Source organism: Nostoc sp. T09, assembly GCF_002154695.1.
GTDB lineage: Bacteria > Cyanobacteriota > Cyanobacteriia > Cyanobacteriales > Nostocaceae > Aulosira.
On record NZ_MTAV01000081.1, the window covers coordinates 1 to 50786 of the forward strand.

Here is a 50786-nt window from a genome sequence, read left to right on the forward strand (position 1 = left end):
TGACTTCCCTAAACTTCATGAATATGGTGTTTTCTCATAAACCATTTAGGATTGCTATATATTTAAGAACCCTTGAAACCAAAGCTTTTTCGGAAAAATGCCAAACTTTTGATTACTAGTCTAATTAAGAAGATTTTAGAGAATTTTTCAAATTTATAGTTGAAGAGCAGATCCATTATTTCATGAATATTCAAATATTTAAGATAAGTTATAGAGCGATCTACTATATTGTCACTATCAAGCAAATATTTCTTTAGTCCAAGTTTCTCAGAAATTATCCATTTTTTATAAAATATTTTGTACATCTCCTTTTGATATTTTTTAAAATCTGAAGCTTCACCATTTAAATATTTTTCAATATATTTAACAGCTACTTCAGCGCTACACATACCATGTCTAATGCCTTCACCTCCTAAAAAGTTAACAGTAGAGACGGCATCTCCTATAGCTATAATGTTTTTTCTATAATACTTATCCTGCAATCCCTGGCTATACTTTAATGTTGCTCCATGAATATCCAAAATTTTGTAGTTTTTGGGTTTAATATAGTCTTTAATTATGAGTTCAATATAATATTTTATCGGTTCAGGTTTTTTAATTAATTCATGCTGTGAATTTAATAATCCTGCACCAACTTTTAGCTTGGGTTTCTCCATAGGAAATATCCAAGAATACCCTTTTGGCATCCACTTATGACCCAGGAAAAAAGTTAAGCGATCGCAGTGTTTTTCATAATCTTCTGGTGTTACTTCTAAGAGATATTCAATTCCTGTGCCACTGTGGAATAATGGTTGAGCCTCTCCTTTGTTATATATGACTGCTCTAGATGGGCCAGTTGCATCGACTATGACTTTTGCTGCAACTTGGATTTCCCCTTCCTTTTTCGATTTAAAAAATAGAATAGTTTGCTCTGCTTCCTCTTCTTTTCTCAGGTAAAAGTACCCTAGCCAAACCTCTCCACCATTGGCTTTAACTTCATGAGCTAAGAATTCCCTTAATTTAGTAAAATCTAAAACCACACCCAGAGGTTTTGGTGAATCCCAACTTTCATTAAGATTGGTGGTAACAATTTTAATTCCTTGCCAATAACTACCTATAACTTCATTAGGTAATTCAAACTTAGCCAAGGTTTCTATAGGAGTTCCGGCGCTAGAAAAGCTGTTTACAGAAAAGTTTTCGTATCGCTCTACTAACAAAACCTTTCGGCCAGCTTTCGCTAACAATCTCGCACAGTGTCCCCCAGCTGGACCTGCACCTACAACTACCACATCAAAGCTCTTCATTATAGTTTTTACAAGAAATATGGCGAATTGAGGATGAATATGAAAACGCAGAGGAAGCAGAGTTAGTTTCCGTCAATTCGCTATTAACATTTGGTTACCTTAAAATCCCAACTCTTCAAAAAATCAATTTCAACAACAGAGAATAGGAAATTCTGTTCCCTGTTCCCTGTTCCCTTCTTGAATATTAAAGAACTTTATGGGTGTGGGAGTGCTGTTTAACGTTATCTTCTTTGGTAACCACCCTGGCAGCATTTAGTACACGCTTGCGCTCAGTGGAGTAATTGAACTCTGTGTAGGCTGTACCCAAGGGAATGAGAGATTTTGTAATTTCACGACGCTTATAAGTACGAGCTGCTGCAAATAGCCGTGGTACAAACTCATCCGCAAACTGAGCAGACTCTGGGAAGCTAGTAGGGGCTGAGAGTGTATCACCGTCCAGGACAGAGCCTAAATTTGTTGCCCAAGCAAACTTATATGAAGTGGGAATACCTTTCATCACTGCTTCCAAAGCCGCAGAGGGAATCGGTTCAATAACTTCAACTTGATGAACTTCTCCATCTTCCTTGACAAAGCATGTTGCCAAGCCGATCACAATGTAATCATCAGCAGTTAAATCGGGGGCATTAGGATAAGAAATTGCAATTGTCATAAGAAAATTTTCTCAAAACTTAAAAGTCAGATTAAGGAACTAGAAGCCGGAACCGTTAGATGCGAATCTAGAAAGAGACAAGGCAACGAGAAAAAATCCCGTAACTCAAGCCAGGGGATTTGAGCAAGGATTGTTTTTCTTGACGACTTAAGTCGGCTTGAGAACACTTACTCCTACAGGAAAACACAGGTGAGTTTCTGCTTCTGCTGTGGTTAAGAGTTTTATTTTGCATTCTGAGCATTGCTAAATTCCTGTGTGCTCTGCGTCATCTCTCATGAACGGCTTGTTGGCATTCTACCAATTTGTCGCTCTCACTACTTGACTAGTCTTTGAGATTGATATTTGCTCTTTCTGGAATTTAACCTGGGGATGAGGTATCTATGATGAGATTGAATCATCAATTATTTATATGAGATAAAGTTTTTCAATGGCTGTGGTTTAAATGGTTGAGTAATTATAGACACCCTAAGAACTGACATATCAGACAAGCTACTAGCAGCATAATAACTATATTTTGATTTCAAAAAACAACTATATACGGCAGGATTATATGAGTAATAACTCCTATTTATCTTTTGGAGACAAGCAAAATAACTTAGATAAATTAGTATCAAATAAAACAATAAAATTAAGTGGAGATTTAGACTTAGAGGACAGTCATGTACGCTCTTGTGCCTTGAGGTTAGCTCAAAGAGGCGATTACATAAAAGCGATCGCCCTGTTAAGCCAGCTTATCCGCCGACATCCTCAAAATGCTGTTGATTACAACAATCGCGGGCTGATTTATTTTCAAAGCGGCGAAACACAAAAAGCGTTTTGTGACTATAACACAGCACTGCAAATTAATCCTAGCTTGGCTAGTGCTTATAATAACCGAGCAAATTACTATGCTGGTTGTGGAAAATTAGCTGCGGCGATCGCCGACTACGATCGGGCAATTGATTTAAATCCTAGCCATGTGCGGGCACGCATTAACCGAGGCATCACCTGGCGCGAATTGGGGCAATACGAAGAGGCAATTGAGAATTTTGATGTCGCACTGCTTTTCGGGCAATTAGAGGGTCACATCTGGGCTGAGAGAGGCAGGACTTATCATCTTTGGGGAGACTGGAATTGTGCGATCGCTGATTATCGTCGTGCCTTGACTCAACTACCCGAAAGAAAAGATGTTCCTGGTTGGCGCTTACGTATACAACTTGAAAATTGGTTAACTGAACTGCTATCTCCTGAACATCCTGATTTGTAGATTAATCCTCTGAGGGGCTGCAAAATCCAAATTTTGAGTAGAGTATAGCGACCCTGTATTACTAATGGCTAATAAATTTTAATGAGTGCGGTGTAGCGCAAATAATCATCCAGTTGCAACAAATAACATCTTTTCTGCTTTCTTGCACTAGGCACTGATTCAACAATTAGCTAATTTATTTACAAAAGTTGTTGATCCACAGCCACAACATAAAAAACTTCAATAATTCTGGGTTTAAGGTGATGACTCTGATTGGCTGGCTGCTTCAGTTGCATCCGGATTTGTCAGCACGATCTGACGCTGGTTAGGGTCAAATCGGTAACTTTGTTGTTGCATAATACTTTTGGCTTGAGAGGGATCGAAGTTTCGGCTAAATTCTGCTTGCAGAATATTCACACGTCCTTCCATCTGCTTCACTTCAGTACGCATTTCCCGCAATTTCTCTTGCTGTAACCAGTGATAGGGCAAAAGTTGCATAAGCGCGGAAACTGCGGCTGCTGAAATTGCCAGATTAACGGCTATCTTGGCTGTTGCTTCCACAGCCATTACTTGATGCGATCGTTGACGCAGATGCCGCTTTGGTCGAGGCGCAACCCGGCGTTTTTGTATCGGTTGTAGCGGCGGCAGACTAGACGGTTGAATAGCGTTCATGATGGTAAAAAAGACCTCGTAAATTCAAGCAGAACAGCGTAAAAAGCCTACTTTTAATGATTACTGAAGAAAGGCAGAGGAGGCAGTGCGGTCTTGGGGTCTCCCCAAGTAGAGCAACTGCCGTGGCAGAGAGTAGCAGAAATATCGTAATTTTTTATACAAAATAAATTTTTCTGTACTCTGCTATATGGTAATCGCGCCCCTGGCTTTAAGTAGGTAGGAAAATAATAGAGTGCGAACTTTATCAAATACAAGCGCATTTATGAGTAAAGATGCCCTCAGCCTTCTGTCTACGTACTTCTGCCTTCTTCAGGCTTGATTTAGCTGCCATATTACTTCATTTTTCGGAAATTGCTACACGTGTATCCAAAACTAAAAAATAAACCTGGCATACGTAAGTAGCCTTAGCCAAACACTTAATTGCCTAAAGCTACAAGTGTCGATCAAGGTCACCCACTAATGCCAGGCTTCTTAGCCCAACAAATCTGTCACATTGTGGCTTATTTGTAAAGTTCTGTAGCTAACCGCCAAGCCAGAACACCTGGAATCAGCGCCACAACCAAAGCGATGTACACTTGAGTATCTGAGATAGACGTTACAGCGAACAAGAGACTGTGTGATATGGGCATGGTTGGAAACCTCCTAAACGCAATGCATTTTGAATAGTTCGTTTACTACTTTTCCCTGTTTTGCGAGGATTGGGGAATATCTTGTTACAAGATGCAACAAAAGCAGCGATCGCTCAGTAGTCATTCGTTATTCTTTTTAAAGAAAATATATATTAATCTATGGATTTGTTTCTAGGGATCGACTTTGGTACATCTGGTGCAAGGGCTACGGTGATTAACGATGAAGCTTGCATCCAGTCCCAGATGAAGTATCCTTGGGAAATTTCGGCTGGGTGGGTAGATATTTGGCAGACGACTTTATTTACTCTTCTGGCATCGATTCCTGAACAACTGCGGCGAAAAATTAAGGCGATCGCTATTAATGGGACTTCTTCCACTGTCTTGCTAGTAGACGCGGCAGGTAAGCCGATAGATGCACCTTTACTTTATAACGATCCCCGGGGATCGGTGATGCTAGAACAGTTGAAAAGTATCGCACCAGAGAATCATACGGTAGTAAGCGCTACTTCTAGCCTTGCTAAACTTCTATGGATGTCGCAGTTACCATCATTTAGCAAAGCACGATATTTCCTGCATCAAGCAGACTGGTTAGCATTTCTGCTGCATGGGCACTTAGGTATTAGCGATTACCACAACGCCTTAAAGCTGGGTTATGACGTTGAAAATTTGAAATACCCACAATGGCTAGAAAATTTACAAATACCAATTCAGCTACCTGAAGTATTGCCTCCTGGTAAACCTATTGGCGAATTACGCCCAGAAATTGCAGCTAACTTTGGTTTCTCTGATGATTGTTTAGTATGCGCCGGCACTACAGATAGTATTGCGGCATTTCTTGCCAGTGGTGCAAAATCGCCTGGAGAAGCGGTGACTTCCTTGGGTTCGACACTGGTATTAAAACTATTGAGCCGCACACGGATTGAGGATACGCGATATGGAATTTACAGCCATCGCCTCGGTGATTTGTGGCTGACTGGGGGTGCTTCTAATACTGGCGGTGCAGTGCTGCGACAATATTTTACTGATCCTGAGTTAGAAAGCCTGAGTGGTGAGATTGATGCTACCACAGCCAGCCCATTGGATTATTATCCTTTATTAAAAGCAGGCGATCGCTTTCCGATTAACGATCCCAATCTACCCCCACGCTTAGAACCACGCCCAGATAATTCTGTGGAATTTCTACATGGCTTGTTAGAAAGTATTGCCCGTATAGAAGCGCGGGGGTATGAATTATTACAGCAAATGGGAGCAGACCAGTTAAAGCGCGTTTACACTGCTGGTGGTGGCGCAGCAAATAATACTTGGACTACGATTCGCGGAAGATATTTAAAAGTGCCGGTAGTTTCGTCAGTGAATACGGAAGCAGCCTATGGGACAGCGCTTTTAGCGATGCGGGGAGTGAGTGAATAACACGGGGACGCGGTGATGGGGATAAACAGAGACAAAATTTTTCAACCTATGATGTCATTGCGAGGAGGAACGAAGCAATCTCAGCGCTGACGATTGCTTCGTTCCTCGTAATGACATGCGTCACCGCATCTAAATTACTCACCTTGATGAATTTGTTGATAAACCAACTCTCGCAGAATATTGGCTTTTTGATTAGTAATAGACGCATAAAGACTGCTGAGAGTCATCCGCACCAGCAGGTTTTTCTGGTGGGGTTGGATACCCAGACGTTGAATCGCTGTTTCTGGAAGTTGGAAGTAAGGAGTTTCACTTAATATTTCCACCGACTCTAACAGTTCAGCATCCTGATCTAAAACTTGTAATACCTGTTCACAAATATCTTCTAAATCAGTATCTATCCCAATGACAACAGACATATCTCGGCTGATACTTGGTTTATTAGATACCTGATTATAGGTTTCCAGGTTCGTCATCTGGGCAGCTATTTGGGGATGGGTGCTTCGCAACAAGCGAATATCATCTATCCCTTTTACTAACATCACCAGACGATCTAACCCCCAACCCGATGCTAATCCTGTATAACCAGGTTTAAGTAATCCAGGATGAATTTCTCCACATTCTCCTACCTCAATCCAGTTACCATCAACTAACACTTCAATTTCTAAACCGTTACAAGTGTATGGGTGTGAGGTTTCATTTAGACGATAGGAAATACCTGGAAGAACTGCGTTGAGAATAACAGCAATTAATTTAACTAAAGCTTCTCTACCCAATTGCTGATGTTGGCTAATTAACCACACATCCATTTGATGCGGTTCCCCGACATGACGCTTATCCACTACATCCCGACGGTAACAAATACCGGGGTGGAGAATGAGTTGTTCCCCATGTAAGTGGGAAAGTAACTCTGGCATGATGACAGTGGTATGAGTTCTTAGTAGCCTACCGTCTCTGAGGTAACGGGTGTATTTGGCGGAACGCGATAAACTTTCTCTAGGGATATAAAGCTTATCGTAGTTGTTGGCGATCGTGGTGATGGGAGAAGAACGCCAAATTGTTGGTTCAGGATAACCGGATGCTTGCAGAACTTCGGCTATTTTGTAGACGATAAGATTGATGGCATGAATACCATTTGCCGGGTTCGTCAAGTCCGGCTTAAGAAGTCCAGGTGGTTCATTTTTTGCCTCTCTTGAGATGTTTTGTAATATGAATGTAATATAGCACGGCGGATGACCGCATCACTCAACTGGGTGAATGTTAACCTAGCATTTAGCAGAACTTCAAAGAGAATTCTTAAAAATCCATTTGTGCAATCCTTGGGAATCAGGTGAATAAACTAGCTTCGTAGTAATTGGAACGGATTGTTCAGTGTCAACAGGTGGTAAATTAGCAATAATTTGTAAACTATTATTTGCAAAATTTTCTGGTATTTCTAGCAGATTTGCTGATGCATAAAGAATTAGCTTTCCAGGTCCATCAATGATTACTTCACTCCTCGTTGCTGTGATCGCCCAAGATAAAGAAGTTGCTGTCTCTAAAGACATACCATACTCTGGTCTCAGAATTACCTTGTCTAAACTGATTCGAGAATTGCAGCCTAAAATTTCCAACCAAGCTTTGCATTGATGAAAAGGGATAACTACCTGAGATTGATTTTTGGGTACTACATAAATTTCTAGTACAAGCTTCCAGTGCCATAGCTCATTATAGAAATAACCGTTAATTACCTCAAAAGATGGCAGTTTCTGTAGGGGGGAAAGTAACTTGAGCAAGTCTGAACGAGTTGCAGATCTAGTTGATGTATCCTCTCTCCAAGGAACTTCGAGTGATACTGAACCACCGCCTGATAATCCAAATACAGGATTCTTCACAATAAAAGGAGCGCACTCAGTCTCAAACAGAAGAGCAACGATAGTTTTATCTTTGACTGGCACATTTATATCAATTAATTTTGGTGCTAAACCGTCAAACTGGGACTTTACCTTGGTATACCAGTCTGCCAATTCCATGTGTTCAGCACCTTTGACTCCAATTTTTTCATCTACTCCTATCAGCCAGAGGATGGGTTCACCTCGTGCGGCATTAGCGTGTCCTGCTATCAAACGAGCAGCTTTTGTTGGATCTATCCATTGAGATTTCAGTTCAACCCGGAAATCCTCATTTGGTTGATTAGATTCAACTTGCTCAATTAATTTTAATGCCCAAGATTCAATCTGGTGTGATTTCATATCTTAATTTCTCTACCGACCTCATCACATTTCAGCAAAACAGTTAGGACTGAATAGTTAGCAATGACTACTAATGTACTAGTAAAATAGTACGAAAATAAATTTCATGCAATAGATCTCTTGTATGAGTTAGATTATGCCTACTAAACACCTAATTTCTTGTATCTATTTGCAAATTTGTGTAAGGTTAAAATTCTTGTCCTTAAATATTTGTGCAATCAGTCTAATGCTATAAGTATCTGGTGGCTTCGTACCAAAGTTCTAGACACAGATGTTTAGGAGATGGATCGCACTCTTCACTCCTCTCTGTGTTCTCTGCGCCTCTGCGGTTAGTGAAAATTATTTACCTGTTAACTTCTGCAACGCCAATAAACCAGCGCCATAAGCAGGTTCATGCTTGGGAAACATCACTTTAACCTCAGGAAACTTCTTCACCAGAGATGCTGTAAACCTATCATGCATCTTGGATTTACCTTGCCACACACTTCCTGTAGTGACTACTTCTAAAACTGGGCGATCGCTAAAAATTTGCTCAATCACTGTGGAGGTAGCTGTAACCAAATATTGTACGGCATCCTCAATAATTTTACTCGCTACTTCATCACCTAAAGCTGCTGCTAAATCAACAATTTCTGCTAAAGCAGCTATTTCTTTAACTCCCCAATCTCGTTGATATATTAATTCAACTAAACTTTCTATACTTGGTAGTTCAAGATAAACTTTGAAAATCTCTACCAAACTCGTTGGCATTCCACTGCTATCATAAGCTTTTAATGCTGCTTGTATACCAGCAAGAGCAATTTTATAGGCGCTACCTTCATCTCCTAAAATATGTCCCCAACCACCTACGCGCTTAGTAATTCCCTGATGATTTCGCCCAAAAACTATCGAACCTGTGCCTGCTGCTGCTACAATTCCTACATCATGACCAATACCGCCTACTAAAGCAATTAAAGCATCATGACAAATTACAATATTAGATGCTGTTAATTCCCAATGTATCGGCAGTACTTCACTATTTTGTAATTCTTCGACTAAACCTTTTACTACTTCAATATCTTCTGCACGACCTACACCTGCTAACCCTAAACAAATTGCGGCAATTTTGATTGGTTTTGTGATATTTAGTGATTGATCTACCGCAGCCATAATTGCAGCTTGAATTGATTGTTGCGCTGCTGTAATACCTATACTCTGATAGTTGGATGCGCCTGCTTCACCACGACTAATAACTTGGCGTGTTTCATCCATCAAAACACAAACAGTCTTGCTACCGCCGCCATCAATTCCTAAAACATAATTCATGGACAAACTCAAAACTTTCTATTTGATTTACTGTTAACTAGTGGGTCTTTTTGCTTCTTCTCTTAATGGAATGAAGAATATAGTAATCATCCCCGGAATAGTCAGCAAACAGACCAAAACAAAAAATAATGGGTATCCCACTGCTTGTTGAATTGTACCGCTAATTGCTCCTGGCAACATCAGACCTAAAGCCATCAGTCCAGTCGATATGGCATAATGAGAAGTTTTGTATTCACCTTGGCAAATATACATTAAATAAACGCTAAAGGCTGTAAAGCCAAGTCCATAGCCAAATTGCTCTAAGGAAACTAAGGGATAAACTAATGTCAGTGAGGGTTTAGCATAGGCAAGATAAACATAAAATAAGTCAGGTAAGTTCAACGCTAAAGCCATTGGTAAAAGACATTTTTTCAAACCATATCGAGAGATTAATACTCCTCCTAAAATTCCACCAATAATTAGCGAAAGTACGCCAAAGGTTCCATAAATCAAGCCAAATTGTTCTGTTGAGATAGCTAAACCGCCTTTTTCTAGTTTGTCTAAGAGAAATAGCGAGGCTATCTTTAAGAGCATTGCTTCACCTAATCTGTAAAGTAAAATAAACGCTAAAATTGCAACTATTTTTTCTTGTCGGAAATAGCTTTGAATAATATCTACAAAAGGAATCTTTTCGGTTTGGGCTTGTGTCTGCCGAGGAGTATCTGAGTCTGGTAAAGGTAAAATCAAGCGATGAAAAATAAAAAGTATGGCAAAGATGACAGCAGAAAATCCTATCGATATAGTCCAACTTAAAGGAATATTATTGAGTGTGGTTTCTAATCTGCCAGCTAAAACTACTAACAATCCGCTACCAAATAATACGGCGATGCGATAAAAAAGCGAACGGATACCAACAAAAAAAGCTTGTTGTTCGGGATTTAATGCCAACATATAATAGCCATCGGTGGCAATATCATAGGTGGCGGAAATAAATGCTCCAACTGTTAAGGCTGCTAAGGAGATGAAAAAGAAATTTGGGAGTTGTAAGGATAAAGCTACTAAACTTAAGCAACAAAACATGGCAAATTGGGTAACAAGTATCCATGTTCTTTTTGTGGCGTAAATATCTACAAGTGGTCCCCAAAACATTTTGATCACCCAAGGAAGGTAGAGAAAACTTGTCCAAGCGGTGATTTGATCGTTGTCGATTCCGAGTTTTTTGTAGAAGATGACGGAAACGCTGCTAATGATGACGTTGGGGACACCTTCAGCGAAGTAAAGGGTGGGGATGTATGTCCAAGGGGAGGGGGTTTGAGATTTCATATCGAACCGCAGAGACGCAGAGGGCACAGAGAGAAGATTAAGAAGATAGAATAATACGTTTGATGCCGTCTTTGAGGAGAGGGACGTTAAAGTTTATGAGGAGAGCAAGGGGACAGTTGGTAATTTTAAGGTATGAGAGTACTTGTGCTTCATGGATTGGGGCTAAATTCTGGACAGCCTTTAATTCCAAAATTAGACAGTCCGCAATCAAAAAATCTAATCTACCTTTACCTACTTCATGTTCTTTGTAAGTGATTTTTACCCACTTCTCACACTCATGGGGTATCCCGCGCATAAGAAGTTCCACAATCAACGCTTCTTTATACACCTCCTCTAAAAACCCTGGCCCCAATATCCGATGTACCTCAATCGCTGCCCCAATTACCTCACCAGTTAACTTATTCATAGCCTTTCCTAACTCTCTTCCCTCTGCGTTCTCTGCGCCTCTGCGGTTCGTTTCCATAACTCCCTCTCCAACCCTGTGGCAAAATTTATTAGAGTCCTTCCAAACTTAGTTTTCCCAGCATGACCGCAACTACACTTAATCTCCCTAGTCTCTACGATCCCTTCTCCACAGAAGCCAAGTGGCAAAAATTCTGGGAAGAAAACCAAGTTTACAAAGCCGACCCCAATAAAGGCGGCGAACCTTACTGTGTTGTCATCCCGCCGCCGAATGTCACCGGTAGTTTGCACATGGGTCACGCTTTTGAAAGTGCGTTGATTGATGTCTTGGTGCGCTACCACCGGATGCAGGGGCGTAATACTTTGTGGCTACCCGGAACTGACCACGCTAGCATCGCTGTTCACGCCATGCTGGAAAAGCAACTCAAGAGTGAGGGTAAAACTCGCTATGAGCTGGGGCGTGAACAATTCCTAGAACGCGCTAAACAGTGGAAGGCGGAATCTGGCGGTTTTATTGTGAATCAGCTACGACGCTTGGGTGTTTCGGTAGATTGGTCGCGGGAGAGATTTACCCTGGATGAGGGTTTATCTAAGGCTGTGGTGGAAGCATTTACTCGCCTGTATGAGGAAGGCTTAATTTATCGCGGTGAGTATTTAGTTAACTGGTGTCCCGCTTCCCAGTCGGCGGTGTCTGATGTGGAGGTGGAAAATCAAGAGGTAAATGGCAATCTTTGGCACTTTCGCTATCCCCTTACGGATGGTTCTGGTGATGTGGAGGTGGCGACAACTCGCCCAGAAACTATGCTGGGTGATACAGGAGTGGCAGTTAATCCCAATGATGAGAGATACAAGCACTTAATTGGTAAAACCGTAACTCTACCAATTACGCAACGGCAAATTCCGATTATTGGCGATGAATTTGTTGACCCCGCTTTTGGTACTGGTTGCGTGAAGGTGACTCCAGCCCATGACCCCAATGATTTTGAGATGGGTAAGCGTCACAATCTACCGTTTATTAACATCCTCAATAAAGATGGTACTCTCAACGCTAATGCCGGGGAGTTTCAAGGACAAGACCGCTTTGTAGCCAGAAAAAATGTGATTGCACGCCTTGAGGCAGATGGCTTTTTGGTCAAAGTTGAAGATTATAAGCATACCGTTCCTTATAGCGATCGCGGTAAAGTCCCGATTGAACCTCTGCTGTCTACTCAGTGGTTTGTGAAAATTCGCCCATTAGCTGACAAGTCCTTAGAATTCCTCGACCAGAAAAATTCTCCAGAGTTTGTCCCCCAGCGTTGGACTAAGGTTTATCGTGATTGGTTAGTCAAACTCAAAGATTGGTGCATCTCCCGTCAATTGTGGTGGGGTCATCAAATCCCTGCATGGTACGCTGTCAGTGAAACGGGCGGGCAAATCACAGATACTACCCCGTTTGTGGTCGCCAAATCAGCAGATGAAGCTTGGGAAAAAGCTAAATCACAATTTGGCGAAAATGTCCAGCTAGAACAAGACCCAGATGTATTAGATACCTGGTTTTCTTCGGGACTTTGGCCGTTTTCCACTTTGGGCTGGCCGCAACAAACTCAGGATTTAGCAACTTACTACCCAACTTCTACCTTAGTAACTGGCTTTGACATTATCTTTTTCTGGGTTGCCAGAATGACGATGATGGCGGGTCATTTTACCGGACAAATGCCATTTCAGGACGTTTACATCCACGGGTTAGTGCTGGATGAAAAAGGTCAGAAGATGTCGAAGACTAAAGGTAATGGCATTGACCCGCTATTATTAATTGACAAATATGGCACTGATGCCCTGCGTTATACCCTAGTTAAGGAAGTGGTAGGCGCAGGTCAAGATATCCGGTTGGAGTACGATCGCAAAAAAGATGAGTCGCCATCGGTAGAAGCTTCCCGTAATTTTGCCAATAAATTGTGGAATGCCGCCCGGTTTGTAATGATGAATCTGGATGGACAAACGCCGCAACAATTAGGTCAACCACTCGCCACAGAATTAAGCGATCGCTGGATTCTTTCTCGCTATCATCAAGTTGTCAAACAGACAAGCAATAACATCGATAATTATGGATTAGGTGAAGCTGCTAAAGGATTGTATGAATTTATTTGGGGGGACTTCTGTGACTGGTATATTGAACTGGTGAAGTCTCGCCTCCAAAAAGATGCTGACCCGGCATCGCGGCGAGTAGCACAACAAACCCTAGCTCATATCCTGGAAGGAATTTTAAAACTTCTGCATCCGTTTATGCCCCATATTACTGAGGAGATTTGGCAAACTCTTACCCAACAACCAGCAGATTCCCAGCAAACTTTATCCTTACAATCTTATCCGCAAGTGGATAGTAAACTGATAAATCCAGAAATTGAGTCCCAGTTTGAACTACTGATTGACGCTATCCGCACTATTCGCAATTTACGCGCTGAAGCGGAGATTAAGCCAGGGGCGAAAGTGACGGTCAATTTGCAAAGTGAAAACCCAAAGGAACGGCAAATCCTTACGGCTGGACAAGTTTATATTAAAGATTTGGCTAAGGTGGAGACTTTAACCATTGCTGATAAGTCTAATCAAACAACCGTTACACCAAAAAAACCTCTCAGGGGTTTAAAAACTCTAGGCTTAATTATTGTGGCAATTGTCTTTACTAAGTTGGCTTACGCTGTTGGGAATGCAATTGATGACGTTCCTCTATTTGGAACTTTCTTTGAAATAGTAGGTCTTGGCTACTCAACTTGGTTTACTAGCCGCTATTTACTGTCGGCGCAAGCTAGACAACAGTTGTGGGCAAAGTTGTTCCAACCCACCACAGACAAGCATCTACAACAGACACAATCACAGCCTGAGTCAGCAGAAAACGCTATTGCTGGTGTTGTCAGTACAGTACAAGTGGTAATTCCCCTCAAGGGTGTGGTGGATATTGAAGCCGTACGTGCCAAGCTAGAGAAAAGCCTTAGCAAAGCCGAAGCAGAAGCCCAATCTCTGAGTGCAAGATTAAGCAACGCTAACTTTGTAGATAAAGCTCCCAAAGATGTGGTACAAAGTGCGCGAGATGCTTTAGCGGAGGCTGAGAAACAAGCGGAAATTTTACGGGATCGCCTGCGTGGTTTAGTATAGCTGCAATGGGTAATGGGTAATTATTATTAACTTACCCATTACTAAATAAAACCCCGAAACATCAAAACTCAAAAATTAAAAATCAATTTTGAGTTTTGAATTAGAGCGTTCTGCAAAGCAGTTCTCGAAGAGTAGCGACAGTCATGCAATATTTAGCCCAGGTACACAAAAACGAATTTTTAGAACAGTATCAGTTGCGCCTGCTGGCGCGACAGGAAGCCGATGATCTTTGGGCTATTATTCCAGAAGAGGCGGTAATTCTTTTAGGTAAAGGAAACACCATGAGCGAAAAATTGCTGGTGTTAGTGGAACTTTCACCGACAGGGGACATAGAAAGATTAGAAGATGCCACCAATTGGGTACTACATTTAATCCAAGCCTACCTCTCTACTGGTATTAGCCCAGACTTTTTACAACAGGAAGCCGAACGAGCCGAACATTGGCGACAAGCCTTGACATTGCAAAATCAAGACCTAGCACGTCGATCTCTAGAATTGGAAGCTCGACGAGAACAAATTCAAGCTCTAGAAGAAAGTATTAAAAAGGACAAGACTGGTAATTATAAAGATGATCCGGGTGGCTCTTAGGTAATTAAACAGTACGAGGATATTTCTGGTGCGATCGCCTTTATATTATGGTTTATGTGATGTCTAGTGGCTCAGCACTACAGATTTACCCATCCCTCAGCCAAAGACAAAACACTTTAAAAAAGTCCAATATAATAAACTTAGATAGAGAATTTATTTCCAATATTTACTGTTTACCAGCAATAGAGATAATCTAAATTTTTATCATCAATTTATTAGGAAAAGTCAGATTTTGAATAATTATAATATTATTTAGAATTCTCTTCAAAGTCTGTTAATGCGCAAGCAAACTCCCTAAAGGATATTTTAATTAAGACTTCTTTCATGCCCCTGTCTAAAGAAGAATCACGGATCAGGTCTGATAATTCTATGAATAATAGAGAAATCATAAATCTATCTTGGCGGTCAATCTGTTTTAGGCAAGATTGGATAAACTCATAAAGCTCTGTTTTTCTAGGTTTGGTTTGTTCATCCCATAGTTGAAACGCTAACCGGAAGGTTTTCAAACGTATCTCGTTAGTGTTGTAAGACGCGTCTTTGTAGCGAATTGATACGCGTTGGGGCATTTCCATAAGTTTTAACAGAGAGACTTACTATAAAGGTTTATTCAGTTTTATAGTGGCTTATCCGGAGAAATAATTTTGTCAGAACGATTTAACGCTTAACCTCAAAAGTATAGGTTTTCCAGATAAGGGTAAATTAGGACTCTGTTTTGAATGCACCAATAATCTTTTGCTTCCTTGCTTATCTTGTTCCCTTTTCAGCGTTGTTGTAAAAAACCTACACTTGTGTTTATTGGAGATAATAATTCTTAGTGATTTTTATACAATAGTCTTTGTTAACTCTAACTCCCGCCGCCTCGGTACATCATAAACCATGAAATCATGAGCCATATCCGTATGGGGGAAAATTGCTCTGGCTTCCTGTAGTAAATCCTTCAACTCTAAAATATTTCCCGGAGCATAGCGGGGACTGAAATGAGTCATGATCAGGCGATGTGCACCAGCAGCTAAAGCGGTTTGTGCTGCCATTGTGCTGGTTGAATGTAGCCGCTGAAAAGCCATATCTGCATCTTGATGGGCAAAAGTCGCCTCGTGAATTAACACATCTGCATCTTGTGCTAACTCCACTGCACCTTCACAAAAAACTGTGTCTGTACAGTAAGCAATCTTGCGTCCAATTTCTGTGGGGCCGCACAAATCGTTGCCATTAATCACTCGCCCATCCTTAAGAGTCACCGTTTCACCACGCTTGAGTTGACCGTAAACTCGACCTGGCGGAATTTCCAACGCTTTGGCTTTTTCCACATCAAAGCGTCCTGCTCGGTCTTTTTCGGCAACGCGGTAGCCAAAAGCTGTAATGCGGTGATGTAAAGGTCCACAGCTGACAGTGAACTCATCATCTTCATAAATTATTCCTGGACGGATGGCATGAACTTTTACAGGATAGGAAAAGTGCGTATGAGAGTAACGTAAGGCAGCTTGGATATATTCATTTAATCCTGGTGGACCATAGATATCAACTCGTTCCACATTGCCAGCCAAGCCGCAACTGGCAAGCAATCCCATCAAGCCAAAGATGTGGTCGCCGTGCATGTGGGTAATAAAAATTCGGGATAGTTGGCTGGTTTTCAGGTCACTCCGCAAAAGCTGATGCTGAGTACCTTCGCCACAATCGAATAACCACAATTCTGCCCGTTGGGGTAATCTCAGGGCAACGCTAGAAACATTGCGTGCTCTTGTGGGTACACCGGAACTTGTCCCTAAGAATGTTATCTGCACAGCGTTTTTTAGCCTTCCTCTTGCTCAATTTGACGCTCTATTCTCTATAGTGGCATGGTTGTTGAGTTTTCATACTTTTGGTAGGCAATAAGTCATACCAAGAGGTGCAAAAGCTGCGTAGAAGCTCTGCTTCTTGTCGCCAGACATCGCTCTTTAAGTATAAAAGCAACACGAATATCTGAAATCCTTAGGAGGAAAGGATTTCAGAATAAATAGCATTTGGGTGATATTGACAATTACGACGCTAACACTTTCACTTCTGGCTGTACCTTAGCTTCCGCCTCCAGAAACTCAGCTACTTGCGCCTCAATTTCATCCCTAACAATTTGGCGATACTCCAAGAAATGCTCGATTTGCGCACAAACTGATAAATAGCTACTCACTCCACCCGGATTATGTTGATACATATTCCACAGGTTGCGCCAGAATTGCCAGCGTGTTTGACGCCGCACACCTTGTCGCCAGCAGATGATTAGCAACGCCCGGAGAGACTTCCAGTTCAATGGCTTCTTGGCACCTTTACCTTTTTTGGGGTAGGTTGCTTCACCCAAAATCAGGTAGTGACGGTAGGCGCGATCCAAAAACCGCGATGGCTCATACAGTTCCCAAAACGCCTCTACATATTCGCGGGCGATATCTGCTAAAGGTCGAGTTGGCACAAAGTTCATCAATGTGGTTTGGTTGATGTTGGCAGATTTGCTGCGGAGTCGTCCTTCTTTTTCTAATCGATGCCAAAGTGCTGTATCGGGAAGCGCTTGCAGCATACTAAATAAGGCAGTGGGAATAGCAGTTTGCTCTACAAACTTCACGATGCGTGCGCCTGCTCCTGGCTTTTCGCCATCAAACCCAATAATAAAGCCTGCCATAACTCGCAGCCCTGAGCGCGTAATTGTATGTACCGCTTCACTTAGCGAGTCTCGGGTGTTTTGGAATTTCTGAGTAAAGGTGAGACTTTCTTCGTCGGGGGTTTCAATTCCGAGAAACACAGCGCCAAAATTACACGCCACCATCAAGTCCATCAGTTCTTGATCTTGAGCTAAATCAACTGAAGCTTCTGTGGCAAAGGAGAAGGGATAGTTATGCGCCACCATCCAAGGCTGAAGTTCCTTCAAAAATAATTTGACGTTGCGTTTATTACCGATGAAGTTATCATCCACCATGAAAATGCTCCGCCGCCAACCTAGTTCGTAGAGGTAATCAAGTTCTGCTAACAGTTGTGCGGGGTTTTTGGTACGGGGTTTGCGACCATAGAGAACAATAATATCGCAGAACTCGCACTGGAAGGGACATCCACGGGAAAATTGTACCGACATCTCCGCATAGGCATCAAACTCTAAAAGGTCAAAGCGCGGAATCGGAGTGTGGGTGACATCTGGTTTTTCACCACCAGCGCGAAATACACCTGTACGATCGCCCCGTGCGATCGCCTCTACAAATAATGGCAGCGTAATTTCCCCTTCATCCAAGATTAAGTAGTCTGTTCCCGGGGCGCTGACTTCATGCGGTAGCGCTGTAGCATAAGGGCCACCCACAGCCACACGCTTACCTCGGTATTTGGCCTCCCGAATCTGCTCTAGCAAATCTTCTTTTTGCACAATCATCGCAGATAAGATAACCAAATCTGCCCAAGCCCATTCTGCTTCTGTGATTTGACGCACATTGCGATCTACTAGCTTGAATTTCCATTCTTGAGGCAAAATCGCGGCTACAGTCACCAAACCCAGAGGCGGTAGCATTGCCTTACGGTCTAATAAAGCCAGTGTTTTTTCAAAAGACCAAAAACTTTTGGGAAAGCGAGGATATACAAGTAAAACATTCATTAAGGTGATTAAAGCCTAAATTTTTGTTGCTGGTTTAGTTAATACAAACACTGAAATTGTGCTATTTTATTTGCACTTATACTTAATGTAGCAAAAGCGCTAACATTGTTCCCGAAACTATAAAGTAATTGCTAAACCAATTCAGCACTTAGTAAGCTTTAGGCGATTTCAATATTCATGGTAAATTGATTAAAGCAGTATTATAATTTACGCCGTAAAACAGATCAATACAGAATTATCAAGTGTAAAAGTACTAATCGCTGATGTCAATTTGAGCGCTGAAAAGTAGCAATTTCCAGAGGATTTTTTTCCCAAAGTTCCGAGGCGATTGCAAATAGGAACTTGGGATGAAATGAACAATCATATAAAAAATTACAAATGGGTAATATAACTAATTAATTACCCATTATCTATTTAGGTGTGGAAGATCACAGTGATTAAGGGCAGAAATGCCAACAAAAACCCATTCCAGGAATGCAATTGAGCCGCTGGGATTGGCTCTGGAGGTGCTAAGAGAGCTTCTATTCTTTGTTCTAAGCGATCTGCGCTTGGTGAACCTAAAGCAGCACAACAAATTTCCGATAATACAGGAGTGCTACTAACTACCAACAGCAGTGATTCTGCTAGCAGCAAGGGGTCTACCTGCGATGCAGCATAACCATCAGCCCGTAGTTCGCGCAAAACTAACAGTTCTTCCCACAGAGAGTCTGTGTTAGGTAACCATGCAGTACAAGAACGTACCCAACCCAGCCAGAAGAACCAAAATGTGTCTCGGTAATGGTAATGGCCTTGCTCGTGTGCCAAGACACTTTCTAAATGTTCTGCTGAGAGAGTTTGGAGTAATCCTTGGCTGACTACGAGTTCGGGGTGCCAAAAACCGATTTGACCAGCGAAGAGTGCGCCTGTGTTGAGTAGCCGGATTTGTCTTTGTCCAAAATTTACCAGGGGACAGTTACGAGCAGATTCTACAGACCGCCAGCCGAGGATGGCATGTTTAATGCATAAAATGCTAAAAAATCCTAGATATATCAGCGCTAGAAGATAGCTACCCCAGCCTGTATACATTCCTCCCATTTTGCCTTGGGGACCCATGCAAAGTACAGCGATCGCAGTCATGAAAAGTAGCAAGGGGGGAAAGAGAAATAAAAACAGCGATCGCCGCCACCTAAGATTCCAATTTTCTTCAGGGCCAATCCAAGTGGATCTTAACCACCAAGCAACTGCTAAAGCAGTCAAAATCATCATTAAATGCATTATTTCCCCTCCCTGGCTTGACGTGCGGCTTGAATGCGTTTGGCGATCGCTTCGATTTGTTCGCTAGCTGTTTCATCCAGACTATCAGCGAAGGCTGCAACAACATCCGGATTACCCACTGCCAAAAATCGCTGCAATTGCTCGTGGGCTTTAATTACCTCTGCTTGCTGCTTCGTCAGCAGTGGACGCCAATAAAATGCCTTTCCTTTCTTATCACAGACTAGCCAACCTTTATCAGTAAGGCGGCGCAAAACGGTAGTTACAGAGGTATAAGCTAACTCTCGGTTCGGGTCAGACAGAATGCGATCGTGTACATCCTTAACTGTAGCTGAACCCAGTTCCCAGATGATCTGCAAAATTTCTGCTTCTAGGGGACCTACAGACAGTTGTTTAGGGCGGTAGTCGGGTAAAGGAGCCATATCGATTTTGGATTTGAGATTGTGGATGAGTGGATTGAACGCGAAAATTCTCCTCTTGATTTCCTAGGCTTCGTCTGAGTGCGCGTAGTCGTAAACGCGAAAGAACTATTCTTTTTTCAGATTACCGTTGATTGAAACTGCTGTTCGGCAAACAGGCCTGATTTTGGCAAAATTTCCTCAGCCTCAGGTTGCTGTAAGTCAACACAGAGCAGAGGAAACAAAAAAGAATAATCAATGATGACTCTTGACTCTCCAGTCAACTAGAGAGTTTAGAATAAGTGTAGGCAGCAAGAGTAGGTCAGTATGTTAGCCCAAGAAGCACCAAAACAAATTGGTTTAGTTGCCAAAGAAAGCGGTGTACCAATTAAAACAATTCGCTACTATGAGGAGTTGGGACTACTGCAAGCATCAGGTAGAACCGAGGGCGGATTTAGATTGTTTAACTCTGATGTTTTGGCTCGCCTGAACTTTATCAAGCGCACCCAAAATTTGGGGATGACTTTAGCAGAAATCAAGGAATTTTTGCATGTTCATGATGGGGGTGAATTACCCTGCGAACATATCAAAACCAAGCTAGAAGATAAGCTAACGGATATCGATGAACAAATTCAGCAGCTACTTACCCTCAGGCAAGATTTAGCAGCCTTAACTTCTAATTGGGAAAAAACCACTGAGAATTCTGAACAAGCAATCTGCCCGATTATTGAAAATGCGTAAACTTCCCGACGCTTCCCGCTAGGAGTTAAACAAAGCTTATTTTCTCTTGGGTGCGTGCTTGCGTCCAGTTTTAATAGCACCCATACCTAGGTGAAACAAAGCATGAAAATCGCTCTCTATTTCTTCCAGGAATAGAATAGCCTGGTAAGTAGTTGGACAAAATTAAATTCATTCGTGAAGCCAGGGAACAGGGAACAGGGAACAAGAAGAAAATCTGTGTAATTAATTTTGTTTAATTACTTATGACTAGTCACTTGCGATTATCTGCAATAACTTGTGACTATCGAGAAAAATTATTATTTGGATAGAAGATAGCAATATCTATACTAGGGAGCATCCTCAGCCGTTAGCTAGTTGTTAACCTTTATTTAACTAGTGGTCATCAGGATAAAATTTTTAGTAAAATTTATAAAGATTGTCAAATACTTGTATTTCTTATTGACTTCAGTTAGAGTCAAGGCAGGTATCCAAAAAAAAGCCTGATGACGTTTTCAGGAGAATAAGTCAATAAAAGAGTAGATACCAGAACTAAAAACTGAGTATAGCTAGGAAAATTGCAGTATTTTTTGAAAAATACTTTCTTAGTTCTCAAATTTAAATAGTTATTAGATAACAGTTACTGGTACTTTTTATTGCTTTACTTCCACGCAGTAAAGGAGATAAGAAAAACTACCTAATTTTTTCCAAGCTAATTGATAATAATTTGCAATATGTTTTTAGAGAATATATGTAGTGATGAAAAATACTTAAAATCCAATTGCCTAATTAAAGTAGTCTCAATATCTATTACAAGGCAACATCAAGTAATAGAATTAACTTGCTTGCTTAAGCAGCTAAGTTACTCTGCAAAATGGCATAAGGATAAAAGTCTGCCCGCAGATGTAGAGACAGGGGCTGTAAATAGCTATATAGATTATTTAATAAAAAATTTAAATCAGTACCGTAATTTTAGCCAAATTTTTAAGTGTGATTTCAGCTACTTCAATGGCTTAAGTAAGCTGAAGTTATCATACTTAGACTGTGGCTCTTTAAGCAAGAGTACACAAGACTGTCTTCAACAATTGACAGTTAATAAACTGTCGAACGATAAGAGATACAAAATTCACTTTGGTGGTACGGAAGCAGTTTTACAACATTTTCCTACCGATATTGTGGAGAATTTATTAACCGGAAATAGGTTTAATAAAAATGAATGTTATAAAGTGGCTACCTAGTTGGGTACAAGAAATGCTGATTGTTTCTTGTTGTTGTGTTTTTTAGAAGCTATTGTAGCCAGCATCACAATTTTACTTTGTCATAAACTTAATGAATGAGAACAGCTAAATGAATACCTTTTTTTGTTCAGATTACGCAAAGCAAACGGGAGAAGATGTTGTTGGTAGCGCCACCAATTACGAAACTTATATTTTAGTTGAGTGTCCTCCACCTTGGACAACAGAAGCCTTTAATTCTAAATGGGTGCCAAATAATTTAAAGATGTTGGTAGAGGAGGTAAAGCGCGCTAAACTACCGATAAGATTCTTGTTAATTGCTAACGATCAATCGCACAAAGTAGCAAAAACAACTCTTTTGATTTATCAAAAATCAAAGGGATTAATTCAGGGATATCGTAAGCATGAATTTAAGCTGGCAAATATTGAAAATGTAGCTGCGGTTATCCAAAAATTCTTATGGGGTACTATTCCTGAGCATGAAAAAGAAACAACTATTACTAGAGATATTTTAGTATGTACCCACGGCAGCCATGATAAATGCTGTGCTAGATATGGCAATCCTTTCTATTTTCATGCTGAAAATACAATTTCCCATTTAGGCTTGGAAGATGTTCGGATTTGGAAATCAAGTCATTTTGGTGGACATCGATTTGCACCAACAATCATAGACTTACCAGAGGGGAGGTATTACGGCCTTGTCGAGCAAGATTCATTCAAATCGATTTTGACTCATACTGGAGATATTCAATACTTAAATAAAGTCTATCGAGGCTGGGGTATTTTGCCAGTTCCACTTCAGATTTTAGAAAAGGAATTAATCCTCCACTACGGATGGGATTGGTTTAATTACAAAGTAGCAGGTAAAATTTTAGAACAAAGCTTAGACAATAATACAGTGCTAGCTGAGCTAACTTTTGAAAATACCAGAGGTTCGCTATATACTTGCCAAGCAAAATTAGTCAAAGATGAGACTAAAACAATAGAAATCAAGAGTTCTTGTAATGCTAAGCAAGCTTCAGTAGTTACTAAATATAGCGTAGCTAGTCTCTGGCTTGAATCTAAGAAGGTTGTTTCTTTGAGCGCTTAACTAAATACTATGCCGGGTTGATTATTTATTAATAAAACTAAAACAATCGACTACGAAAATATGATGGTGCGTTACGCATAAATAACGCACCCTACTTGCGTAACCAACTTTTTAGATTACCTTGTGCTTTAAATTTAGCCAGCATTTTTAAAACTAATAAACTGCTGGCAAGATTCTAAAAAAAACCGTGTATGCAAAATTTATCCTAAATTGTCATCCTAAACTTGAACCGATAATTGCTTAACTTCCTAACATTTGTAAGTTATGCAACGTCGCATACATTCCTCCCTGTTGGAGTAATTCTTCATGGCTTCCTTGTTCGATAAGTTCCCCTCGCTTTAAGACAAAAATTCGATTGACATTGCGAATTGTAGATAAACGGTGAGCAATAATAATTGCGGTACGTTCTACCAAAAGCTGGTTTAATGCTTGCTGAATTAAAGCTTCTGTTCCTACATCTAGACTAGCTGTTGCTTCATCTAATACCAAAATTTGCGGATTGCGGATGGCAGCACGAGCGAAGGCTAGAAGCTGCTTTTGTCCGCTAGAAAGATTTGTACCTCTTTCTCGCAATTGAGTATCATAGCTTTGGGGTAATAGTTCAATAAATTGATCGATATTAGTCTGTTGTGCTGCTTGTTGGATTGCTTCAAAGGTATAGTTGTCTCCTAAGGTGATGTTGCTTTTGACATCACCAGCAAATAAAAAGCCCTCTTGTAAAATTACTGCTAAATAACGCCGTAATTCTGCCTGTGGTAAGTCGCGAATATCTATCCCATCTAAGAGAATGCGTCCTTGGGTGGGTTCGTAGAGGCGGCACAAAAGACGAATGATCGAACTTTTACCTGCACCGGTGGGGCCAACTAATGCTACTTTTTCACCAGGATGAATGGTGAAATCTAAGTCTTTGATTACATAATCATCATCTCTATAGGCAAACCAGACGTGTTCAAAACGAATTTCTCCTAATTCTGGTAGGGGATGAGATTCTGAAGATTCTAGATTGGCAACTACCTCATCTATGTAACCAAATTTAGCATCATAAATGGAGATGCGAGAATTATAGCGATCGCGGATTTCTATTGGTTCATCTAAAATGTTGGTGACTCGTTCTATAGCCGTAAAACCCGCTTGAATGACAGTGAATTTTTCTGCAAAATTGCGCAACGGGTCGAATAATTGCTGAGCATATAAAATAAATGCCGATAAAATCCCAAAAGTAATACTTTTGCCAAGCAACAACCAACCACCTATGACTAGCACACCTGCGATCGCTACTAGACTAATCCACTCTAAAATGGCTGACACTGCTGAATCATAAAAGATGGTTTTATCTACTTGCTGCTTGTAACGTTGGTTGGTTGTACGAAATAACTCGGCATTAAATTTCTCTCGCCGGAACAACTGTACTACGTTAATACCAACGATATTCTCTTGTAGCTGGGAGTTCAAAATAGAAAGTTCTTCCCGTGCTTTGTAATTCGCTTGGCGATACTGTTGCTGAAAGTAAACAATTACCAAGCTGATGGGTAAGAGGATCACTAGTAGTAAAGATGCAAGTTCCCACTGGAGAGAAAACATCAAACCGATAATCACCAGCATGGAAAATAAATCCGATATAATGCCAACTGCCCCGGTAGAGAAAACATCTCCCAAGGCTTCTACATCGCTGGTGAGTCTGGTAATTAATTTACCTACAGGCGTTCGGTCAAAAAAACGCACAGATAAAGATGTTACATGATGAAATAAATCCTCACGAATCACCGCTGTGATTTGTTGCCCTAGCTTTTGTACGAGATAACCTTGAAAACCTGTAAATATCAATCTGATAGTAATAGCAATCAGTAACAATCCTTCGATGATATTTAGCCCTTGCAGCAAAGGACGATTCCGCAGAAACTCGTATACGCTGGGTTCTTTACGAATGAGCGATATAGCCTGCCCAATTAATAGTGGTTGTACAGCATTAGCTAAAGCTATCGGTACGAGTAGAAACATTGACAGCAATAGCAGTTTTCCACTACGACGGGCGTAAGGTACTAAGCGCAAAAATAACCGCCAGTCATTTTCACGCCGACGGTATTGTGTGTAAGATTTTTTGACGGATTGGTAGGTGCTCATAGTAAGAGCATTATAATGAACTACCTACGCAGTTCGCTACACCATTTGGAGGGTTTCTAACGTTGTATTTGTGGTTGCGGATTTAGCGATCGCAGTAATTTGCGATCTCACTTTGATTAACACCTATTGATGATGATTTTCTCCCATTCTCAGAAATATTGCAGAGAATGTATATGCTTTGGTTAATTATACTCAGTCTCAAAACTGTACCTTGTATAAATTAAATAATTCCCCTGATTGCCGCGCCACAACTTTAGCACCAGCAGCTTTAATTATTTTTTCCCACTCAGCCACAGACTCTAGAAACACCTCAGCACCTAAATAAGTTTCCAGAACTGCCCAATCCTCTGCTAAAGGCTGTTCGGGATTGAGGATGTCAAATACAAACTGTCCGCCTGGCTTTAACACCCGTTTAACCTCTAGCAACACAGCACTCCAATATTCCAGGGGAAAATAGCAGCTAAATCCGGTGGCGATCGCTAAATCAAACTGATCTGCGGCATAGTTTAAGTGATGAGCCGGGCCTAACTCTACACCTTTGAACAGCTTGGAATTCAACTGCGAGCCACGAGAATTAAGCGTCTCCTGTGCTACAATACTGACTTCTTGACCGTAAAAAAATGCTTGCCAATCACGCCAAGGATAAATTAAAAAGCTGACACCGCAGCCAATGTCTAAACATTGCTGATTCTTTTGAGGTTTAGCAATTTCCCAGAAGCAAGAAGCAATTCTTCCTGGTAACGTGCCAGTAATCCAATCCCGAAATATTGGCATTGCCTGTACTTCTGTTGGTAAGTCAAAGGGTTGATTTTGATACTGTTGGTTAAAGCGATATGCAACTTGCGCTACCCTCTGTTGCCATTTGTCTGAGTGATGCCTAGGCGTGGTGTAAGGGGTTTGAGACGGCTTTTTAGACATTAGATGCTGTACTATTTTTTCAGAACTTAGTCAAGTTATAGTGTAGACAAAGTTTCAGAAGTAGTTTTAACGCACTAAAATTAACCCAAATAAAATTGATGGTGATGATTCAATACACTTCAGTTGGAGAATGCTAAGGGCAAAAAAACTGTCAATTATTTTCATACCAACGACATTGTGTGTAATATTTTTGAAGGGATTAGGAAGTGCTCATTGCTAGAGCATCATATTCATCTTTGCCGTTAACACCATGCCTGAGATAGAAACTTTGCGACTGCGACTAAGGCACTTTACCCTAGATGATTTCGATAACCTGTTTCACCTGTACGCTGATGCAGAAGTCATGAGGTATCTATCACCCAGAACGTCAGAACAGACTAAGAACAGCTTATGCAACCATATTCAACAATGGCAAGAACACAACTTAGGTATGTGGGCAGTAGTACACAAGGAAACTGGCAAGATGATTGGCCGTTGTGGACTCGGTTTTTTGGCAGATACCCCAGATGTTGAACTGGGTTACGTGTTCGACAAGTCTTTTTGGAATATGGGGCTGGCCACCGAAGCGGCTCAAGCAACGTTAAAATATGGATTCTGGGAAGTAAAACTAGATCAGATAGTAGCGATCGCTGATCCAGAAAACATTGCCTCAGTGCGTGTAATTCAGAAAGTGGGCATGAAATATCAAAAGCATACCCGCTATTACAGCCATGATGTAGTTTATTACACCCTCCTCCGCGCAGAATGGCAACCGGATGATTCTCTATACATTCTGCGTTGAAAAAGGGAAATGGGCATTTGTCATTTGTCATTGGGCAAGAAGGCAATAGTCATTAATTATTTCTCCTCTGCACCCTGTTCCCTGCTTCCTTATCTCCCTTCCTGATCTGCGGTATAGCCTAAAACTTTCCTACGAAGCCAAATCGAAAATTTGCTGTGCAGTCAAGTTAAATTGGGGGAAGGTTGGGGAAACAATGGTCGTGTTGCCTGTAAAGGTCGTCATCTGATATTCTCCATCAACCAAATTACAAACAAAAATTGTAGGTTGCTTGGGGTTGCCGATGAACTTTCTTGCCCCCAGTGCTGCATAATCGAGAATCCAATATTCCTCGATGCCCATTTCCTCATAATCTCGAAGTTTATCGTAGTAATCGTCACGCCAATTAGTTGAAACAACCTCGACGATTAGTTTAACCGAATCCGGATTTTGGATAATCGATTCGCTTTCCCACCGAGGTTCCGCCCCCAGAGCTTCTTTGTTTAAAACGATGATGTCTGGCTCGTAACCTGATTTTTCCCGTTTGGGTTTGACGATAGATTCTCTAGGAATAGTCCAGATGCCGCCAGAGCCACTCTGCCTGATAATTATCAATAGTTGCTCGATAAGGGAACCTGTTAGATTTGAATGTTTTCCCTTTGGCTTGGGCATTTCGATAATAACTCCATCGTGCAGTTCGTACCGGACTGCCGAATTTTCGGGATACCAGCTGATAAATTCATCGAAGCTGTATAGTTTGGGTTCGACTTTGGCTTGAGTCATGGCAAGAAATTAAGACATTACCTTCTGTAAAGTGAGCAATAAATCATTGATAGTGTAGGGTTTGGGCAAAAATGTTGTCACACCAGTACTAGCTAAAGCTTCCAGCTTATTGCTAGAAATCAAGCCGCTGGTGGCAATAATTTTGACTTTTGGATTGATTTTTTTTAAGGTACGAATCGCAGTTACACCATCCAGGGAAGGAAGCATCAAATCCATCAGTACAACGCTGACTTGATCCATGTGTTTGGCATAAACTGCGATCGCCTCAATTCCATCACCTGCAACAATGGTTTTGTAGTTATGAGTTTCTAGGGATGTTTTAGTAATCTCTTGAATAGCAGATTCATCGTCTACAATCAAAATCATTTCCCCGTGTGCACTCAGAACTTTTGATTCATCTATACTGTGTGTTTCTAACCCATCTACGGCTGGCAAATATACTTGAAAGCGAGTGCCAACATTTATATCGCTATACACGTTCACAAAACCACCGTGGCTTTTAATAATACCAATGACAGTAGAAAGTCCTAGCCCTGTACCTTGTCCCACCTCTTTTGTAGTGAAGAATGGCTCGAAAATCCGATCTAAGTTTTCTTGAAGAATTCCCACTCCAGTATCGCTAACAGTAATCACTACGTATGGCCCAACTTTGGCTTCCAGATTCATGCGGGCATAGTTCTCATCAATAAATAGATTTTTTGCAGAGATAGATAAACTACCGCCATTTGGCATAGCATCACGAGCATTAACGCAGAGATTCATTAACACCTGATGGATTTGGGTACTATCTCCAGAAACTATCCACAAGTCTTGTGGAATATCAGTAGAGACTTGAATTGATTTGGGCAATGTTTCCTTGAGAACCTTAGAAACTTCCACAATCAGATGTCTGATTTGCAGATTAATGCGTTTACCTTCCACACCGCGTGCAAATGACAGCACTTGCTTAACTAAATCAGCACCGCGTTTGGCGTTGATTTCCAAAATTTCTAGCAAATGTTGAGTTCGCTCATCCGCATCGGGAAATTTCAGCGGTAGTAGTTGCGCTCCTGCTAAAATCGGCGTCAGAATATTGTTCAGGTCATGCGCAATACCGCTAGCTAAGGTGCCAATACTTTCCAAGCGTTGGGCACGAAACAATTGTGCTTCTAGGCGTTTTTTCTCGGTAATATCTGTGTCAACTGTGAGAATTGATTTGGGTTTACCCTGTTCATCACACACCAAACTCCAACGGCTAGAAACTAAAATTTCTTTACCAGTTTTAGTGACTTTAGTAAACTCACCTTCCCACTTACCTTTACCGATCACCGTTAAAAGAGCTGCTGCGACTTCTGGTGGCGGTTCATCATCATACAACAACTCGCTGGCATTTTTACCCTTAGCCTCTGCTACTGTCCAGCCATAAAGGTTTTCTGCACCTTTGTTCCAGAAGAGAATTTTGTTTTCTAAATCTCGCACAAGAATAGCATCAGTAGCAATGTCTAGTAATGCCGCTTGTTCCCGAATTGTTTCATCAGCTAACTTGCGTTGTTGGAGGGCGGCTTGCCGTTCGCTAATATCGATGCAAGCACAAGTGATGCCTATAACTTGTTGTGACTCATTGCGCAATGGTTCTACAGTTAAGTCGTAATATCGAGTTCCTTGTGCGGTAGTAATAGATACTTCATCTCTAGTACCAACTCCGGTCACAAGCACGCCAAGTTTAAGCGCAGTCAGATGGTGAGCGCTTTCCAAGGGAATTAATTCTGAGTCGCGTTTACCCAACATTTCTTCAGCTTTAAACCCAAATGCGGCGTTATAAACCCAGGTATAGCGTAATTCCTGATCTTGGTTGAAGACAAAAATGGGTGAATTTTTTAAGGCAACTCGAAACCGTTCTTCACTTTGCCGCAGTGCATCTTCTATCCGTTGGCGCTCAATCGCATAACGCATAGAGCGTACTAGCAAGTCGCCTGTTACTTGCCCCTTGACTAAATAATCCTGCGCTCCTTCTTGCATCGCCTTGAGCGCTAAGGTTTCATCGTTAATCCCAGTGAGCACAATGATTGGAGTTGATTTAGCTTGATTGTGAGCTTTAATAAAGGTTTCCAATCCCTGACTATCTGGCAGGGAGAGATCTAAAAGCATGACATCAAAGCTTTCGTGAGTGAGATAGCTGAGGGCCTCATCAAGCTGCTCAACAGGTATCAACTCAACCACAGCTGCGGTGACATCCTTTAAAAACTCCTGTAACAACAGGACATCACCGGGGTTATCTTCAACTAACAAGACTTTAATAATTTCACCTGCCATGTCCATTACTCCGGTGGCAGTTTGACGATCGCAAACCAAAAGTTTTCTATAGATCGAATAATTTTAACGAATTGATCGAAGTCAACTGGCTTAGTTATGTAACAGTTGGCAGCCAAATTATAGGCTTTAAGAATATCTTCTTCGGCTTGGGAAGTTGTTAGAACAACTACAGGAATTCTTTTAAGATGTTCATCACCTTTGATTTCTGCTAGTACCTCCCGACCATCTTTTTTCGGTAGGTTTAAATCAAGTAGCACAATATCAGGATGTGGTACTTTAGCATATTTATCTTGTTTTCGTAAGAACGCCATTGCCTCCACCCCGTCTTCAACGACATTCAGATGAACCGAGATTTTGCTATCTTCCAAAGCGATGCGCGTAAGTAAGGCATCGCCAGGATTGTCTTCTACTAACAAAACCTCGATAGGCATAACCGCTGATAGATTGTTCACGATTGCTTACCTGTTTTATCTGGAATCGTAAAGTAGAAAATCGAGCCTTGACCCGGTTTCGAGTCCATCCAGATTCTACCGCCGTGGCGTTCTATAATCTTCTTACAAATTGCCAAACCAATACCAGTACCTTGATACTTACTTCGGCTATGCAACCGCTGAAAAATTACAAAAATGCGTTCAGCATACTGGGATTCTAAACCAATTCCATTATCACGTACTGAGAACAACCATTCGTTTTCTAATGGGGTGAGATGGGAATTTTCTATGTCTAGTGATTCTGTACTGTTCCTTATGGCTGTGATGTGAATTTGGGGTGGCTCCTCTCTGCGGAATTTAATCGCGTTACCAATGAGGTTTTGGAAGACTTGTGCCAGTTGAGTAGTATCGGCTATTACTTCGGGGAGAGGATCGGCGGTAATCACTGCACGACTTTCTGTGATCGCTATTTGCAGATTGGCGATCGCTCTTTCTAAAACCGTATTACAATTTACTGGCATAAAGGGCTGTCCCCGAGTACTGACACGGGAATAGTTCAGTAAATCGTTGATTAAGGTTTGCATCCGCTGTGCGCCATCGACAGCGTAGCCTATGAACTCATCTGCACGGTTATCTAGCTGATTTTTGTATCTCCGCTCCAGTAACTGTAAATAACTAGTCACCATCCGCAATGGCTCTTGCAAGTCATGGGAAGCAATATAAGCAAACTGTTCTAATTCGGCATTGGAACGCGTAAGTTCCTGACTTTGGTGGGTTGCTTGTTCCAATAGTTGTGCTTGAGATAGGGCGATCCCAATTTGGTTCGCTAGCTGCTGCAATAAATCTAGTTCAAAACTGTTCCATTCACGGGGACTCTGGCATTGATGGGCAATCAATAAACCCCAAATCCCGTCCCTGATCAGAATCGGCACTACGAGGTTAGCTTTGATATTATATTGCTGAAGAAATTGACGATGACATTCTTGAATGTTTGCTTTGGCAACGTCTGTGATTGCACTTACTCTTCCGTGGCGATATCTTTCTAGATACTCTTGCTGAAAGCAGCGATCAAGAATATTTTGTCCAAGCAATACAGGCCAACCAGGTAACACTGCCTCTTGTACCACTGTTCCTGAGCCATCGGGCCAAAGTCGAAAAATCAAAACTCGGTCGGCATGGAGAACTTTTTGAATCTCAGTTACTGTAGTTTGGAGAATATCATCTAATTGTAAGGATTCACGAATTTTCAGGGTGATTTCCGAAAACAGTTGTGATCGCAGATTTTGCCGTTTTAATTCCTCTTCTATCTGCTTGCGATCGTTGATGTCGGTATGAGAACCAACCATCCGCACGACATTACCTGTGCTATCCCAAAGCGCCTGCCCTCGATCTAAAATCCATTTATAACTGCCATCTTTGCACTGGAGTCGATGCTCAGTTACGTAATAGGGCGTTTTTTTGTCAAAGTGATCTTGAACGGCTTGCAATACCCAATCCAAATCTTCAGGATGGACTAGTTTTGACCATACATCTATATTATTGACAATTTCGTGGTCTTCATAACCCAGCATTTCTTTCCAACGGCTGGAAAAGAAGACTTCGCCTGTCTTCAGGTTCCAATCCCAGATGCCATCATTATTACCTTGTAAGGCTAACTGCCAACGTTGTTCACTTTCCTGCAAAGCTTGCTCTGCTTGCTTGCGCGCAGTGAGATCGAGTGTCACACCAATCATCCGCTTGGGATGACCATCAGCATCATAAATCCCCACACCGCGTGCTAGTATCCAGTGAATGCTGCCATCTGGCCAAATATTGCGATACTCTGCCTCATAATCGCTGTGGTTTGCTAGAGCTTGTTGTACAGACTCTTGCATGTAGGCACGATCGTCAGGATGGATGCATTCGAGTAACTGATCATAGGTAAACTCAGCGTCTTCAGGCAGACCAAAGTTGGCTTTGCACTGCTTAGATGCAGACAACTCTGCTGTTGCTAAGTTAAACTCCCAAGACCCAAGTTTAGCAGCCTCTAATGCTACCTTCAGTCGGCGATCGCTTTCCCTCAAGGCGGCTTCTACTTTTTTGCGCTCAGTAATATCTCGCGTAAAACACCGCGTATGGATAAACTTACCGTCTTCCCAAAACACATTCGACTGAATCAAAACATGGCGAATCGATCCATCCTTGCAACGTAACCTTGCCTCATAATTGTCTAAAGTTTCATTTCTGGTCAACCTTTGCAGAATGTCCTCGATGACATCTTGGTCAACATGAAACTCAGTAATAGAGTGTCCGATATACTCAGAGCGCGTATAGCCCAAAAGGTCTAGTTCTGCCTGATTTGCCCAAGCAATTATGCCATCTGCCTGTACCCAATGCATCCCTACAGTAGCATTCTCGACAAAGTCTGTAAGCTCTTGCTGACTGCGCCGCAGTGTTGCTTCTACTCGCTTTTGCTCTTCAGCAATACGGGATACCTCAGCTAAATTACGCCTTAGCTCTAGTTGATTGATCGCCTGACGACCGAGTGCTTGAAGTGCTTCTAGTTGTTTATCGCTCAGTTGTCGTGGCACATTATCAATTACGCAGAGAGTACCAACCATATCCCCCTTGGGAGTAATCAAGGGGACACCTGCATAAAACCGCACAAAGGGATAAGAAGTCACTACTGGATTTGTTGCCAACTGTTCGTCAGCTAATGCATCCGGCACTACTACAACCTCTTGCCTGTCTTGGCAAAGGTAAGATAAACCAATATTCCGGGGCATTTCCGGTACATCCAAACCCAATCTCGCCTTAAACCACTGACGGTTTTCATCAATGAAATTGACCAATACTATCGGAGTGCCACAAATAAATGCAGCTAACTGGGCAATATCATCGTAAGCTTTTTCCGGTTCAGTATCGAGAATTTGATACTGGCGGAGGGCTTCCAGTCTTGCTACTTCGCTATTAGAAAGCACAGGCTTTATAAATGTTTATTAAAATATATAAATTATACAATTTTTGGTTTGTGCAGGGTGTGGAACCTCCGTGTAGAGGTTCCTCTGGCTTGAAAGAGTGCTGAGTGCTGAGTTAAGAGTAATTAATTATCCCCCAAGTTCTCCTTGTCTCCCTTGTTCCTTTTTCATACATGGCGATGAAAAAATTTCATCGAGACTGGCTTGGAAATTCGGCTTTGAGTTACAAGGTAATTAAACTGTAGACAAGATATGCGATCGCACATCTTCTACCCACTGATGTAAATTACCTGTATTGAGGCGATAACTTAGCGGATGGGCAATCAATCTCGCTGTACTTTCATACAATGTTGTAATTTCAATCAAACCGTTTTCTCGCAAAGTTCTCCCTGTAGAAACCAAATCTACAATCGCTTCTGACATTCCGGTAATCGGCCCTAGTTCCACTGAACCATACAACGGCACGATTTCTACTGGTAAATCCAAATTTTGGAAATATTCACGAGCACAATTGACATATTTGGAAGCAACTCGACCATGAGCTGGTAAATCTAAAGGTGATTTATAAGCACTTGATGCTTTGACGGCTACAGACATCCGACATTGCCCAAAATGCAAATCTACCAAATGTGCAACTTGGGGCTGTTTTTCGCGCAGCACATCGTAACCAATAATACCCAGTTGTGCCTGACCATATTCCACATAAACAGGCACATCCTGTCCCCGCACTAACAGTCCTTTCGCTTGTCCGCTAGCGTCAAGAATCTGAAGTTGGCGGTTCCCTGCATCTAAAAAAGCGCTAAAATCCAATCCTACAGATTGCAGTAGGCGGATACTATTTTTCAGTAGTTCCCCTTTCGGCAAAGCAACAGTCAACATTATCGTCCTTGGTATCCTTGGCATATCGGCGGTTCATTAATATTGAGAATATCTCGATATGCTGACCAGAAGTAAACTGATAGCGCAAAGCCATCCTGAATCGCTTGCCTGTTCAGCTTTTTGGAAGTCATGAAAAATAATTTTGAGTAGCATTTGAGTAGCTAAAAATCTGGGCATTCAGCATTCACTATCTCTGGGTGACAGTAGTGCTTCAACACTGTCTGTGTGGTGTCGCCTACCCAAAGAGCAACCTTGTCAGGACTGATGCCGCTGCTAATGGCCCAGGTTATAAACGTATGTCTACAGCTGTAAGGTGGCAGATATGGGACTATCCCATTGACTGCAAGCTCTTTTACTACCCCAGGACGCTTATATACTCTTCCTTTTTCTAGAAATCTTTCTTCGCGCCAGAAGTCCAGCATGAGACTGGAGTTGATTCTCTTCCCGGTTTTGGAGCGAAATACTAAATCATTAGGGTTGAAATGTCCTGGTCTGATAGACAGCAGCAACATTTGCAACCTTGAACCAACTTCACAAGGGAATATTCGTTTCTTCCCGTTTTTGGTTCCCTTGAGAATTCCAGCTATGTTTCTACTCTTGTTTATCAATATTCGTCGGCAATCATCATTGATATCTCCCCAGGTCAGCGCAAAAGCTTCTCCTGGTCGGCAACCAGTAAAGAATAGGAATTTAACTAGCGGAGCATAATAACTATGTCTTCGGTGGACTTCAAAGGCTTTAACGATCGCGTCTCTCTGCTCTAGGGTAAAAGCTCGAAAGCTTTCATCTTGGCTAGATTTTTTAGGTTGTTGAATTTTTAGAGCAGAGAACGGATTGTTCTTAATTAGCCCTGAATCTACAGCCCAGTTACAACAACGGCTGAAGTAGTTCAATAAAACCCATGTCATGTAATGAGTGTAGTTTGACAGCATCCAATTACGGATTGATGCAGCTGACTCTAAATCTTTGGTGGGAAGCTTCAGGATGTAGCTGGCTATCACTTTGTACTTGCCGCGAATAGTAGTTTTTTCAAGTTGAGTAGATTGAAAGTCGGTAAATTTTTGCCATAATACTTCCAAGTCATACCTGGATTGATTTTCAGGCTTTTGATGTACGAGCGCTGCGGGTGCGATCGCACTAGCCCTAAACTGGTAACTTTCCAGCGATGGATCAAACCGACCCAGTGTAATGTCGTTGAGAATAGCGTCACGCTTCAGTCGTACAGCTTCGCGGTTCCGTTTCGTGTCTTGCAGCCCACTGGCAACGTAAAACTGTTTCTCAAAACCTTTTACCCGAAATCTAATTGCCAGGTTCCCTGACCGTTTATCAACGCTGATCCATTTATCGTCCTGTGCTAACATTGCCTAAAACTGTTAGAGGTTTGCCGCTTGCGGTAAGTTCCCAAGAATTTTGCACCCTTTTTACACTCATTGGAATAAAGCGATCGCTCGTTCAAATTGCGATCACTTTCTGTTAGTCAAAATTCAATCTCAGTCATTGTTCTAAATCTTATCTCCAAACGGATTCGTGTATGGATTCTTTCTTGTGTAACCATAAGGGAATTTACGGTACAAAGAATTGCCCCATCTCCACCTGAAACACCTTAAAAAAACAGATTTACCTTTACCTGATGGTCTTAAAACAGCGTGAAAAGTTTCATTTTTATTAAACTCTGGGTATTGCGGACAATCGTATTTAAATATTGTGATCATTCACGCTAAGACCTTATACAACACTCTATCCTCATCGAACTCTGCTATCAATTCGTTGATAGCTTTCAATCGCTCATTACTCGTTTTCAAGCACTCTTCACACTCGCATCTATTAAAATCACCAATCAATAAATCAAAATAGTTGTAGTAGCCATGCAAACTATCGATTTTGATTAACATCATTTCAGGCGAGAATAAGAGGGCTTTATTTAAATATTGAATACGTGGATCTTTAAAATTCCAGATGATTTTTCTGGGTGGGCTGTATTCAGCTTGTATGCCAAAAGTAAGTTCAAGAAATTCACTCATAAGTAACATGACGTTCATAGTTTTTATTTTTGAGATCGCCCACAATAGAGCGATCGGTCTTTGTTATTCTTCGGCATCTACAACTTCAAGTTCTCCATCGGGGTATCGCTCGATGTAGACCCAAATATCATGCTCTGTTGCTTCCAATTCGTCGTCGTCCTCTTCCTCGTCGTCATCGGCTGAACCGGAAGCGACAATCATTGAAGCAGTCACCAAAACGGTGTATTCCCCTTTGTCGTCGTTGCGCTCCTCCAATTCGCTGGAGATAATTTTCAGTTCTGTTACCTCGCTCCAGGAGTAATCATCACAATCACCTGGCGGCGCTTCACCTGATACAGCGTGTGCAGTTGTATCATCAAGCTCATCTGTCCATTTTTCCCAGACGTAGGCACGATTACCCACGGGTGCGTATTGCTCTTTGATGTATTCCTCTGCTAACTGACAAAGTTTTTGGGCTGACTCTTGCATAATCTTGTGGTTGGTCTAAAATATCGCTCGTAAAACTTTCACGACTCGATCGCACTTGGGCGAGTCAAGTCCGTAGGCGCAGCCCGCAGCCGCCTTGTCTAGAATTGTCTAAACCCAGTCTGGGAGCCAATTTTACCCGTCTAGAGCCGTTTTGGCGGCGAATTTTGCGTACTGGGTTTGTTGTGTCGTTGTAATGGCATGATAGTTACATTTACTTCCATCAATTACTTATGTAATGAAGTCCAGTAAACACCCGTGTTTGTAGTCCATCGGGTGTTTTTTATCTTGTCTAGAGCTTGTCTAGGTGTGAGGAGTCTATTCGCCAGCGCAAGCGATCGCCTTCGCCTTCAACTTCACCAATGCCCCTAGAGGCTAGTCCTTGAAACATCAGCCGAATATCTTCTAAGTTGATGTTTCTGAGCGAGCGATTTAGGTTATGGCATTTCCAGGCAGCTACCCAATCACCAGACTGCTTTAGTCCAATTTCCACAATGTCATGCTCTGGGTATTCCAGGGTTTTGAGCAGTTCATCGGCTGTAACTCTTGGCTTGACCTCCGCGGAGACGGGGGAGACAGGAGCGATCGCACTAGTTCCCCAAGTGCTTAGATCTAGTTCACAAGGTAGATCATCGACCATAAACCGTTTTTTGCCTCCAGCCTTTAACCACTGCTCAATCTGGGGATTTTTCAGGGTTGACCTGGCATAGTCTTGAGCTTTCTTGCCTAATCGAATGCGGACAAAGCAGGTGTCTAGGATATCAGCGTCACCCTCTAGGGCGAAATTAGTAGCAGTGTCGTTTTGGGCCAGTACCATAATGAACTGTTTACGCTTACGCCCAACCTTGGCGTGTTGCTTAATCCAGTCTGGTGCGTTGTCGCAGTCTGCCAGCACGGGGAACTCTTCACCAATGTAGAACCGGGCGAACTCTTGGGGAACATCCTTAGATACTTCCTTGCGATAAACCCGCATCTTCTCCAGATGATCAAGCGCTTCTTTCATGGCGGCGTTGACTTCTGGTAGCCCACCGTCGCCTATTAGGTTGCCTGGTTCCACCCATGACCAATCATCTTTGGCTGAGTCGATATCGTAGACGATGACCTGACCGCCGATGCGGGTTGAGAAGTATTGAGCCAGGGTTGATTTACCGTCGCCCGTGCCACCGACTAAAGCAACGTGTTTTTGTACTCGGTTGACGTAATCAACTGGATCGGTGATGAGGTTGTCTGGTTGCCAGCTTCCATTGAGGGAAGGAATACTTACAGCTAGTTGTGCAGTCGGTTGGGTCTGCTGCTTCATCCATGAGAGAAAGTTAAGCTGTGAAACCTGGTCAACGTCTCCCAGTGTTTGTTTCAATTGCTTGGCTGTTTGTCTCTGGTTCTTGCCTACAATCAGTACAGCCGTGCTGCTACCGAGTATCCAAGGCTTGAGATGCTTGGGTTTAATATCGGCAGATGCAAAAAAAATCAGCATCGAGGAGGCGAGACATCCCCAGTAAGTCCACTTTGTCCGGGTGTACATCTGCAAATAATTATGCAGTTGTGAGGGGTGTAAATCAGTCATCGTCATCCCCTGCAAGATATTCCTTAGCCTGTTTAACTGTGTTGACTTCCTGTTCAGATGCCCCAATAAGCGCAGTGTCTGGGTAATGCCGACTCAGAATGTCATCTGCTGACTTCGCTAATTTCTCCGGACACCAGTTATCGGTTAACTCGTTCTGAATGATTTGCTTACGATCTTCTCTATTCATAGTCCTAGTACTACTCCCACTGTTATTAGTGCAAGTCGGAAGGCTAGGATGCTCTGTACCTCTGGAATTGCTAGCATTTGCCAAAGTAGTAGCACCATAACCACCGCAAGAATTGCACCGCCTAGCCTCATAAAAGTTGGTAGTGGAAGTGTTACCCAGCAACTAGTCACCAGCGCGGGAATTGTAATTGAGGCAGTGATGTCAAATAGCAAGTCAGTGAAGTTGTCAGGAAGGGCGATCGCGTTTACCCACCCACGCCGAAACTGCTCTAATTTGTTCGGCTGTTGAGTAATCGGGACTGGGGAATAGTGAGTGCGATCGCTGGGAATTTCAACTACGATTTTTTGCTCATCTGCCATACTGCACCTCAATCTTGAGGTAAAACGGGCGGTCTGGTTGCTGTTTGCAGAGTGCGATTAGCGAGAATAGCAGCGATAACAGCGTTATCAGCAGAATTATCACTTGGTTCATTCATCCCCCCAATCGCTATGCTGACCATAGCCGCTGGTTTGGGTCAGTCTGTCGCTAACTCGGTTGATTGCCTCGTTGTCACTTGTGGGCAACGGTTTACCCAGGTTGTAAGCAGCAGAGATTTCAGCGCATTCATCAGCGCTGGCACCGTTGCCGAGTAGCTGACCTTCTGGGAAGCCAACAGAATTAATGTCATTTTTTGGGTAGTTTGAGTCAGTTGCCATCTGCTAAAATCCTTCAGTATCTGGTGTTGAACTAGACAGGCGATCGCGTTCCTGCCTTGGAATTCGCCTAAAAATCGGCTTTACTTGCAGTTGTGGAATTGAAGCTTGTAACCACCCACACCTGCATAGTGAGCCGACGATTTGGACTAATGTCGATCGATTGCCGACTATCTAGACAAATCGCTCTGCCGTCGTTAATTTTTACGAACAAATTTTTCCCCGACTCAGAACGTGAGAGTAGTTGTCCTGGTTCTAAGGTTGACCAGCTAACAGGTGTTTTACCGACGACATACTCAGCTTGAAGACTAAGAAAACCTTTCTCTAGTGGGTCAGTAGGAAGGTCTCTCCACTGCTTTTTACGTCCCTTTAGTCGGTTATTGGTCGATGATCGACCGTTAGTAGTTGCTCGATCGGTCGTGTCTTGGTCGGTCATAGTCGTTCAATAGTTGGGTTATAACTGGGTTTTGGAATCATAATTTGCCATAGAGTTAATCGCTGGAGTCTTGCCGTGGAGGGACTTCAGCGATTTTTGTTGATTGTGCTGCGCCTGGCGTGGCGTGGTGGATGGTCAGGACTGAACCACGCAAGCAACGCCAAAATGACTCGGCTGCTTCTCCCCTTAAGATCGATGGTGTTGGATCTCCGATAAAGAAGATAGCTACCTTGCCTTGGGTCATTTCGGCGGTGGTAATAGCGTCCAGGTTTATGCACACTTCTTTGTCTTCTTCTATTTGAAGTCGCACGAGTTTACTGGGCATTGTGGTTATGCTCCTTCAAGTCATCGGTGTCTGTGTCACCCAGTTCGGAAGCAATCATGGCTACTAGTGCCATCTGCTCGTGGTCGCCCAAGCCATCAGCTAGGCTCACTATTTCTCTACTGACATCATCAAAATTCCATTCATCTCGCTGGTGTTCAATGGTGGTGTTTTCTCTCTTTGCTAGGCAGACAAGAGCTAAAAATCCTAGTTGCTGCGTTTTTGACAGTGGTTCTATCAACCTCAGAATTTCCGCCATTCTTAATAACTCCTGAAATTCATGAATCTGTTTGATGTGGATTGATGACAACGGAAGTAATCACTGGGTCGCCCTTGCATTTTTTGATTGCTGGCGCAAGCATTTCAGGCATGAGTTGTCCGCGACGGGCTTTTAGTCCACGTTTTTTACGGCGTCTGTTTTGTTGTGCAAGGTTCTGTTTTCTGGACACAGATGTTTTTACCTCTATCTAAATAGTTCATGGATGCGGTTGTCGGGCGTTCCCCTAGCAGGTCTTTGGCGTTTGGCTCGATGCTGGCAGGCTGCTATCTCTGCCTGGTTTGGGTTTTAGGTATATCTACTACTCAGCACTGGCAGATCTTTCTTTGTCTCAATGACGGTAGGCTGCCATCTCTACTTATTAGGTTGAGCATTGCTTACATTTGAACAATGTACAGCTATAATATCACATATGTGAAAATGAAATAATAAAGCTCATTTGTATATATGTGATAATTGAAAGGCTTACTATGAAAAGAGAAAAAGCAAATGGTAGGAAGACCAAAGTCAGACAGAAATGCAAAAACGGTGAGCTTAACAGTATCACCAGAGGCGTGGGAACTCTTTCGCCGAAGAGCGCAAAAACTAGGAATGACTCGCTCGGAGTTAGTAGAATTGATAGCAACGAATCAGATCCCATTACTATCGGCACTGGAGAGGGAATTGATGGGGGAATCGCACGCCAGCTGATCGAAGAGACTCGAAAGCAGTTGGCATATCACAAAACACAAGTAGCTGAACTAGAGGTCAGGCTACATGAGCTAGAACAATTAACCGAAGATTTAGCTGAGGATAAAAAAAACTCAACAACACCATAAAGCCGTCCTACCTATTGCAGGCAGGACGGCTTTATTTATGAGTTATTAGACTAGTTTATTCCGGGTGATCGGGAATAAATTCTACCCGAAACAGAACTATCCCTTTCTGCCAACCACCACCTTCTTGTCGAAGTATCTCGCATTCAGCGCCGCCGTCCTTGTTAAACCATATGCACCTACCAGCCGCAAAAAAGCCATCTTCTGTTGTTTCCCGAAAGAAAGCTTGAATTTGCAACTTCAGTTCGCTGATTTTAAAAGTGTTTCCTAGTCCAAAGTCAGGCTCAGTTAACGACACAACATCTTCATCATCCAAGTAAATTTTGTCACTCATTTTATTTCTCTGTTAGTTACACAACATGGCAGGTCAAGCGCCAACTTCACCTGCCTTTCCTAAGCTTTCCCCAGAGAAACAGACAAGCGATCGCGCTACTCGGCTATCGGTTTTTACACAAGTTAACAATTGCGATTCGCAGTGAGAGCGATCGCCCAACCCAACACCCAATAACCAATGACCAACAAAAAACGAAACACTCAACCAGACCCAGAACTCTCGAGAGCCTCACAACTTGCGGGACAAAGGCTATCGCAATTCATAGCTCAACTACAGCAAGTCATCCCCGAATTGACCCAAACCGAAGCCACTTCCTTGGCATCAGCAGTATTACGTTTTCTCCCAGAAGTCTTGCTGAACAACCCCATATTCCTTGCTCAACTCAGACAGCAAGCACAACAGATAATCTCACAGCGGAAATAGCGATCGCCCAATAACCAATAACTAATAACCAATGACTAGAGAGCAAGAAATTAAAGCAGCAATAGTAGTTACCCCAGATGCGATTTCCTTTGCATCCCCAGAGATGAATCAAGCTAGCGAAAAAGCAGCAGAACAATTAGGACAATTCGTTGACTGGATTCAATCGAAATTTCCCTTTCTCGTACGGCATGAAGCGGTATTCTTCGCAGCAGCAGTCATTGAATCCATGCCAGCACTGTTAGAAGACAATCCCGAAGCTATGCACGGTCTTCAGTACGAAGCCTTGATGATGGCGTCTAGAAGACGAAACATCTCCCTATAACCAAAAAAAAATCCCCGGCTAAGGAACCAGAGAAAACCAATAATAGAAGATTAAAAATGAATCTAAAACTTTTCCAAGGGACAACCGAAAAATCCCTTGATTGCAATTATTGTAGCACATTTAAAGCAGTAGAATTCATCTTCCTTGGGGGTGAATCATGACACAAGCCATTGATAAATTCACCCAAGAAAACACTAATTCTGATGTAAACTCTATTGCTCCTTCTCACTGGCAAGAATGGCAAAAGAGCGCTGTTTTAGACTACATAATTAAACGCAATGTACGCACGATTTACGATGCTAGAGAGTTAGATAAGATACTCAATAAAAACAATAGAAAGCGCTGGAAACATTCAGATTCTCTAATACCTGCTTGGTGCGTATCTGGTGTTGACCCTTTGACTGGAGAGGCGACACTGCAAGGTGTTCAGGTAAAACCAGACAATCCAAGAATCTCAGAAGAAGGAAAACCACTTAAATATGAAGGGGCACAAGGTTACAATGCAGCACCTTTATTTTTAGACCCAGGTATAGAGAACTACTGGAATAACATCTATCAAGATATCCTCCAACCAATCATCATTACTGAAGGTGCTAAAAAAGCAGGTTCAGGATTATCTATTGGTCTAGCAACAATCAGCTTACCTGGTGTCAGCACTTGCAGGAAGAAAGGGCGGTTACATCAGAACTTAGAATTATTCGCCAAACTGGGCAGAACTTTCTACATCTGCTTTGATAATGATATTTTGCATAAGCAAATGGTTCAAAATGCCTTGCTAGGTCTAAGCAGAGAACTAGCAGCCAAAGGCAGCAAGATAATGGTAATTGTGCTTCCTGATGGCGATGCCAAAGGCATGGATGATTACATTGCCTTGCATGGAGGCGATGCTTTTAAGGAATTGGTAAACAATGCTTTAACCTTTGAAGAATGGAAGGAAGAAGCATCAAAAAAACTCGAAGATGAAGAACTTTCTTTTCAGTCGAGAATGGCTAGTAGATTTCACCTGGTAAATAAAATCTGGGGGCAACACTTGCGCTACAACACCTTAAAAAAGGATATTGAGCTATACGGTACAGCGCTCGATATGAACCATATCAAGCTGATTCTTGCCCTAGAATTTGATATCGATGTTTCCAAAGACGATGCTTTTACCATCATTGAACGCATCGCCAAAGCCCACAGTTACTCACCCGTCGTTGAATATTTGGATGAAGTTGAAGCCAAGTTTCCCGATGTCTCGGGCGATTATTTAGATGACTTGGCTTACCAGTTCTTTGGCACTACCGACCCGCTACACACTACTTACTTTAAAAATTTCTTAGTCGCTTCCGTCGCCCGTGCCCGTCATCCAGGTTGCTGGATGGACTGTGCATTAATTCTCTACGGGGAACAGGGAATCCGTAAATCAACATTTTGGCGAACGCTGTTCGGGGGTGACTGGTTCTCTGATGACTTGGGTAACGACAATGACAAAGACGAAAAAATGAAGATGCACCGCTTTTGGTGCTTGGAATGGGGAGAGTTTGAGACGGTCTACAAGCGCAAAGACGTTGAGGAACTCAAGCGATTCCTGGCCAAGAAAGAGGAAACTTTCCGCACACCCTACGACCGAGTGCCAGTTGATTACAAGCGTGGCTTTGTCTTTGTCGGCACTACCAATCAAACCGAAATCCTCAACGACCCCAGCGGCGATAGAAGATTCTGGATTATCCCCGTATCAAAAGCCAAAATCCCGGTCGAGGCTGTGCTGTTTTGTAGAGATAAAATCTGGGCTGCTGCGAATGCACTCTACAAAGCCGGCTACCCCTACATGCTCACAGACGAGCAGGAAGCCCAGCGAGCCGATCGCAACCGCGACTACCAGGTAATCGATCCGTGGATGGAAATCGTTGAGGAATACGTCAGGGTCAAGGATTTTGTGACTACTCAAAGCATTTACAGGTTGCTGGGCATTGACCCAGCCCACCAAGATGTCGCCAGTGATAAACGCATCTCTGGGGTCATGCGCCGACTTGGTTGGGAGCGTGGCCGCGAAGATGGCTTGAGAGGTAGTCGAGGTTGGAAACGTAAAAATGAAAATAATAATTCCGAGAAAAATCAAGAAACGGTGGATCACGGTGGATCTGGTGGATCAGAGATAACTGAAACCTATACACAGCAATACGATCCACCAGATCCACCCAGAAATAAAAATATTGATCCGCCTAGTTTATTTGATTATCGAGGCGGATCAAATGGGGTGGATCAAGGAAAACCCTTTAATAATCAGACTTCTAACGTTTTTGATCCACCTGATCCACCAAAAAACGAAAATTCTGTAGAGAATGCAAATAGCGATCGCACAAGTGAGATGGTTGTTAATAACACTCCGATTGAGCAACTAGATTTACCACCGACCTTCAACCGCGAAGTAAACAAAAAGCTTGTAACGTTTCTGCCACTAAGAAAGCAAAGGGATAATAAAACACGCTGGCGGATTCTAGTAGAGGGACAATCTACAGAAGTGGCAATCATGGGTAGAGGTAAAGACGATACTATTGCCCAGCTTGAAAACTGCGCGGCTGAATTTATCCAAAAGTGCGATCGCCCGTGGCGTCCAGAGTTAAATCACCCAGCGACCTATGGTGGTGAAGTAGTGACCGTTGTCGGCTTTCAATCAAACCCCAGGCGATATCAAATAGAGTTTCAGTCTGGTCGTAAGGAATATGTCAAAGTCAGCACCCTCAGCAAGCCTTAGCAAATACCAGCCGGAATATTGCACCTACTGTAAAGCCAGTACTATTTACCGCAATGGGCATAACAAGCGAAAAAGCGGTGAGAAGGTTCAGCGCTGGTACTGTAATGAGTGCGATCGCACTTTTCAACTGAGGGATTGCGATCGCTAGCTAACTACTGACGCCATGACTTTAATATTTCACCCAGAATTTCACTGAAACGACATTCAAGTAAAATCTGGATGCCGTTTTTTATATTCAAAAAAATATCCCCCACTCGCCGGGGGATATCAACCTCTATCAACAGCTACTAAAAAATGAAATTTACTGGATAGTAAACGCGATCGCAATCCCATGCAGCGATCGCGGTTTACACCAGGGTGCATCTACCGACCACAGCATATAACCCATGATTCTCAAGCGTCAATCCGTAATGATGGCGCTATACTCTCCGCGGCCACGTCATAGGCAACCCCCAGAATCCTTTGCAGTTCAACCTTGATTTGCTCTAAATCGCGAATTCTCCCATTGAGTACGTTGGGAGCAAAGGTAATAACTTCAGATGCAAGTCTCTCTGCATTTACACTCATAACGTAGCAATTGCTCCTTTAATCCGGTCGGTATCATCTTCCAAATATCGCTCAATCGCTCTTTGGTCTTGATATCCAGTTATTCTCTGGATGATCTCAATATCCGTACCATTTCGATAAAGTTTTGTGATAAAAGTTATTCTCGTACTATGAGTACTAATACCCCTGCTTTCCAGTCCTGCCTTGGCTACTGCCTGCCTTAAAAGCAGATCTGCAAATTTTAAGGTGATATGGTTTTCTGGGTGATCTCGACTGGGAAATAGCCAGATCGAGCTACTCGGTTTGTAATGCCGCAAGGATTCTTGAATATTGTCGTGCAATGGAATTTGTCTTATTTCATTGTCGGTTTGGTTGCGATCGCCAAAGATAACAAATTCACTAGGGCTTCCGTCTGCCTGGTAGACATCATCAACCTTCAGTCTAATCAGCGACCCCCATTTTTCGCCCGTGTAGCGAGCCAAATCTAAAAGTATCTTGTATTTCTGGCTCCTAATCTGGCGACGGATTTTAGAATAGTCCAACTCATGCAGCAAAGCTGCTTGTCCTTGTCTATCTTTTTTCATAAGTCCTCTTTCTAACTTCCTGATTAACCTTTGCACCAGGTAAAACAGGAAGTTATTTGGTTTTTAGGGTTATTAAATAATGGCTCAATCGTAGTCGCAGCAGTACTTACACGCCATCGGCGTATATACCACTTCTACATAAAAGTGGAATATTTACTTAATTTTGAATGCCGCATAAAACGGATTTATTCACTTCAATTAAAAATCCGGTTTTATGGCGGAACCAACTTTAGAACAAATCTTTGGTACGGGTACAACCAGGCTAGCTAGTGGTGCGACTACTCCTAGTGCAGGTTTATTTATTCCTGATTCAGCGCTGACATCAGCCGGGTTAGCTACACCAACGACAGCGACACCTGAAGGGCATTTTGTAGCTATAGCCAAAAATGCTCAAACAAATCTTACTCAAACAAATTTTGATTCTAATACCGACCAATCTGTTTACATTTCCAGTGGCTTTTCTTCATTTGTTACTCGCGGTACTAACAATGACCCTTACCGAGTAGACCAAGTAACAGTAAACCTCGCTAAAGCAGATACATCAGCCACCATTGACCCAGACGACTATTAATTATGACCGTCTATTGCGAAGGTCAATATGGAGCAACACTAAATTATTCGTTTAATGGTGTTGCTCAAGCCCCAGTAGATTTTAATCAACCAATTGATGTTGAAACATATCCCTGGCGTGTAGATGAAAACAGCAATGGTTACTGTTTGAGTGGTTATTTCTCTCGTATTGCACCATTTCCAACAGTTACAACACTTACAGTCAAAGCGCACGGGAATTTAATAGTTCCACCATTTGATAACCCATCAATTGAGGTAACTTACTGTGATGGGACTGTTATTAGAGAACGCTTAGTTGGACCGCTAAATGCAACCGAATATGTACATCAGTCAACTGGTTGTAACTGTCCAGAAACAAAGAATTCTATCAAGGTTTTTTCGCTTACTGGCGAATTGCTATTTCAAGCAGAAGGAAATCCATCTGTCTCTTACTCTGTTACTTGTATTCCATGCGCACCAGGACAATTAAATTGTGGTGATTGCTGTCTGTCATGTGCTGACATATTCAATGAAATCGAAGCTACTAGAAAGCTGGTGAGGGCATTAAAATGACAACTTGTAGTGAGATTTCTAATGCTATATCAGCGCTTTCTGGTGATGTATCAGCATTGAGTGGAAAATTTGTTCTAAAGAGCGATTATTTAAATGAAGTTGGCAAGTTAGAGCAGCAACTCAAGGAACTAAAAGCCAAGGTAGACGCAATCAAACCAACTGATGAAAACAGTATTATTCAAAAAGTTAAGGAGATTCTTCTCCCCATCATTGGTTCTACCATCTTTAACCAAATTAATCCACTTAATCAAAAAATTAGCGGTGTAGATAATAGGATAAGTGGATTAGAACCTAAGATTACTGATGCTGTTCTAGGTGGTCAGGCTGGCAGAGAAGCCAGAGCCAAGGTAGAAAATTTAGATAAGTACGTCACATCTGTAAGTAACACTGCAAATAGAGCTAAAACACTTGCTGAAAATGCTGATACTGCGGTGAATGGATTTAGGGGGGTAGTAAAAGGAATCGGGGATAAAGTTGATAAATTTGGAAGCCTGATCAGTAAAGTAGAAAAACAGGTTGGGGAAGCAATTTTTAAAGCTGCTGAAGCTATTGGCATTAGTCGCCAAGCATTGTCTGCTACAGCAAGATTAGGCTTAAGAGTATTAGAAATATTCAACGCAATTGCAACTATATTTACCCTAATTGAACAGTTAGGAACGCTTAACACCTTAGGGGGAAGAATTGATGCTGTAGAGGCAGGTCTAGTAAGCCTAGGTAATGATGTATCGGGTATCCTAGGACGACTATTAGGACTAAAGAACCGCATAGAAGCAGTAGCTGGTACAGTTCCACCAGTTAAAGACTTAGCAGATAGGGCACTAACTGAAGCACTCAACGCATCACATCAAATACCAGCTATCAGGGAAACCGCAAATAGTGCATTAAGCATCAGCACGAACGCATTTCAGAAAGTAGAGATAGCAAACAATACCGCTACTACTGCCGCGACCGTCGCCAAAAATGCCAGTGCTGAAGCCAAATCCGCACAGGCAGAGGCATTGAGAGCCTCAGCAAAAGCTGACGTGGCAAACAGTACAGCTAATTATGCTAAAGGTTTAGCCGGACAAGCAGCGAATAAAGCAGGTGAAGCACTCGGTAAAGCCGGTATAGCACTGACCACAGCATTAACAGCATTAGTTTTGTACCAAACGCTAAAAGGATTACGCGGACTACCAGGACCCAGAGGGCTGCAAGGTATCCCTGGCTTAAAAGGCGATCGCGGTCCTCAAGGCATTCCCGGCAAGGATGGAGTGACAACGGTTGTGGAAGTACGTCTGCCAGGCATCCCAGGACCGCAAGGAAAAACTGGATCAAGGGGACCGATTGGTTTACCTGGCAGAAATGGTAGGGACGGTATTAACGGATTAAACGGCAGGGACGGTGTAGATGTGAATCCAGCAGACGTGGCTTCTTTGAGAGCGCTAATAATTTCCCAACACGCAGCGACACGCGCAAACATCAACTCAACATCGCAGGGTTTAGTAGCTGGTGTTAAAGGATTTTTTACTACACAACTAGCAGGAATAACAGCCTTAATTACAGCAATTGCTACTAATACCTATGTAGAAAAAGCTTTGTCTGTACTCACCTTCGCCGCTACAGTTCACAATGCTTTGATGTTAAGTAATAACTTAGGTCAGACTTTTATTAGTATTGTTGACCAAATAACTGGATTTATATTACCGAAGGGTATTGATGGTACTCCAATTAGTTTTGGTAGCGTCTTAGGTAAAGCAGTCCATGAAGTCATTGCCGATACGATTGGAGAAGCAAACTACAACCAATTAAGTGAAGATTGGCAAAAAGCAAATCGCATATACCAAGCTGCAAGTAATGTATTTAATCAGATTACTAATCTCGGCGGAATAATGACGGCGGGCATGGAAGTAATCGGCGGTAATGTTGGCAAGATTGGTAACGCCTTAAGAAAAGGTGGCGTACTTTTAGAGAATGCTTACGCCTGGATGAATCCCCAACCCAATCTTAAAGGTAAATTTTTCCCATTGATTGATAAATCAAATGAAAAATTAGCAGCAATTGCCGCAGTGGTAGCAGTACCTATTGCTGTAAAAGAAGTTATGAGTGGCATCAATAGTAGCGTTGCTGATATGAAACGTGAGATTTCACAAACAGATCCAAAGGATGAAAATGGTAATCCCATTAAAGATTCTGAAGGCAACATTATTCATTACAAGCCAGGATTAGAAGTTCCCACACCGATTGTTGTTGATGCCACGGAATCACAATCAAAAGCCGATTCAGGAAATTTTGTAGCTTTAGTACTTGAAGATATTTTTGATGGAGGTGATTAATGCCAGGAACAACACCAAATCCACCACCAGAAGATGCTCTTCCAGATAATTTTGACCCATTCGAGCATTTACAAAAAATCTATATTCCCCAGCACAATGCTTTAGTAAAACGCTACTTTAGCGATTTAGCGGATGACTGGAAACCAAATATAGCGAGCGCTCGCAGCAGTCTCAGAGTGGCTTGCACCATGCTCGATAATGACAATCAGTTAATGATGAATTTGCGTCATCATTTGTTGTTTGATTTATTAGGATATAGCAGGAAAAATTTAACTGTTTTTTACGGTAGTAGTTTTGATACTAATCTACCCGTTTCAGGACATCCACAATTGTTTTTGTATTTCTCACAAGATGCCCAAGCAGTGCCAGTAAATGGCAAGCGCTTGGACCATGAAAAATCATGCAGACTAACGCGTTATGCTTCTAAATCTGGTCAAACATTGCCAGCAATTACCAAAGCCAATTTATTAGAAATTGCCACAGAGATAAAGCAGCAGTTTGTATCCGGTGGAAAAGGAATTGTTTACACCACAGGTAAAATTGCTGTCAGCTACACAGATCCAGCTAACGGTTTTCCTCGCGGTAGTCGTTGGTTAGTAAATTCAAAATCTGAGGCAATCACTCTTTATGAGAAATTATGCAATGTGATTGACCGACCGTTTGATATTAATAAAATCAACGTTGTCACGCCTGAAAAGGACAGCACAACTCAAGTGATCACTGCAACGGATACGGTATTGGGTAGACAGTACAAGGAGTCTGCATACCGTCCAGTGGCTAATTTAAGGTTTAGGTATGCCTATGTATCGTTCGGCAGCAATATCTCACCAATTTTTCTGATAGATACTACTTACAGAAATACAGCGCTGATTGCGTAAACTGCCACAATTATGAAAATCACTCCAGAACAGAGAGAAATGTATAACATTTCCAAGTCCCGGAACGTGCTGAAAGCCGTGTTATCTCTGGATAAATCACATTTATCCGAATAACCAAGAATCACTTATGGCCACAAGAGTATCGGGAGTTGAGAATGTCCCTCACGTGGTTGGCTCAGGAGATAACCGAGTTTTACTAGTATTGCCAGATATTTATTCATCGTTTGGCGCTGCTATTGGAGTAGTAAAGCTAGTGGGCGATCCTCCAGCAGGCGTTCCTTCTACAACGGTTGGTAGAGCAATTGCAGAAGGATTAATCCGCAAAATTAAAGTTTCTTACATTGGTGCTAACTCTAAGCGAAAAGTAGCAACCTTAGTAGTTGCAGGAGATAAGGCAGCACAAGCCAGAGCAACTTTAATCGGCAATACCTACAACAGCTACAAAATCAAAACAGCTTACTACCCGACTTCTATTCAACTTGGGTAATTTATGCCCAA

53 protein-coding genes are annotated in these 50786 nt (G+C 42.2%); 17 read left to right on the plus strand and 36 right to left on the minus strand.

Annotated features, from left to right (window positions below):
- Window positions 1-62: 62 nt before the first annotated feature.
- Entirely contained in the window at window positions 63-1283 is a 1221-nt protein-coding gene (locus BV372_RS17040; protein ID WP_086687687.1) for an NAD(P)/FAD-dependent oxidoreductase, read from the minus strand.
- 184 nt (window positions 1284-1467) lie between these two features.
- The gene (locus tag BV372_RS17045; protein WP_086687688.1) at window positions 1468-1932 is read right to left on the minus strand and encodes a hypothetical protein; all 465 of its coding nucleotides are present in this window, start codon (window positions 1930-1932) and stop codon (window positions 1468-1470) included.
- 550 nt (window positions 1933-2482) lie between these two features.
- Between BV372_RS17045 and BV372_RS17050 the strand changes: the two genes are divergently transcribed.
- A complete protein-coding gene (locus tag BV372_RS17050) occupies window positions 2483-3178 on the plus strand; it encodes a tetratricopeptide repeat protein (RefSeq protein WP_086687689.1) in 696 nt (231 codons plus the stop codon).
- A gap of 234 nt (window positions 3179-3412) precedes the next feature.
- On the opposite strand, the gene BV372_RS17055 is transcribed toward BV372_RS17050, so the two are convergent.
- Together BV372_RS17055 and psaM are read right to left on the minus strand one after the other, a co-directional pair.
- Window positions 3413-3829 carry a hypothetical protein gene (locus tag BV372_RS17055; protein WP_086687690.1) on the minus strand — a complete coding sequence of 139 codons (417 nt, stop codon included), beginning with the start codon at window positions 3827-3829 and terminating at the stop codon, window positions 3413-3415.
- 500 nt (window positions 3830-4329) lie between these two features.
- On the minus strand, window positions 4330-4419 hold the full coding sequence (gene psaM / locus BV372_RS17060) for a photosystem I reaction center subunit XII (RefSeq protein WP_040630342.1): 90 nt from the start codon (window positions 4417-4419) through the stop codon (window positions 4330-4332).
- Window positions 4420-4617: 198 nt separating this feature from the next.
- Between psaM and BV372_RS17065 the strand changes: the two genes are divergently transcribed.
- A complete protein-coding gene (locus tag BV372_RS17065) occupies window positions 4618-5868 on the plus strand; it encodes an FGGY-family carbohydrate kinase (protein ID WP_086687692.1) in 1251 nt (416 codons plus the stop codon).
- 134 nt (window positions 5869-6002) lie between these two features.
- Here the strand turns inward: BV372_RS17065 and BV372_RS17070 are convergent, their stop codons facing one another.
- The 5 genes from BV372_RS17070 to BV372_RS17090 form a co-directional block, all read right to left on the minus strand.
- Complete coding sequence (locus tag BV372_RS17070) at window positions 6003-7016, minus strand: hypothetical protein (protein WP_086687693.1); 1014 nt, start codon at window positions 7014-7016, stop codon at window positions 6003-6005.
- A 132-nt stretch (window positions 7017-7148) separates the two neighbouring features.
- Window positions 7149-8096 (minus strand): hypothetical protein, encoded by a 948-nt coding sequence (locus BV372_RS17075; protein ID WP_086687694.1) that lies wholly within the window; start codon window positions 8094-8096, stop codon window positions 7149-7151.
- Window positions 8097-8435: 339 nt separating this feature from the next.
- Window positions 8436-9401 (minus strand): N-acetylglucosamine kinase, encoded by a 966-nt coding sequence (locus tag BV372_RS17080; protein ID WP_086687695.1) that lies wholly within the window; start codon window positions 9399-9401, stop codon window positions 8436-8438.
- Between the two features lie 33 nt (window positions 9402-9434).
- Window positions 9435-10703, minus strand: coding sequence for an AmpG family muropeptide MFS transporter (locus BV372_RS17085; RefSeq protein ID WP_086687696.1), 1269 nt, complete (start codon window positions 10701-10703; stop codon window positions 9435-9437).
- Between the two features lie 37 nt (window positions 10704-10740).
- Window positions 10741-11166, minus strand: coding sequence for a GxxExxY protein (locus tag BV372_RS17090; protein ID WP_086687697.1), 426 nt, complete (start codon window positions 11164-11166; stop codon window positions 10741-10743).
- Window positions 11167-11228: 62 nt separating this feature from the next.
- Between BV372_RS17090 and BV372_RS17095 the strand changes: the two genes are divergently transcribed.
- Both BV372_RS17095 and BV372_RS17100 read left to right on the plus strand, forming a co-directional pair.
- Window positions 11229-14234, plus strand: coding sequence for a valine--tRNA ligase (locus BV372_RS17095; RefSeq protein WP_086687698.1), 3006 nt, complete (start codon window positions 11229-11231; stop codon window positions 14232-14234).
- Between the two features lie 143 nt (window positions 14235-14377).
- On the plus strand, window positions 14378-14821 hold the full coding sequence (locus BV372_RS17100; protein WP_086687699.1) for a hypothetical protein: 444 nt from the start codon (window positions 14378-14380) through the stop codon (window positions 14819-14821).
- A 248-nt stretch (window positions 14822-15069) separates the two neighbouring features.
- Here BV372_RS17100 and BV372_RS17105 read toward each other — a convergent pair whose 3' ends face one another.
- From BV372_RS17105 to BV372_RS17125, 5 genes are all read right to left on the minus strand, one after another.
- Entirely contained in the window at window positions 15070-15393 is a 324-nt protein-coding gene (locus tag BV372_RS17105) for a hypothetical protein (RefSeq protein ID WP_086687700.1), read from the minus strand.
- Between the two features lie 249 nt (window positions 15394-15642).
- Window positions 15643-16602 (minus strand): ribonuclease Z, encoded by a 960-nt coding sequence (locus BV372_RS17110; protein ID WP_086687701.1) that lies wholly within the window; start codon window positions 16600-16602, stop codon window positions 15643-15645.
- A 236-nt stretch (window positions 16603-16838) separates the two neighbouring features.
- On the minus strand, window positions 16839-18422 hold the full coding sequence (locus tag BV372_RS17115) for a B12-binding domain-containing radical SAM protein (protein WP_086687702.1): 1584 nt from the start codon (window positions 18420-18422) through the stop codon (window positions 16839-16841).
- A 414-nt stretch (window positions 18423-18836) separates the two neighbouring features.
- Window positions 18837-19676 (minus strand): M56 family metallopeptidase, encoded by an 840-nt coding sequence (locus BV372_RS17120; RefSeq protein ID WP_086687703.1) that lies wholly within the window; start codon window positions 19674-19676, stop codon window positions 18837-18839.
- On the minus strand, window positions 19676-20095 hold the full coding sequence (locus BV372_RS17125) for a BlaI/MecI/CopY family transcriptional regulator (RefSeq protein WP_086687704.1): 420 nt from the start codon (window positions 20093-20095) through the stop codon (window positions 19676-19678). The genes BV372_RS17120 and BV372_RS17125 overlap by 1 nt, the downstream gene beginning before the upstream one ends.
- Before the next feature lie 303 nt (window positions 20096-20398).
- On the opposite strand from BV372_RS17125, the gene BV372_RS17130 reads away from it, so the two are divergent.
- The 3 genes from BV372_RS17130 to BV372_RS17140 all read left to right on the plus strand — a co-directional run bounded on the left by BV372_RS17130 (window position 20399) and on the right by BV372_RS17140 (window position 23113).
- Window positions 20399-20812 carry a heavy metal-responsive transcriptional regulator gene (locus BV372_RS17130; RefSeq protein ID WP_086687705.1) on the plus strand — a complete coding sequence of 138 codons (414 nt, stop codon included), beginning with the start codon at window positions 20399-20401 and terminating at the stop codon, window positions 20810-20812.
- 710 nt (window positions 20813-21522) lie between these two features.
- Window positions 21523-22026, plus strand: a complete 504-nt coding sequence (locus BV372_RS17135; RefSeq protein WP_086687706.1) for a hypothetical protein — start codon at window positions 21523-21525, stop codon at window positions 22024-22026.
- A 109-nt stretch (window positions 22027-22135) separates the two neighbouring features.
- Complete coding sequence (locus BV372_RS17140) at window positions 22136-23113, plus strand: sucrase ferredoxin (protein WP_086687707.1); 978 nt, start codon at window positions 22136-22138, stop codon at window positions 23111-23113.
- A 240-nt stretch (window positions 23114-23353) separates the two neighbouring features.
- On the opposite strand, the gene BV372_RS17145 is transcribed toward BV372_RS17140, so the two are convergent.
- Together BV372_RS17145 and BV372_RS17150 are read right to left on the minus strand one after the other, a co-directional pair.
- The gene (locus BV372_RS17145) at window positions 23354-25234 is read right to left on the minus strand and encodes an ABC transporter ATP-binding protein (RefSeq protein ID WP_086687708.1); all 1881 of its coding nucleotides are present in this window, start codon (window positions 25232-25234) and stop codon (window positions 23354-23356) included.
- Window positions 25235-25432: 198 nt separating this feature from the next.
- Window positions 25433-26152 carry a class I SAM-dependent methyltransferase gene (locus tag BV372_RS17150; protein ID WP_086687709.1) on the minus strand — a complete coding sequence of 240 codons (720 nt, stop codon included), beginning with the start codon at window positions 26150-26152 and terminating at the stop codon, window positions 25433-25435.
- Between the two features lie 250 nt (window positions 26153-26402).
- Here BV372_RS17150 and BV372_RS17155 point away from each other — a divergent pair, with 250 nt between their 5' ends.
- On the plus strand, window positions 26403-26933 hold the full coding sequence (locus BV372_RS17155) for a GNAT family N-acetyltransferase (protein ID WP_086687710.1): 531 nt from the start codon (window positions 26403-26405) through the stop codon (window positions 26931-26933).
- Window positions 26934-27062: 129 nt separating this feature from the next.
- Here the strand turns inward: BV372_RS17155 and BV372_RS17160 are convergent, their stop codons facing one another.
- The 16 genes from BV372_RS17160 to BV372_RS17230 all read right to left on the minus strand — a co-directional run bounded on the left by BV372_RS17160 (window position 27063) and on the right by BV372_RS17230 (window position 40197).
- On the minus strand, window positions 27063-27692 hold the full coding sequence (locus BV372_RS17160; protein WP_086687711.1) for a Uma2 family endonuclease: 630 nt from the start codon (window positions 27690-27692) through the stop codon (window positions 27063-27065).
- 9 nt (window positions 27693-27701) lie between these two features.
- Complete coding sequence (locus BV372_RS17165; RefSeq protein WP_086687736.1) at window positions 27702-29984, minus strand: response regulator; 2283 nt, start codon at window positions 29982-29984, stop codon at window positions 27702-27704.
- Window positions 29985-29989: 5 nt separating this feature from the next.
- Complete coding sequence (locus tag BV372_RS17170; RefSeq protein ID WP_373270778.1) at window positions 29990-30415, minus strand: response regulator; 426 nt, start codon at window positions 30413-30415, stop codon at window positions 29990-29992.
- Between the two features lie 17 nt (window positions 30416-30432).
- Entirely contained in the window at window positions 30433-33384 is a 2952-nt protein-coding gene (locus BV372_RS17175) for a PAS domain-containing protein (protein WP_086687713.1), read from the minus strand.
- A 222-nt stretch (window positions 33385-33606) separates the two neighbouring features.
- Window positions 33607-34251 (minus strand): ATP phosphoribosyltransferase, encoded by a 645-nt coding sequence (gene hisG / locus BV372_RS17180; RefSeq protein ID WP_086687714.1) that lies wholly within the window; start codon window positions 34249-34251, stop codon window positions 33607-33609.
- Complete coding sequence (locus tag BV372_RS37705; protein WP_256973290.1) at window positions 34251-34382, minus strand: hypothetical protein; 132 nt, start codon at window positions 34380-34382, stop codon at window positions 34251-34253. The genes hisG and BV372_RS37705 overlap by 1 nt, the downstream gene beginning before the upstream one ends.
- A gap of 30 nt (window positions 34383-34412) precedes the next feature.
- A complete protein-coding gene (locus tag BV372_RS17185; protein ID WP_086687715.1) occupies window positions 34413-35612 on the minus strand; it encodes a site-specific integrase in 1200 nt (399 codons plus the stop codon).
- A 351-nt stretch (window positions 35613-35963) separates the two neighbouring features.
- Window positions 35964-36272 (minus strand): hypothetical protein, encoded by a 309-nt coding sequence (locus tag BV372_RS17190; RefSeq protein ID WP_086687716.1) that lies wholly within the window; start codon window positions 36270-36272, stop codon window positions 35964-35966.
- A 63-nt stretch (window positions 36273-36335) separates the two neighbouring features.
- Complete coding sequence (locus BV372_RS17195) at window positions 36336-36740, minus strand: hypothetical protein (protein WP_086687717.1); 405 nt, start codon at window positions 36738-36740, stop codon at window positions 36336-36338.
- Window positions 36741-37029: 289 nt separating this feature from the next.
- Window positions 37030-38301 carry an ATP-binding protein gene (locus BV372_RS17200; protein WP_086687718.1) on the minus strand — a complete coding sequence of 424 codons (1272 nt, stop codon included), beginning with the start codon at window positions 38299-38301 and terminating at the stop codon, window positions 37030-37032.
- Window positions 38294-38488, minus strand: a complete 195-nt coding sequence (locus tag BV372_RS17205; RefSeq protein WP_086687719.1) for a hypothetical protein — start codon at window positions 38486-38488, stop codon at window positions 38294-38296. The genes BV372_RS17200 and BV372_RS17205 overlap by 8 nt, the downstream gene beginning before the upstream one ends.
- Window positions 38485-38847, minus strand: coding sequence for a hypothetical protein (locus tag BV372_RS17210; RefSeq protein WP_086687720.1), 363 nt, complete (start codon window positions 38845-38847; stop codon window positions 38485-38487). The genes BV372_RS17205 and BV372_RS17210 overlap by 4 nt, the downstream gene beginning before the upstream one ends.
- A gap of 108 nt (window positions 38848-38955) precedes the next feature.
- Window positions 38956-39183: a hypothetical protein gene (locus tag BV372_RS17215; RefSeq protein ID WP_086687721.1), complete on the minus strand. Its 228-nt coding sequence runs from the start codon at window positions 39181-39183 to the stop codon at window positions 38956-38958.
- Between the two features lie 67 nt (window positions 39184-39250).
- The gene (locus tag BV372_RS17220) at window positions 39251-39616 is read right to left on the minus strand and encodes a hypothetical protein (protein ID WP_086687722.1); all 366 of its coding nucleotides are present in this window, start codon (window positions 39614-39616) and stop codon (window positions 39251-39253) included.
- Between the two features lie 55 nt (window positions 39617-39671).
- Window positions 39672-39896 (minus strand): hypothetical protein, encoded by a 225-nt coding sequence (locus BV372_RS17225; RefSeq protein WP_143845163.1) that lies wholly within the window; start codon window positions 39894-39896, stop codon window positions 39672-39674.
- 34 nt (window positions 39897-39930) lie between these two features.
- Entirely contained in the window at window positions 39931-40197 is a 267-nt protein-coding gene (locus tag BV372_RS17230) for a hypothetical protein (RefSeq protein ID WP_086687724.1), read from the minus strand.
- 488 nt (window positions 40198-40685) lie between these two features.
- Here BV372_RS17230 and BV372_RS17235 point away from each other — a divergent pair, with 488 nt between their 5' ends.
- Window positions 40686-41033 (plus strand): hypothetical protein, encoded by a 348-nt coding sequence (locus tag BV372_RS17235; RefSeq protein WP_086687725.1) that lies wholly within the window; start codon window positions 40686-40688, stop codon window positions 41031-41033.
- A gap of 55 nt (window positions 41034-41088) precedes the next feature.
- Here BV372_RS17235 and BV372_RS17240 read toward each other — a convergent pair whose 3' ends face one another.
- Together BV372_RS17240 and BV372_RS36375 are read right to left on the minus strand one after the other, a co-directional pair.
- A complete protein-coding gene (locus BV372_RS17240) occupies window positions 41089-41364 on the minus strand; it encodes a KGK domain-containing protein (protein ID WP_086687726.1) in 276 nt (91 codons plus the stop codon).
- Between the two features lie 33 nt (window positions 41365-41397).
- On the minus strand, window positions 41398-41535 hold the full coding sequence (locus BV372_RS36375) for a hypothetical protein (protein WP_179198124.1): 138 nt from the start codon (window positions 41533-41535) through the stop codon (window positions 41398-41400).
- A gap of 6 nt (window positions 41536-41541) precedes the next feature.
- Between BV372_RS36375 and BV372_RS17245 the strand changes: the two genes are divergently transcribed.
- The 3 genes from BV372_RS17245 to BV372_RS17255 all read left to right on the plus strand — a co-directional run bounded on the left by BV372_RS17245 (window position 41542) and on the right by BV372_RS17255 (window position 44846).
- Window positions 41542-41787 carry a hypothetical protein gene (locus BV372_RS17245; protein ID WP_086687727.1) on the plus strand — a complete coding sequence of 82 codons (246 nt, stop codon included), beginning with the start codon at window positions 41542-41544 and terminating at the stop codon, window positions 41785-41787.
- 31 nt (window positions 41788-41818) lie between these two features.
- On the plus strand, window positions 41819-42109 hold the full coding sequence (locus BV372_RS17250; RefSeq protein ID WP_086687728.1) for a hypothetical protein: 291 nt from the start codon (window positions 41819-41821) through the stop codon (window positions 42107-42109).
- A gap of 157 nt (window positions 42110-42266) precedes the next feature.
- Complete coding sequence (locus tag BV372_RS17255) at window positions 42267-44846, plus strand: VapE domain-containing protein (protein WP_086687729.1); 2580 nt, start codon at window positions 42267-42269, stop codon at window positions 44844-44846.
- A 393-nt stretch (window positions 44847-45239) separates the two neighbouring features.
- Here BV372_RS17255 and BV372_RS36380 read toward each other — a convergent pair whose 3' ends face one another.
- Together BV372_RS36380 and BV372_RS17260 are read right to left on the minus strand one after the other, a co-directional pair.
- Window positions 45240-45413: a hypothetical protein gene (locus BV372_RS36380; RefSeq protein WP_179198125.1), complete on the minus strand. Its 174-nt coding sequence runs from the start codon at window positions 45411-45413 to the stop codon at window positions 45240-45242.
- Window positions 45410-45976 carry a tyrosine-type recombinase/integrase gene (locus BV372_RS17260; RefSeq protein WP_086687730.1) on the minus strand — a complete coding sequence of 189 codons (567 nt, stop codon included), beginning with the start codon at window positions 45974-45976 and terminating at the stop codon, window positions 45410-45412. Before BV372_RS17260 ends, BV372_RS36380 begins: the two co-directional genes overlap by 4 nt.
- Before the next feature lie 214 nt (window positions 45977-46190).
- Between BV372_RS17260 and BV372_RS17265 the strand changes: the two genes are divergently transcribed.
- The 5 genes from BV372_RS17265 to BV372_RS17285 all read left to right on the plus strand — a co-directional run bounded on the left by BV372_RS17265 (window position 46191) and on the right by BV372_RS17285 (window position 50775).
- Entirely contained in the window at window positions 46191-46547 is a 357-nt protein-coding gene (locus BV372_RS17265; RefSeq protein ID WP_086687731.1) for a hypothetical protein, read from the plus strand.
- Window positions 46548-46549: 2 nt separating this feature from the next.
- The gene (locus tag BV372_RS17270; RefSeq protein WP_086687732.1) at window positions 46550-47098 is read left to right on the plus strand and encodes a hypothetical protein; all 549 of its coding nucleotides are present in this window, start codon (window positions 46550-46552) and stop codon (window positions 47096-47098) included.
- Window positions 47095-49410 carry a hypothetical protein gene (locus BV372_RS17275; RefSeq protein WP_086687733.1) on the plus strand — a complete coding sequence of 772 codons (2316 nt, stop codon included), beginning with the start codon at window positions 47095-47097 and terminating at the stop codon, window positions 49408-49410. Before BV372_RS17270 ends, BV372_RS17275 begins: the two co-directional genes overlap by 4 nt.
- Window positions 49410-50288, plus strand: coding sequence for a hypothetical protein (locus tag BV372_RS17280; protein WP_086687734.1), 879 nt, complete (start codon window positions 49410-49412; stop codon window positions 50286-50288). The genes BV372_RS17275 and BV372_RS17280 overlap by 1 nt, the downstream gene beginning before the upstream one ends.
- Before the next feature lie 127 nt (window positions 50289-50415).
- Window positions 50416-50775: a hypothetical protein gene (locus BV372_RS17285; protein WP_143845167.1), complete on the plus strand. Its 360-nt coding sequence runs from the start codon at window positions 50416-50418 to the stop codon at window positions 50773-50775.
- The last annotated feature ends 11 nt before the right edge of the window (window positions 50776-50786 follow it).

Coding starts and splice junctions, on each gene's coding strand:
- BV372_RS17185 (WP_086687715.1), bottom strand. CDS start 35,612: ATGTTAGCACAGGACGATAAATGGATCAGCGTTGATAAACGGTCAGGG.
- BV372_RS17105 (WP_086687700.1), bottom strand. CDS start 15,393: ATGGAAATGCCCCAACGCGTATCAATTCGCTACAAAGACGCGTCTTAC.
- BV372_RS17165 (WP_086687736.1), bottom strand. CDS start 29,984: ATGGCAGGTGAAATTATTAAAGTCTTGTTAGTTGAAGATAACCCCGGT.
- BV372_RS17140 (WP_086687707.1), top strand. CDS start 22,136: ATGAATACCTTTTTTTGTTCAGATTACGCAAAGCAAACGGGAGAAGAT.
- BV372_RS17075 (WP_086687694.1), bottom strand. CDS start 8,096: ATGAAATCACACCAGATTGAATCTTGGGCATTAAAATTAATTGAGCAA.
- BV372_RS17160 (WP_086687711.1), bottom strand. CDS start 27,692: ATGACTCAAGCCAAAGTCGAACCCAAACTATACAGCTTCGATGAATTT.
- BV372_RS17275 (WP_086687733.1), top strand. CDS start 47,095: ATGACAACTTGTAGTGAGATTTCTAATGCTATATCAGCGCTTTCTGGT.
- BV372_RS17080 (WP_086687695.1), bottom strand. CDS start 9,401: ATGAATTATGTTTTAGGAATTGATGGCGGCGGTAGCAAGACTGTTTGT.
- BV372_RS17055 (WP_086687690.1), bottom strand. CDS start 3,829: ATGAACGCTATTCAACCGTCTAGTCTGCCGCCGCTACAACCGATACAA.
- BV372_RS17200 (WP_086687718.1), bottom strand. CDS start 38,301: ATGACTGATTTACACCCCTCACAACTGCATAATTATTTGCAGATGTAC.
- BV372_RS17135 (WP_086687706.1), top strand. CDS start 21,523: ATGTTTTTAGAGAATATATGTAGTGATGAAAAATACTTAAAATCCAAT.
- BV372_RS17155 (WP_086687710.1), top strand. CDS start 26,403: ATGCCTGAGATAGAAACTTTGCGACTGCGACTAAGGCACTTTACCCTA.
- BV372_RS17260 (WP_086687730.1), bottom strand. CDS start 45,976: ATGAAAAAAGATAGACAAGGACAAGCAGCTTTGCTGCATGAGTTGGAC.
- BV372_RS36380 (WP_179198125.1), bottom strand. CDS start 45,413: ATGAGTGTAAATGCAGAGAGACTTGCATCTGAAGTTATTACCTTTGCT.
- BV372_RS17210 (WP_086687720.1), bottom strand. CDS start 38,847: ATGGCAGATGAGCAAAAAATCGTAGTTGAAATTCCCAGCGATCGCACT.
- BV372_RS17125 (WP_086687704.1), bottom strand. CDS start 20,095: ATGGCTCCTTTACCCGACTACCGCCCTAAACAACTGTCTGTAGGTCCC.
- BV372_RS17120 (WP_086687703.1), bottom strand. CDS start 19,676: ATGCATTTAATGATGATTTTGACTGCTTTAGCAGTTGCTTGGTGGTTA.
- BV372_RS17115 (WP_086687702.1), bottom strand. CDS start 18,422: ATGAATGTTTTACTTGTATATCCTCGCTTTCCCAAAAGTTTTTGGTCT.
- BV372_RS17280 (WP_086687734.1), top strand. CDS start 49,410: ATGCCAGGAACAACACCAAATCCACCACCAGAAGATGCTCTTCCAGAT.
- BV372_RS17265 (WP_086687731.1), top strand. CDS start 46,191: ATGGCGGAACCAACTTTAGAACAAATCTTTGGTACGGGTACAACCAGG.
- BV372_RS17065 (WP_086687692.1), top strand. CDS start 4,618: ATGGATTTGTTTCTAGGGATCGACTTTGGTACATCTGGTGCAAGGGCT.
- BV372_RS17220 (WP_086687722.1), bottom strand. CDS start 39,616: ATGACCGACCAAGACACGACCGATCGAGCAACTACTAACGGTCGATCA.
- BV372_RS17045 (WP_086687688.1), bottom strand. CDS start 1,932: ATGACAATTGCAATTTCTTATCCTAATGCCCCCGATTTAACTGCTGAT.
- BV372_RS17235 (WP_086687725.1), top strand. CDS start 40,686: ATGAAAAGAGAAAAAGCAAATGGTAGGAAGACCAAAGTCAGACAGAAA.
- BV372_RS17095 (WP_086687698.1), top strand. CDS start 11,229: ATGACCGCAACTACACTTAATCTCCCTAGTCTCTACGATCCCTTCTCC.
- BV372_RS17250 (WP_086687728.1), top strand. CDS start 41,819: ATGACTAGAGAGCAAGAAATTAAAGCAGCAATAGTAGTTACCCCAGAT.
- BV372_RS17090 (WP_086687697.1), bottom strand. CDS start 11,166: ATGGAAACGAACCGCAGAGGCGCAGAGAACGCAGAGGGAAGAGAGTTA.
- BV372_RS17285 (WP_143845167.1), top strand. CDS start 50,416: ATGGCCACAAGAGTATCGGGAGTTGAGAATGTCCCTCACGTGGTTGGC.
- BV372_RS17270 (WP_086687732.1), top strand. CDS start 46,550: ATGACCGTCTATTGCGAAGGTCAATATGGAGCAACACTAAATTATTCG.
- BV372_RS17170 (WP_373270778.1), bottom strand. CDS start 30,415: ATGCCTATCGAGGTTTTGTTAGTAGAAGACAATCCTGGCGATGCCTTA.
- BV372_RS17255 (WP_086687729.1), top strand. CDS start 42,267: ATGACACAAGCCATTGATAAATTCACCCAAGAAAACACTAATTCTGAT.
- BV372_RS17230 (WP_086687724.1), bottom strand. CDS start 40,197: ATGGCGGAAATTCTGAGGTTGATAGAACCACTGTCAAAAACGCAGCAA.
- BV372_RS17100 (WP_086687699.1), top strand. CDS start 14,378: ATGCAATATTTAGCCCAGGTACACAAAAACGAATTTTTAGAACAGTAT.
- BV372_RS17190 (WP_086687716.1), bottom strand. CDS start 36,272: ATGAGTGAATTTCTTGAACTTACTTTTGGCATACAAGCTGAATACAGC.
- BV372_RS17245 (WP_086687727.1), top strand. CDS start 41,542: ATGACCAACAAAAAACGAAACACTCAACCAGACCCAGAACTCTCGAGA.
- BV372_RS17205 (WP_086687719.1), bottom strand. CDS start 38,488: ATGAATAGAGAAGATCGTAAGCAAATCATTCAGAACGAGTTAACCGAT.
- BV372_RS17215 (WP_086687721.1), bottom strand. CDS start 39,183: ATGGCAACTGACTCAAACTACCCAAAAAATGACATTAATTCTGTTGGC.
- BV372_RS17040 (WP_086687687.1), bottom strand. CDS start 1,283: ATGAAGAGCTTTGATGTGGTAGTTGTAGGTGCAGGTCCAGCTGGGGGA.
- BV372_RS17145 (WP_086687708.1), bottom strand. CDS start 25,234: ATGAGCACCTACCAATCCGTCAAAAAATCTTACACACAATACCGTCGG.
- BV372_RS17085 (WP_086687696.1), bottom strand. CDS start 10,703: ATGAAATCTCAAACCCCCTCCCCTTGGACATACATCCCCACCCTTTAC.
- BV372_RS17050 (WP_086687689.1), top strand. CDS start 2,483: ATGAGTAATAACTCCTATTTATCTTTTGGAGACAAGCAAAATAACTTA.
- BV372_RS17130 (WP_086687705.1), top strand. CDS start 20,399: ATGTTAGCCCAAGAAGCACCAAAACAAATTGGTTTAGTTGCCAAAGAA.
- hisG (WP_086687714.1), bottom strand. CDS start 34,251: ATGTTGACTGTTGCTTTGCCGAAAGGGGAACTACTGAAAAATAGTATC.
- BV372_RS37705 (WP_256973290.1), bottom strand. CDS start 34,382: ATGACTTCCAAAAAGCTGAACAGGCAAGCGATTCAGGATGGCTTTGCG.
- BV372_RS17150 (WP_086687709.1), bottom strand. CDS start 26,152: ATGTCTAAAAAGCCGTCTCAAACCCCTTACACCACGCCTAGGCATCAC.
- BV372_RS17240 (WP_086687726.1), bottom strand. CDS start 41,364: ATGAGTGACAAAATTTACTTGGATGATGAAGATGTTGTGTCGTTAACT.
- BV372_RS17195 (WP_086687717.1), bottom strand. CDS start 36,740: ATGCAAGAGTCAGCCCAAAAACTTTGTCAGTTAGCAGAGGAATACATC.